Genomic DNA, 57,671 nt, shown 5'->3' on the forward strand with positions numbered 1-57,671 from the left:
ACAGGCTAGCTTAAGCCGCCTTAATGATTACAAAGGTAAAATATTATTTGCTTTACAACACAGAATCTTTGTGGCTACAGACAAAAGTATCTAGGCCTCCGCGGCCATGAGCGGGGCAAGCCATGTGCGTGAAGGGCCTATACGAGCGATATGCAATTTATTCATAACCTCCACTGCGCTGGACAAAAAACAAATCCGAAATCTAACATCCGATATCCGAAATAATTATATTCGCCCTCATGAAAGGTCTTGGCAAACTCATCTGGCGCTTTGTAAAAATATTCGTTATCGCGTTTGTGGCTATCAGCCTGTTTTGGGTGATCTGCCTGCGCTTTATCAACCCGCCTATCACCTGGCTCATGCTTACCCGTGGCTTTGAACGTAAAGCCGACGGCAAGGAATGGAAAATAGACAAAGAATGGCGCGACTTTGATGAAATTGCCGACGGTATGCCCCGCGCCGCCGTTGCCGCCGAAGACCAAACCTTTATGGAAAACCATGGCTTTGATTTTAACGCCATTCAAAAAGCTATCCAAAAAAACTCAAAAAGCAACAAGCTTATAGGCGGCAGCACCATATCACAACAAACAGCAAAAAACGTTTTCCTGTGGCCGGGTCGCTCATGGGTGCGTAAGGGTTTTGAGGCTTATTTTACGTTGCTGATAGAGATCTTTTGGAGCAAGAAACGCATTATGGAGGTTTACCTTAATGTAATCGAAATGGGTGATGGCATTTATGGCGTACAAGCGGCCTCGCAGGCCTATTTTCATAAAGATGCTGATAAACTTACGCGCAGGCAATGCGCGGCTATTGCCTCTATATTTCCTAGTCCGTTAAAATGGTCGGTCACTAACCCCAGTCGTTATGTAGCGCACAGGCAGTATTTGATATTGAAGAATATGAGAAGATTAGGGCCGTTGGATTTTTAACGATCTATCTTTCTCAAAAACATAAATACCTTAACCTAAACAATTAAACCATGCTTATCCCCCACGACTTCGACGCGCAAAAGGAATTACAATATGAGCTATTGCCGAACGAAAAGCTACTTTGGTCGGGCAAACCCAAAACCGGCATCCTATTCAGGCCGAGCGATGCCTTGATGATTCCCTTTAGTTTGTTATGGTTCGGCTTCGCTATATTTTGGGAGACAACCGCGACAGCAAGTGGTGCGCCTTTTTTCTTTACCCTATGGGGAATACCTTTTATTTGCGTTGGCTTTTATATCAGCATCGGTCGCTTTTTTTTCGATAAAAAGAACCGCGATAAAACAACCTATGGCATAACCAATAACCGGGTAATTATAAAATCGGGCGTATTTAAATCTACGGTCGAATCGTTCAACATCCGCAACCTGGCTAACTTAAGCATCAGCCAAAAAAGTGATGGCAGCGGCACAATAAAGCTCGATTCGGAAAGCGCGCTTGCGGGTTTCTATATTCAGGGCTGGCCCGGAAACCGTGCTCAAAAACCGGCACCCGCGCTTGAGTTTATTCCGGATGTAAGGAATGTTTATAATTTGATATTGCAGCAACAGCACCAACCGGCAAACTAGCCTATTGCTTTAAGCGTTGGCAAACCTGTAAAATGGTTTCGCTGACAGGCTTAAATTCAATGCCGATAGCTTTTTTTATCTTGCTATTATCGAAGTTGCGCACTTCGCTGGCGGCTTTGGCAGATACTTTATCAATGAATGGTTTACCACGGGTGATCAAAGAAACAACGCGGGCCAGGCGCCAGGCGGCTTCCATCATCCAGGGTTTGGCCAGTATGGATGGCGGCGCTATGCCGAAGCCTTGAGCAATTTCGGCAGTAAGGCTTTTATAGTCACGATTCTCGGCGCTGATAATGAAGCGTTCGGCGGTAATATTTGTAGCCATCAAGGCTATCATGCACTTGGCCACATCCTGTACATCAACAAAACCGGCTGTACCTTGCGTGTACACTTTCAGGCCTTTGCGTACGGTTTCAAATAACTCACCGCTACCCAAAACACCAGCATCCGGCCCAATGATCAATGATGGGTTAACGATCACGGCGTCCAGTCCTTCGGCAATACCGCGCCATACTTCCATCTCGCTTTCAAGCTTTGATATGGCGTAGCCGTCGTTCTCTTTATCAATGTCTAGATGTTGATTCTCGGTGATCATTTCGCCCGGTTTGGCGGTGCCGATAGCGGCTATGGAGCTGGTATGCACAAGGCGGATGCCCAGATCATTACACAGATCAACCAGGTTAGCAGTGCCGTTAATATTGACCACTATCATGGGTTCCTTATCAGCTTGTTTAAGCGATACCCAGGCCGCGCAATGATAAACCTGCGTAACGCCTTGTAAGGCTTCCTCCAGGGCAAACACATCCAGCATATCAGCTTCCACCCACGCTATCTGCGTATAAGGCTGTAACAAGGCTGGGATAACCGATGTGGCCCGCTTAGTACAACGCACCTGTGCGCCGGCATCGGCCAATTGCTTAGCTACTTCAGCCCCTAAAAAACCTGTTGCGCCTGTTACCAGTATCATATAGATGTGCAGATGTGCGAATATGCAGATGTGCGGATGTGCAAATATGCAGATTGAGGGCGGGATGTGCAAGGTTGAAAAACATGCAGAGAACTATGGTGTAGCGCCCCCACTGACAAAACCGTGCCACCAAAAAATCCATACACCTGATAACGAGCGCTGTAGCATGCTACACCAGGTGTAGCAGTGTAGCGTGCTACGCATACGGCGCTACACTGCGCCCTATTTTACATCCGCACAATTAAAAAACATTTGCACATCCGCACATTTGCATATCTGCACATCTCAATGCATATTTGCACGTCTGCCTATTCGCAGATCAAAAACTATGTCCCTATCCGATTTCTTTACCCCGATAGACCTCAATAAGATCATGCCCAAAGCAGGTTACTATACCAGCCACATGGGTAGTAAGATCGCGCATTATTCGGGCGAGGAATTCCCGGATATGGACCAGGAGTTTAACATAGCCATCATCGGCGTGTTAGACGATCGAAACGCCGTTAACAATTCAGGCTGCGCCTTGGCTCCCGATTACGTGCGCGAAAAGCTGTACCAGTTGCATGAAGGCGCGTACGAAACCAAAATTGTCGACCTGGGTAACATCCGCCAGGGCGAAACGGTAACCGACACCTATTACGCCGTAAAAACCGCAGTAGCCGAACTGATCAAAAAGGATATTATCCCCCTCATCATCGGCGGCGGGCAGGACCTTACCTATGCCCAATACCTCGGCTATGAAACCCTTGAGCAAAAGGTTGACCTGGTAGTAGTTGATTCGCACTTTGACCTGGATGATGATGAGAATCTGGACAGCATAGAAACCACCTCAACCTCGTACCTCAATAAAATTTTCCTGCACGAGCCTAATTACCTGTTCAATTACAGTAATCTGGGTTACCAAACCTTTTTCGCCAGCCAGGATAGCTTGCGGGTAATGGAGAAGCTGTATTTTGATGTACACCGCCTCGGCGCCCTCAGCGGCAATATTCAAGTAGCCGAGCCTATCATCCGCAATGCCAATATGGTAAGTTTTGACGTCAGCGCCATCCGCTCAAGCGATGCCATTGCCAACGCCAACGCCACCCCGAACGGCTTTTACGGTGAAGAAGCTTGCCAGATATGCCGCTATGCAGGCTTCAATGATAAACTGACGTCGATTGGTTTTTACGAGTTTAACCCGGCCTATGACAATAATGGGCAAACCGCGTCCTTGCTGTCGCAGATGATATGGTATTTTATAGACGGGGTGTATAACCGTAAGAAGGATTTCCCGCTGCAGCCAAAATCGCAGTATTTGATCTATAAAACCAGCCTCACACATGAAGACCATGAACTGGTATTTGTAAAAAGCAAAAAAAGCGACCGCTGGTGGATGCAGGTGCCCTACCCAAGCGGCGGCTCAAAAAACGAACGCTTCCACCTGGTGCCCTGCCAGTATGATGATTATAAAACCGCAACCTCCGGCGAAATGCCCGATCTTTGGTGGCGCACATATCAAAAATTGAACTAATAAGGCAATGCAATCCCTTATTATGCGTTTAGGGATTGTACTTTACAAATTACATGAAAAAATTATTCTTGCTGATAACGGCCATTATACCATCGCTGGTTTTTGCCCAGTCAACTCAACGTTTTACGATAAACAGCCAGGTTGGCAAACTAAACGCGCCGGCCCGGGCTTACCTTATCTATAGTTTTGGCGCCACGCAGATGCTTGATTCGGCAGCTATTGTGGATGGCAAGTTTACTATAAGCGGAACTATAGTTGACCCTGTGCCGGCGTTCCTGGTCATTGCCCATAACGGTGAGCACATATCGACCATCGACCCAAAAAAGTCTGATGTGATCAGCTTTTTTATAGATAAGGATACCACCACCATAAAAGGTGTTAAAGATTCGATTTATGCGGCAGAAGTCATCAATTCGCCAATTAACGCGGACAATAAAGTACTGACTGTACAGCTTGATCTTATTGGTAAGGAGGCCGCCGCTGTAACGGCAGAATTTGACCGCGCTACTGCACAACAAAAGACTTCGGAAGAATTTAAGCGTACCATACAGGATAAGTACAAACCGCTTCGGTTAAAGCAGGAAGCCCTGTTATCTAACTACGTTAAAACCCACCCTGATAATTATTTTAGCCTGTACGTTTTGCGTATGCTGGCCCAACGAGGCAACCCCACCGAAGTTGGCGAGCTGTTAAATTCGCTTTCGCCGGCTGTAAAGGAAAAAGAGTTAGCTAAAGAGATAAAAAGCGCAGTTGATGTTGCGCTGGCCACGGCTATTGGTTCGATAGCGCCGGATTTTACGCAGAACGACGTTAATGGCAAACCTATCAAGCTATCATCCTTCCGTGGTAAATATGTGTTGTTGGATTTTTGGGCATCATGGTGTGGCCCTTGTCGCGCCGAAAGCCCTAACCTGGTGCGCGCTTATAATAAATTCAAAACTAAAAATTTCACTATACTAAGTGTTTCGCTGGATAAACCTACTGATAAAGAAAAGTGGGCTGCGGCTATTTATGCCGATAAGCTATTCTGGACGCACGTGTCCGACTTGAAATTTTGGGACAACCAGGCGGCGCGCCTTTACAAAATTGCTTCTATTCCGGCCAGTTTCCTGCTTGATCCTGATGGCAAGATCATTGCGCGGGATTTGCGTGGTGCTGAATTGGATGCGAAGCTGGCGGAGGTGCTAAACCCCACCCAACCCTCCCCAAAGGGGGGGGGCTAATTAAGCCTTCAATAATATCGTTTGTTACTCCTCCCCTTCGGGGAGGCCGGGAGTGGTTACTGCAAATACTTTCCAACTATCGGCATCCTTCTGCCCATACCAAACGCTTTAGGCGATACGCGTAGTATCGGCGGCGTTTGATAGCGTTTATGCTCAGCCGAGTTAATGAGTTTAATGGCGCGGGTTACTGTTTGTTCGGCGTAGCCCATGGCAATGATCTCGGCCGGTGAACTGCGGCGCTCTACGTATTCATAAATTATTTTGTCAAGCACATCATATTCCGGTAGTGAGTCTGAATCTTTTTGATTAGGTCGCAATTCAGCTGATGGTGGTTTAACGATGGTATTTTCGGGGATGATCTCGCCATTTCGATTGATGTATCGCGCCAGCTGAAACACCTGCGTTTTATATACATCGCCAATAACAGATATACCGCCGCACATATCGCCATACAAGGTACCGTAGCCTACAGCGGCTTCGCTTTTGTTGGAGGTGTTGAGCAATATGTAACCAAATTTATTACACATAGCCATCAGCACCACGGCACGGCTACGCGATTGGATATTCTCTTCGGCAATGTTAAATGGCAGATCTTTAAACTGTGGCGACAGGGCCGCCTCAAAAGAATCGGTGATAGATTTTATCGCGACAGTTTCTGATAAGCAACCTAAGTTTACTACCAGATCCTCGGCATCTTTTATAGAATGGTCGCTCGAAAATTTTGACGGCAGCAAAACGGCCATCACATTTTCCGGCCCCAAAGCTTCTGCGGCAAGTGCGCATACTACTGCTGAATCAATTCCGCCAGATAAACCTAATGTAGCCTTTGTAAAGCCTGATTTGTGGAAATAGTCGCGTATGCCTAATATCAATCCCTGGTGTATTTGGGCGATATCTGAATCGCGTTCGGCTTTTGCGGTTGATGGATGATCGAATGTAATAGCGCCGTTATCGCCCAAAGTATAATAGGCCATCGCTTCGCTAAAGTATGGCATTTCATCAACCAAGTTACCTGCCTTGTCAAACACCAGCGAACCGCCATCAAATATCAACTCGGTTTGCGCGCCTACGTGGTTAACGTATAGCAAGGGCAGGTTATAACGGCTGGCATTATCTTTCAATATCGCTATTCGCTCTTCATCATGATTATAAGCAAATGGCGATGCCGCTATGTTGATCATCACGTCCGGATTCTGTTTGATCAGCGTATCCATCGGGCGGGTAATGTACAGCGGGTTCTCTATCGTATTCCACAGATCCTCGCAAATGGTGAGGGCTATGCGTTTGCCTTTATAATCTATACAGTTAAACTCTGTTGATGGCTCAAAATAGCGGTACTCGTCAAAAATATCGTAATTAGGCAACAAAGCCTTATTTACTATGGCTTTCACTTTTCCGTTTTCGATAAAGTAGGCGGAGTTGTTCAGATCCTTACCTTCGGGTTTAAGGTTGGGTATAGGCAGGCCTATTATGCAGGCAATATCCTTACATTCCACAGCTACCTGTTGAGCCGCTTCTTCGCATTGCTTAATAAAAGCGTTAAACTCCAGGAAATCCCGCGCGGGGTAGCCGCTTATACATAGTTCGGCAAATACCACCAGGTCGGCGCCATTTGTTTTGGCTTCGCGGATATGATGTATGATCTTAGCCGTGTTCGACTCAAAATTACCGATATGATAGTTAAGTTGGGCTAGTGCTATTTTCATATGTTTTGTAGAATAGAAGTACCGGCATTTGCACCTTAGTGCAATAATAAGCTAATTTTGTTGAAAGTATAAAAATGATAACAAGCTACCATAACATCAAACCTGTTTTTTTATTTTTTTTAGCGGCGATATTGTTTGCATCCTGTAATAACAACGACAAAATAGATGTAAGCAATATAGACATTGATGTAAAGATCGAACGCTTTGACCGCGATCTTGACGCTATGCGGACAAAACCCATGGCCCAACAGGCCGCCTATATGCAAAAGCACTACGGGGCATTTTATGCTGATTACATTCAACAAATGCTGGAAGCCGGTAGCGTAGCCGATACGGCCTACTTCGGCCTGATGCGCCAGATATTTGCCGCGCAGGCTTATAAAGATCTGAAGCACGATGTAGATTCTGTATATCCCGGCGATATGGAGAAACAGAACGAGGAACTGACCGATGCCTTTCGCCGCATTAAATATTATTATCCGCAGAAAAAAACGCCCAAAGTGTACGCCTACTTTTCGGGCTTTAAAGCGCAAACCGTTATTGGCGAAGGTTACGTGGGTATAGGGTTAGATCTGTTTTTGGGTGCTAACTCCAGATTTTACCCGGCTTTGGTTGAAAACTTCCCGCGTTACATATCGCGCCGCTTTAATGCGCCTAATATTGCGCCACGCATTGTGGAAGGCATAGCGCGTGAAGAGATGTTTCCGGAGAACGATAATCAAACTACCCTATTGGATAAAATGATATATAACGGCAAGATATTGTACTTTATGGATAAGGTGCTGCCGGATACACCCGACAGCCTGAAGATAGGCTATACGCCTAAACAACTAAAGTTTGTTACCGATAACCAAGCCAACATTTGGGCCTGGTTCCTGGAGCAAAACCTGCTGTATGAAACCGACTATCAGAAAACACAAACCTATTTAAACGAAGCACCTTTTACCCCGGGCATTGGCACGCAGGAGGATTCGGCACCCAAACTAGGTAGCTGGACGGGCTGGCAGATAGTACGAACCTATATGGAGAAAAATCCAAACGTAACGCTGCAACAATTGATGGCCAACAGCAACGGACAAAAAATACTAAACGACAGCAAATATCGCCCTAAATAAAAAAGAGCGTTAGGGATTACCTAACGCTCTTTTTATATGCTTTTGGTTTTGAAACTATTTCTTATCATTCATAATAGCGAACACTGCTTTTAAGCTGATGATGGTACCAATTACCAAAATAACGTTAGCTACAGCTGATGCGTATTTAAAATCGGCAAAACGCAGGTATACGCCAACTAAACCAATAATGATGGCAATAGTTAAAAGTACGTAATGACGTGTATCGTTTGCATTCTCCATTGTGTTCATAATGCTCTATTTTTTGTTTGCCACAAAAATATAAATGTTTACTGAAAAACTAATATTGTTTTGAAGTTTTTGTTGACAAGATTTCGCAAAAAAACAAATTCGAAATTGAACATTCGAATTTCGAAATTTTCTACACCTCTCCTTCGCGCTTGCGAAGCAACCATTCGGCACTTAACAGCAAAGCTATAATAGCAAACAACCATTTCACGTCAATCATATCGCTGTAGTGCTTATCCTCGTAAACCAGCGTTTTCACGTTCTCGTTTTTGCGAATAAGATCAGCTATCTGGTTTATCTGCGATGTCTTCAACATTTTACCGCCACTTTGCTGCGCAATGTTGTTCAGCAACTGGTGATTGGCCATACTTTGGCGTATCTCCAGGTTTAGCGGTTTAACGGTTAGCTGGCCCGTGGCCGTGAACGGGCGCGTGCCTAGTTTGGTGGTGGCCGTATAGTTGTATTCGCCTACAGGTAAAGTGCCTGCATCCAGTTGGTAGCTTTGTCCGCTACGCGTGAATAAAAAACTATAGTTTTTACCGTCGGTGCTTTTCAGATCCAGTTTAACATCGGGCACATTGGTTAGGTTGAGCGCATCGTTGTATAGTTCGGCGTTGATGAGCACATGCTCACCTTCGTCAAATATATTTTTTGATGGATAGGCTCTGAAACGCTGCCTGTCGGCATTTGCGGTTAAGTATTGCACGCCCTGGCTAAACAGTTCTTCTACCGCATGGTGATTGCCATAGGTTTCAAACTCCGACAGGTGCCAGCGCCATAAACCTTCGCCTGTAAGTACACCTATCCGCCTGCCATTGTCATCGCCGAAGGCCAGTAAGGGATACGAGGTAGCCACCGCGCCGATGCGTTGTTTAAACAACACCGCGTTAGCTGCCGCGATTCCGTAATTGCCGAACGGTGCCATCAGCGGCGGCATTTTGTTTACTTTCTGTATAGTAGAATCAGACAGTGTAAACGATGCAAAATCATTAACCGGCTGCGCAAAAACCTCCTGCATCTGGTATTGATTAGTACTCACCGTTACCATTTTTTGGCGGGCGTTAAAACTGCGGATATCGGCCTGCGCACCCAGCACATACCACAGCGGTGTTTTGTATTGGGTTAACAGATCGCGCAGCAAAGCAAACGCATCCGATGTCGGCTGATACAGGATCACCAAACTATAATCGGCCCATTTAACCGCCGAAGCATCGGCCAGTTGTAAGGATTTAAACTCGTAGTTTTTGTTGCTTTCTATAGCCTGGCGGATTACCGTAATGTCCGGGTGCGTGGCATCATAAACCAGTAATACCTTTTGGCGGGCATCCAGCACTTCTATATAAACCGTTTCGTTATTGTTTTGAGCGGATAGTTCGTTTTTTACCGGCGCTATGCTGATATTAAGTTTATGGATGCCTTTTTTATCAGCATTCAATTTTACCGGGATAACTTTTTTAAAGGCGTTGCCGCTTACCGGGATGTTTTGGCTGTGTACCTGCCTGCCGTTATCGGTAATGCTGAGGCGCATGGTTTCGCCATTACTTTGCCAGGCTTCGGCCAGCACCTCTATCTCATAATCATTACCCAGGAAAGCCGTTTTATTGTAGTTAACGTTGCTGATGAGCAGATCGCGGCGAGCAATGGTATCGCCCAGGGCAATGGTGTAAAAGCTAGCTTTAAGCTTACGGGCTTCGTATTGCGGGTCGGCACCTTGGTTGTACAGGCCATCGCTTGCCAATATTACAGCGCCGATGTTTTGGTTTACGTAACTGTCGTTCAGTTTGCGTAAGGCAGCTGCGATATCGGTTTGTTTGCCGTTGAAGGTTTTGGAAAGGCCGTCATGCAGGTCGCGGTCAAAGTTAACCTCGTGTACTTCGTAATCATCGCCCAGTTGGTTTTTCAACTTAGCCAAATCGTCCACCATCGCGACAGCATTAAAACCCGCCGGCTTAAAGGTATTTACCGATTGGGAATTATCCTGCGCCACCAACACCAAAGGCTTTTGAGGCTTATAACTTAACGATTGTACTAAAGGCGAAACCAGTAACAAGGCAATAAGGAAAACGGCTATGGCCCTACCTGCCGCCAAACCATACCGGTATTTTTTATCCAACCCTATAGGCTGCCTGTACATTAACCACGCATACAGCACGCCCAGCAGCAGGCAAACAGGTGCCCACCAGCCCGAAACAGTTCCCCAGGTTATTGAAAATAGCAGCATTTGTAGGTTGTACATGTGGTTGTACGTTATACGTGGTACGTTTTACGTTATTGCAAAATGCGAAATAATTGTGAATGTTGGGTGGGGATTTGTGTATCAATTCGGATATTAAACTACCAACCTCCATCGGGCTTTTGTGGCCCGTATTTGATATCTCGTTTAAGAAAGAATGCTTTAAGCATATCAAACTTTTGTTCACAGGTCTCCATCGGACGCATTTTGCTCGAACTAAAATAATACCTGTTGCATCCAAAGCATAATTCAATATACTGCGTTACCCGTCCTTGACTATTGATAAACAGAATGGCATTTCTGGGTTGATAACAACTATGGCCGGCATCTGCAACTGTAACAGTAACTTCTTTCACGGGAGTACGACCAACGTTATATAAAATACGGGTTAATGAATCGATACCCTTAGGAGTTAATAGTCGGCTTTCTATTATTTTACTTTCATCTATCGCAAAATTATTTACACTTAGGGGCGTGTATATTCTACTAGTATCAGCAAACGAAACCAGTCTTATCTGAACAGCATTATTAAACGGAAAAAAACTCAGGCGTTGCTTAGCACTATACTTTTTGCTATCGAAACATTGGTATTCTTTATCTGCGAGTTTATTTACCAACGCCCACTCTTTTGCAGTTTGAGGTAACTTTTGCTGACGAGGTAATGGCTTCGTTTGAGCGAAGGTTATTAAGGGGGCAAATAATAAGAGTAAGGTTAGTTTATACATCGATTCAGGTTTAAACAAAAAGAGCATATTTGTATAACAAATATGCTCTTTTAATATCAATTTATCAGGCCTTTGCGCTCATGCTTCGACGGAGCTCAGCATGACATCCGGCGCCCGAAAAATCCGAAATTGAAAATTCGAAATCCGAAATCTAAATTACAACATCCCACCATCAACCGGGATAACCTGGCCGGTGATGTAGGTTGCCATGTCTGAAGCTAAGAAAACGCAGGCGTTGGCCACGTCGTCAACTTCGCCGGCGCGTTTAAGCGGGATGCCTGCTTCCCAGCCTTCAACCACTTTAGGGTCAAGCACGTCGGTCATTTCGGTGCGGATAAAACCCGGGGCAATAACGTTGGTACGTATGTTACGTGAGCCAAGCTCCTTAGCCATTGACTTGCTGAAACCAATGATACCGGCTTTTGATGCCGCGTAGTTGGCCTGACCAGCGTTACCATCAACACCCACAACCGAACTCATGTTAATAAACACACCATCGCGGTTTTTCATCATAATTTTTGATGCCGCTTTGGTTACGTTAAATATAGATTTTAGGTTAACGGTTAATACGTCGTCCCATTGCTCTTCGGTCATGCGCATCAGCAAACCATCTTTGGTAATACCGGCGTTGTTAACTACAATATGTAAAGTGCCAAAGTCGGCAATAATGTCGCTTATCAGTTTTTCGGCTTCGTCAAATTTCGAAGCGTCGCTGCGGTAGCCTTTTACAGTGGTACCAAAGCTTTGCAGTTCCTGCTCTAAAGCTTGTCCTTTTTCAACAGACGATAAATAAGTGAAAGCCACATTAGCGCCATGCTCTGCAAACTTCTCGGCAATTTTGCGCCCAATACCTTTTGATGCTCCGGTTATTAACGCTGTTTTTCCTTGTAATAATTTCATAAAACTTTTCAGAATCAGTTACGGGTGCCGAAGATAAGAAATTTGGGTGAAAAGTTGATGAAAGGGCTCACCGTTTTAGTTTCCTTTGCGAGAGGCAGGGTGCGCAAGCCTTATGCTCAATTTCTATTTTCCCTCCGGCCTTTGCCACGGTACGCTACCACCGCGTTGTACCTGCTTCATCAATAACTGGTTCATGGTGCGGCGCATGGCCAGGTTACTATCCGCCAGGTTATGCTTTTCAAGGGGATCTTTAACCATATTATAAAGCTCGAAGGGTTGTGTTGGCGTGTTCTGCATAAATTTAAAATCACCATTAATCACCGCGTCGGATGTTTTGCCGCCGTAACCGCCGCCTTCCCTGCGGGTGAAGAACAGCGGGCGGGCGGCCAGCTTAGCGTTGTTATTTTGCAGTACCGAAAGAAAACTTACACCATCCAACTTCTGCGCAGGCGTTACACCAGTCACTTCCGCCAGCGTCGGGAAAATATCCATATGCATCAATCGTTCACTGTTAACCGAACCTGCCTTAACTTGATTTGGCCAAACCACCAAAGCCGGCACGCGGATGCCGCCATCATACATGGTGCCTTTGCCATCGCGCACGTTACCGTTGTTGGCACCCAGGTCTATCTGTCCGCCGTTATCGCTTACAAAAACGATGATGGTGTTATCATATACACCTTTTGCCTTCAGGTTTTGTATTACTTTACCTATACCGGCGTCCATGTGCTCAATAAGGGCAACCAATTTTGCGCGCTTGTCGCTGATGCCGGGCTGGCGGGCTTTTACTTTGGCCAGGTAATCATCAGGCGGTTGTATAGGCGCATGGGGGGCGTTATATGCTAAGTATAAAAAGAACGGGGTTTCCTTTTTTTGTTGGTTGATATAATCTACAGCCCACTGGGTGAATATATCCGTGGCGTGACCTTCAGGCGTAATAACCTTATCATTTTCTCGCATAAAGTTGATCCCGTTGCGGGTGTGTTTCCAGTAATCCTCCATCATATCGTCTAACCAACCGCGGAAATAATCGAAACCTTTTTGATTAGGCAGGTTAGGCGATTCGAGGCCAAGGTTCCATTTACCTACAATGGCGGTTTTGTAATTGGCTTTTTTTAATAAAGCCGGCAACAGTTGTATACCCGGTGTCATAAACCCGAAGTTATCCTCCAGCTTATTGCGGATCAAGCCCGGCACACCCACCATTTGCGGGTAACGCCCCGTCATAAGCGAAGCCCGGCTTGGCGAGCACACCGGCGAGTTGGAATAAAAGTTGTCAAAACGCATACCCGCGCTGCATAGCATATCAATATTTGGCGTGCGCACATCGGGCGTATGGTAATAGGATACATCGTGATACCCCAGGTCATCGGCCAGGATAACCAATATGTTTGGGCGCGATGCTTTTTGCTGTGCTAACAACAAAAGCGGGCATGCCAACAGTATGGCTAATAAAAATCTTCTTTTCACTTTATAAATGGTTTACACCAAAGTAACGAAAAATCATTTTATGCCACTTTTGTAAATGACATGTTACGCTTAGCTGCCGCGATATTAATTCCCACCCATAAATACCTTTTTTATGGCTTCCAGGTATCCATAACCGTATACGTTATCGGGTTGCAGGTAACTGGTTTCGGTCCATTCGTTCCAACTGTTTATGGTTATCAATGGCACTTGCTTAGGGTGCGCGTCGGCAAAATCTTTTGCGGTTTGCAGGGCTTTGGCAAAGTTGGCCGGGGTATTGTTTTTCATTACCGCGCTGCGGCTGGTACGCGGACTGTTATCCCAACCTATACTAACATGGGGATAGTAAACAAACTCAAAATCTTTATCAATGCGTGCCCACTCATTTTTCACGCGCTCCATTATACGGTTATAATCATCATCTACATTTGTAAAGTGTACAAACTGGTAATGCGTAGCGCTGGTGAAGCCCAGCTTTTTTACAAATGCATTTTCGGGCGCGGTGGTTTTGCTGCCATCAAACCCACTATAATTTAAATTTTGCGACCACATGGTTAACTGTAACTCCAGGCCCGGGAAACCCGCCCGTTTGGTTTCTTCTTTAAACCACTTTAGCGCCGCGGCAGCCTGCTCAACTCCACCCAGGCCGGTTATCAGTTGCGGTACATCGTATATCATAAACACCGGCTTGCCGTCTATTTTATAATAGTTGGGCTGTTTGAAGTATTTTTCGATGTTGCGCCTGCATATCTTTTCAAACTCATCACGACTTACCTGCCCCCGCCATATCACGTTATTTTCGTTGTACTTGTTCAGCCGGGTATCCCAGGTGTTTACTACATCGTGGTTGGCCCACATCAGGTAAAACTTCATTTTACTATTATTATTGGCCTTCAGAAATCCGTTATTAAGCGTAGTTTCCATAAACGGGCGACCATCATACCAGTACCAATCAAAAATAAAAACGTTAACCCCGTGTTTAGTGGCCTGGTCTATCTCCATTTCCATTACGGCCGGGTCGGCTTCGTTGATGGTGCCCCATAGCGGTTTGCGGTTCCAATAATGGCCGGGATTACGTTGTTGCATATTAGTGACCGTTTCCCACTCGCCAATGCCCGATGGCCAGAACGGACGCAGCCGCGGATCATCATTAACATAAGCCGGGTACAAAAAAGCGGCTATATCATATTGCTTTTTAGTTTGTGTATGGCTTTGAGCAACGGCCTTAACGCTTGTAAAAAAGACAACAATAGGCAATAGCGAAAACAGCCATGATTCTTTAATTTTCATAATTGGTAATGTGGCTTTGGGCACCCACTTAACAAACTTATAATTTGAATGAAAAAGAACTGTCATGCACTGTCCGTGCCCTAAGGTATATTTAAACTACTACCAAAAGTAGAATCAGCTGTCTATATGATAAACTGTTATGGCTTGACCATACCAGCGAAAACGATAGCGTAAATATTACCTGCTACACAACAGCATTGCGTTTTTAATTTTATATTTTGCAACAACCATTTTATAAAGCATTACATTATGAATAATGATCAGTTGTCGCGCCGCCGCTTTATCAGCACGGGTGCCATTGCCGCTGCGGGGCTTATCACTTTGTCGAAAACATCGTTTGCAGGTTCGTTTTTTAGCGGGGCCGATAAACCAGATTCGGTAGTTAACGGGGTGTTGATAGGTGTTACCACCTACTCGTTCCGCAATATGAAGGTTACTGCCGAAGATATGCTGCAGTACTGCATCCAATGTAATATAAGCGGTGTTGAACTGCGCGGCGATGCCGCCGAAGCTTCGCTTGGTGCCCCTAAAAAAGCCACAGGTCAATCAAACGCCGACTATGCCAAAATTATGGCCGACTGGCGCACCGGTTTATCAATGGATAAGTTTAAAGCCATGCGCAAAATGTTTAACAAAGCCGGTGTTAAAATTTATGCCTACAAACCGGTGGTATTCGGTAAAAACAATACCGATGGCGAAATTGAATACGCCCTGAAAGCCGCAAAAGCCCTGGGTGCCAAACATTGCAACTGCGAAATGCCTGAGCATGATGATGCCCAAACTCAACGTATTGGCGATCTGGCCGCCAAACATAAAATGTATGTAGGCTATCACGCCCACACACAGGCTACACCGCAATTGTGGGATACCGCCCTGGCACAATCAAAATACAACGCGGTTAATTTGGATATTGGCCACTTTATTGCCGGTAACAACCCCGATGTGGTTGGTTTTATTGAGAAATACCACGACCGTATTACCAGCATGCATATTAAGGATCGTAAAGTAAATAACGGGCCCAACACCCCATTTGGCGAAGGCGATACACCCATTAAAGATGTATTACTGCTGATGAAAAAGAATCGTTACAAGTTTGCAGCTACCATTGAGCTGGAATATAAAGTACCTGCCGGAAGCGATGATGTGAAAGAGGTAAGCAAATGCCGCGAGTATATAGCTAATATATTGAACGCGTAACTAGCGCTTTATTTTGATGTGATATAGCACGGGGCTCCTACGGAGCCTTTTGTTTTACATATCCATATCTATAAACACGTAGCTCCTAACGGAGCTGATTTTGGTGGTAGGTAAAAATCGGCTCCGCTAGGAGCCTCCTGTTTATAGCAAGATGAATAGTTGATAACAGGCTCCGTAGGTGCCTCCTAATCACAACCTGTCCTTAATTACCAAAGTGCCTACAACCACATCATGCAGGCATTGTTGTTGTTTATTGAAGAAGGCGTATAGATACCCTACAAATAGTGTTAGTATGGATAGCGTCTTGGCCAGGTTCCGGCCAAACGCGTGGCCCGTGCTGAGGCGATTACCCTGCATATCGCATACGCGTATTTTCTGTAATTGCTTGCCGTAGGTACCTTGTTTGGCCGAGCTTTCCATCACTACGTTGTATATAAACTTTACTGCCGGGATGATACCTAACAAGCTCAAAGCTGCTGTGAGTAGGGCCATCTTACTTTCTAAAAACAAGGTTACAATGAACACCATTACTGTGCATACCAGTGCCACCAAAAACCAATCTATCGCGGCAGCCAGCAGGCGTTGGTCAAAACTGCCATAGTATTGAAAGAACACCTCTTTCTCAAAACCGAACAGCTGACGCAGCTCGGCGATCTCATGAGCCTCTTTGTAGTCGATCATGGTATCGGTTCGCACAAAGTCGCCGGGCTTGATGCGGCGGGCCTTCAGCTCATCCATAGTGAACGGGCCTGCGGGTTTGCCGTTTATTACGAGGATATAGGTGTTTGTAGTTTCTTGCATCAGGCCTAAATTAACACTAATATTTGGTTTGGGTGCGCCACTTTTAAAGTGGCGCAGGTGGCGCACCTAAATTTCATAAAAACCTAATAATCAATATTTTAATCAAAAAAGCGGCGCAAAGCGGCGCACCCCGTTAATTTACAAACCGCTACAAATCAACACTTTAAATATTGGCAGAAAAAACACATCAATAAAGTGGCGCACCCTGATCGGTTGACAAGTCCTGAAAAAAGTTTACACTATTTGCTAATATACATAAGCCAGCGGCCCATCCTTAGCCACCAGTACAGACCATCCCGGCTTTGAACCTACTGCTACGGCTGCGATAAATTTATCGCGGATGTAAATGCCAACTTCTATTGACCCGTCGTCTTTGGATTCTGTCCATTCGGTGCGGATGTCGCCTTCCTGTTGGATGGGTTTAATATTGGCTTCTTTAGAAAGGTATTCTTTAGGGTTTAGAAATGGCATATCTTCTTCGCGCCAAAAGGATGTTTGTGGTGCTTCCTGTTGGTTGTACAGCCATACATCGCCAACTGTATCTTCGCTCTCCATTAAATAAGCATAAGCTACGCGGCCATCGTCATGTATTTTGAGGGAGTAGTGTTTATCAAACTCGCAGGGGATTTGGGTGGTGAAGGTGGACATGATCAAATTACTGTGAGTGTATGTTGTCATGCTGAGGCTCTAGAAGCATGCGGGCAAAGGCCTTTACGCTCATACTTCGACGCAGCTCAGTATGACATTCTTATCAGTTGTTATACTTTTACTCCCATCATCTCCCTATACTCCGCCTGCAACTCCAGCAAACAGTTGGCACACATGCAGCCTTCGTAATTCTCGCTGATGTATTGCACCTCGTTTAGGGTTAGTTGTACCACGCTGCACTGACATTTGGTGTACGAGTTTGCCTTACACTCAATTCGGGTGCCGCAGCGGTCGCAGGGTATAAGTTCGTGCTTTGTCATCTATATTAAGATAACAAATAAAGCGGAATTTAGAAGCTATAATTCAAAAATAAATTACCGGCTACCGAACCAAATCCCGGCGTAACATACGTACCCGTCATGGTATTTGCCTGCACACCGGTAACGCTTAAGCTATATCTGCCCTGTATACCTATACTTATGGCATCGCTAACAGCAAAATTAAAACCCAGCTTAGGGCCAAAATAAGGTAGTTGCGTACTGCTGGATGAGCTTGAATTAAAGCCCATGCTTTCTACCACCGCCGTGTTCGACGAGTAAATATAGCCACCATTAAGGCCCGCGTAAATACTTGCTCCCGGGGTTAACAAAAACTCGTACGCGGCGCCGGCATACAAGCCTACCCCGTTAAAGTTACCTATAGTAATGGTGCCCAGACCAGGTTGGGCAGGGTCAACTTCGCTAACGGCTTGTTTAGGCTTTAATTGCCTGTAGTCTACAGTAGCCGAGAAGATAAAATGATTCCATCTGCGAGAGACGGTAAGGCCAAGTGTAGGTGCGCCTTTATAATCTGTTTTTAAATCGCCTTGCGGTGCTTCAAAACCGCCGTTAAGGGATAGTGACCATCCTTCGGTAGGCAGGTAACCGCCCGCGGAGCTTCCTGATGAACTTCCGTTTAACAAATCGCCATCGGCGTTAATGCCTGCTCGGCGTTGTGCCTGCGCTTGTAGGGAAAATAAAAATAAGGTAGAAACTATCGCTAAAGGACAGCAAAGGCGTTTAAGGTTAATTAGCATGTGACAGGTTGTATTTACGCGTCTAAAATAGCATAAATTATTTAACCTAAACTAAAAAACTTTCTGTAATATATTGGCGACAAGTGTTTTTGATCAACCAATATTACCTGAAACAAAAAAGCCCGAAAGCTGGATTAACCAACTTCCGGACTTTGATATATGTAGGAGACGCAAAACATTGCGCCTCTACGGTTTTATGCAGAACAAGTAACGCAGCCTTCTTCCATTGAGCAGGTTGGGCCTGCTGGTATTTCGTCGGCAACTTGTTGTACCACTTCCGGTATAACAGGGTCCATATTTTTGCCGCCCTGGTTCTCCACGGTAAATTTAACCGCTTGCGATGCCGCTTGTGTACGCAGGTAATACATGCCTGTTTTAAGGCCTTTTTTCCATGCGTAGAAGTGCATTGAAGTTAATTTAGACGCGTTTGGCGAGTTGATGAACAAGTTCAATGATTGTGATTGGCAAATGTATGCACCACGGTCGGCAGCCATATCGATGATATCACGCATTTTGATCTCCCATACAGTTTTGTACAAGTCTTTCAAATCTTGTGGTATCTCGGCAATATCCTGGATAGATCCGTTAGCACTGATGATCTTATCTTTCATCGTATTATCCCATAAGCCTAAATTCACTAAATCGCGCAGCAAGTGTTTGTTAACGATGATGAACTCACCACTCAATACGCGACGAGTGTAGATGTTTGAAGTGTATGGTTCAAAGCACTCGTTGTTACCCAAAATTTGCGATGTAGATGCAGTAGGCATTGGCGCTACTAACAGTGAGTTACGCACACCGTGGTTCATTACATCTAAGCGCAGGTTTTCCCAATCCCAACGGCCGCTATCCGGTTTTACGTTCCACAGATCAAACTGGAACTGACCTTTTGATAATGGCGAACCTTTAAAGGTTTCGTAAGCGCCATCGGCAATAGCCAAGTCTTTTGAAGCAGTCATTGAAGCGAAGTAGATCGTTTCAAATATTTCTTTGTTCAGTTGTTTAGCTTCAGGGCTTTCAAACGGCATACGCAGTAATATGAAAGCATCGGCCAAACCTTGTACACCTAAACCAATAGGGCGGTGGCGCAGGTTTGAGTACTCGGCCTCTTTAACCGGGTAGTAGTTATTATCAATGATCTTGTTCAGGTTTAAAGTAGCCTGGTAAGTCACTTCATATAGTTTCTCGTGGTCAAATTTACCTTCGCGCACATAACGTGGCAAGGCTAATGATGCCAGGTTACAAACCGCGATCTCATCTGCAGAGGTATACTCCAAGATCTCGGTACACAAGTTTGAGCTTTTTATCGTACCTAAGTTTTGCTGGTTTGATTTGCCGTTGGCAGCATCTTTATATAACAAGTAAGGTGTACCGGTTTCTACCTGAGCGTCCAATACAGCAAACCATAATTCCTGCGCTTTGATCACTTTACGTGCACGACCTTCTTTCTCGTATCTTTTGTATAGTTTTTCAAACTCTTTACCGTGGCAGTCAGCTAAACCAGGTGCTTCGTGCGGGCAGAACAAGCTCCAGTCCTCGTTAGCTTCAACACGTTGCATAAACAAATCGCTTACCCAAAGAGCGTAGAATAAATCACGTGCGCGCATCTCTTCTTTACCGTGGTTTTTACGCAGGTCTAAAAATTCAAAGATATCTGCATGCCAAGGCTCTAAATAAATAGCGAAAGCACCTTTACGTTTACCACCACCCTGATCTACATAACGTGCAGTATCATTAAATACACGCAGCATAGGGATGATACCGTTGCTGGTACCGTTAGTACCGCTGATGTATGAACCTGTAGCACGTACGTTGTGGATGCTCAAACCAATACCACCCGCGCTTTGCGAAATTTTAGCGGTTTGTTTCAAGGTATCGTAAATACCGTCGATGCTGTCATCTTTCATGGTAAGCAAGAAACATGACGACATTTGTGGTTTTGGTGTACCTGCGTTAAACAGGGTTGGGGTAGCGTGGGTGAACCAACGCTCGCTCATCAGGTTATAAGTTTTGATGGCGCTGGCAATATCCTCTTTGTGGATACCTACCGATACACGCATGAACAAGTGCTGCGGGCGCTCGGCAATTTTGCCATCTAATTTTAATAAGTATGATTTTTCTAAAGTTTTGAAACCGAAGTAATCAAAACCGAAATCGCGGTCGTAAATGATGCTGCTGTCAAGCTCTTCAGCATTTTTTTCAATGATCTGGTAAACATCGTCGGCAAGCAATGCGGCATTTTTACCTGTTTTTGGGTCAACATAGTTGTACAGGTTACGCATGGTTTCTGAAAACGATTTGATGGTATTTTTGTGCAGGTTAGACACGGCTATACGCGAAGCCAGCAAAGCGTAATCAGGGTGTTTGGTAGTTAACGAGGCAGCTGTTTCTGCAGCCAGGTTATCCAGCTCGGACGTGGTTACGCCATCAAATAAACCCTCAATTACCTTTTTTGCCACATCCACAGGGTCAACCAGTGAAGGGTTTAAACCATAGCACAGCTTCTCGATGCGTGCGGTTATTTTGTCAAATTTAACTGACTCTTGCTTACCGTCTCTTTTTACTACAAACATTGTTTTACGCGATTATTGACAGGCGCTTGAAACCTGCCGGGGTTAATATTTATTTTCTTTGTTAGATGTTTCTCTCTTTAAAAATCCTCGTCCAGCGAGAATGATTTGGTTTCGGCGGTGTTCATTACGCCACTTTTTTGGTAATCGCCTACGCGTTTCTCAAAGAAGTTGGTTTTACCCTGTAATGATATCATCTCCATAAAATCAAACGGATTAGTGGCGTTGTATAATTTAGGGTAGCCTAATTCGCCTAACCATCTGTCGGCCACAAACTCAATATACTGACTCATTAACTTGGCATTCATACCAATTAAACTAACCGGTAGCGCGTCGCTGATAAATTCTTTTTCAATTTCAACAGCGTCTTTGATGATACCTTGTACTGCTTCTGTCGATAGCTTGTTCTCCAGCATTTTGTACAGTAAGCAAGCAAACTCGCAATGCATACCTTCGTCGCGAGAAATTAACTCGTTACTAAAGGTTAAGCCCGGCATTAAGCCACGTTTCTTTAACCAGAAGATAGAGCAAAAACTACCTGAGAAGAAGATACCTTCTACAGCGGCAAAAGCCACCAGGCGCTCGGCAAAGCTGCCACCCTCTATCCAACGCAGTGCCCACTCGGCTTTTTTACCTACACATGGTACAGTATCAATAGCGTGGAAAAGACGATCTTTTTCGGCCGGATCTTTAACGTAAGTGTCAATTAATAAAGCATAGGTTTCTGAGTGGATGTTCTCCATCATGATCTGGAAACCGTAGAAACAACGCGCCTCAGGCAACTGCACCTCGCTCATAAAGTTTACGGCCAGGTTTTCGTTTACAATACCATCGCTGGCGGCAAAGAAAGCCAGAATATGCGAAATGAAGTGTTTTTCGCCTGAGTTAAGATTTTCCCAGTGCTTTAAGTCGTCGCTAAGGTCGATCTCTTCGGCGGTCCAGAAGCTGGCTTCACACTTTTTATACATCTCCCAAATGGCGGGATATTTAATAGGTAGAATAACAAAACGATCCTTGTTCTCTCTTAATAATAATTCTGTTTCTTCTGCCATTAGCTTTATTAATTTATTGTTTTTAACCTTTATTTTCCTCTTTCGCCCTACCCGGTAATTATAGCCGACAATGCCGCCGAGCAGTTGTTGCCAAAGGGCGACGAGCAACCATCACCTTTAAACTACTCTAAAAATCTCACCTCACTAATCTCCGTCAAACTATCTTAACAGTATATATTGATCATCTTTTTTGGGGATGATCCCCGATGTTTACCGACAAGGATCGCCGATAACACAGGCAGCTCGAAAGAACTTATAATTCAAAGATAGGGTAGTGAGGATTTGATTGTTAGTGATAGTTTTGCACATCACCTATAAGTTATTCACAAAGTTTTTGTGGAGATTAGAACTCACTGATTTGCAGTATATTAATTTTAGATTACCGCACTATTAAAAAATTGGTAAAACTTTTGGTTATGCTTTTGGCACAAACTTCATCGAAAGTGAATTTACGCAGTGACGAACGTTCTTTGGCGTCAGATATTCACCCTCGAATACGTGGCCTAAGTGGGCTCCACAGTTAGCACACACAATTTCTACACGACGGCCATCCGCATCGGGTACACGTTTTACTGCTCCGGGTATCTCATCGTCAAAACTCGGCCATCCGCAGTGCGATTCAAACTTGGTATCTGATGTATATAAAGGGGTATCGCAGCGTTTGCATACATATAAACCTTCGGCCTTATTGTTCAACAATTCGCCGGTAAAAGGGCGCTCGGTGCCTTTGTGTAATATGATATATTCTTCGTCGGGGGTTAGCTTGTTGTATTGCATGTTTTTTAAGGATTTAATGAGTGAGTTATTGAATCATTGAATGTTTGATTTTCTAATTCAATTAACTTTAACGAAATAAAAATTGGATTGACTTATCCCTTTTTTATTATCTATACAATATACGACAAATGGGTGGGAGTGTTTGTTTGGGATTGGGATGTTTACATGTAACTGACGCAAAAAAGGGTGTCACACTGAGCTCCGTCGAAGTGTGAGCGCAGAGGCCTTTACCCTCATGCTTCGACGGAGCTCAGCATGACACCGCGCGCTCGATTCGTGCTAAACAAAAAATCCCGGCCAACCTGACCGGGATTCTCATATCTCAAATCTAATATCTCAGATCTCTATTTCAATTTAGCCAACTCTTCGGCCATAGCAGCACCAATTTCCGCAGGAGATTCCACCACACGGATACCGCACTCGGCCATGATCTTCATTTTGGCAGCAGCTGTATCATCGGCACCGCCAACAATAGCACCCGCGTGACCCATTCTACGGCCCGGAGGCGCTGTCTGGCCGGCAATAAAGCCAACAACAGGTTTTGTACCGTTTTCTTTTATCCAACGGGCAGCTTCGGCTTCCATACCACCGCCTATCTCGCCTATCATGATGATACCGTGAGTTTCCGGATCGTTCATTAATAATTCAACCGCTTCTTTGGTTGGGGTACCAATAATTGGGTCGCCACCAATACCAATAGCGGTAGTGATACCTAAACCGGCTTTAACCACCTGGTCAACCGCCTCGTAAGTTAGCGTACCTGATTTTGAAACCACACCTACGTTACCTTTTTTGAAGATAAAACCAGGCATAATACCAATTTTGCTTTCATCAGCAGTAATAATACCCGGGCAGTTAGGGCCTATCAGGCGGCTTTCTTTGTCAGCCAGGTATTCTTTAACCTGTATCATGTCTTTAGTAGGTATACCTTCGGTGATACAAACTATAACTTTAATACCGGCTTCGGCAGCTTCCATAATGGCATCGGCCGCGAATGCTGGCGGAACGAAGATGATAGATACATCGGCACCTGTTTCTTTAACCGCATCGGCAACGGTATTAAACACCGGGCGATCCAGGTGAGTTTGGCCACCTTTACCAGGCGTAACACCACCAACAAGCTGCGTACCATACTCAATCATTTGCGAGGCATGGTAGCTACCCTCGTTACCTGTAAAACCCTGAACTATTACTTTTGAATTTTTATTAACTAGTACACTCATTGGTATATGTTTTCAATTACAATCGCAAAGCTAAAGTTATTGCGTATAATGTCAAATTTAATTTGAGCGGTAAATGAGGTAAAACGTTAATTATTTGTAATATTTATGATGGAGGCGCATTCACCCGCCATCGTCCCGCCAGGCCTTTTACCCTCATTTATACTTACGCTAAATTTTCGTAATAACAGGATCATTAAAAGACACTACGTGCACCACATGATTGAGGCATACAAAAGCGAAATGCTTCAACGCCGCGGTGTCTTCAAAAGCACCTACATAAGCATTTGCAAATGTAACGGTATTGATGTAGTCTAAATATTCCGACTTGGCGTATACACGAAATCGCTCACCCATAAATTCCTCCTCACCCAGCCTGTTAGCAAAACTCTCATTTATAATATGATAAGCCACATAAGGTCCAAAATGAATATGGTATGTTTCCTTAGACGGGGTGACGGCTTTAGCGGCCCCTATATTTTTACCGGCTATTATCAGGTCTTCGCCTTGCTCTGAGACAACACTCCCTGTAATAGAAACGATCAACTGTGTATCCCTGGGCTCCTCTATGTTAACAATATAAAGACTACCTGCTTTATTTATCTCATCAAAATAACTTAACATACTACCCTCCTGCCACTATCGCCCTATACTTACTTTCGTCAAACTCCTTCTCACTCTTCGCAATAACAACCGCTGCCATACCATTACCTATCACATTGGTAATAGCCCGCGCTTCCGACATGAACCTATCCACCCCCAACAATATGGCAACCCCTTCAACCGGGATAATTTTTACCGCCGCCAGGGTTGATGTAAGTACAATAAAGCCGCTGCCGGTTACCCCTGCCGCGCCTTTTGATGTTACCATCAGTATACCTATAATACCTACCTCCTGCTGCCAGCTTAGCGGCACGTTAAACACCTGCGCCAAAAATATAACCGACATGCTTAGGTATATCGTTGTACCATCTAAATTAAACGAATAGCCTGTTGGTATAACCAAACCCACTACTGAGCGCGAGCAACCAAAGCGCTCCATTTTCTCCATAATTAAAGGCAATGCAGGTTCAGATGACGAGGTACCCAGAACGATCAGTATTTCCTCTTTTATATGTTTTAAATATTGCCACAGGCTAAACTTATACAGACGGGCTATTAGATTCAATATCACAAAAATAAACAGCGCCATTGTAGCATAAACCGATACCATGAGCAACGCCAATGGTTGCAAGGTTTTAATACCGTAAGTGCTAATGGTGTATGCCATACCACCGAAAGCGCCTATGGGTGCAACGCGCATTACCATATGCATAATATTAAACAGCACTTTAGATAGTTTTTCAAACAGTTCAATTACCGTGCGCCCGCTATCGCCCATGCGGCTTAAGCCGTAGCCAAATAGTATGGCAAAGAAAAGCACCTGCAAAATATCGCCTTTGGCAAAAGCTTCAAAAAAGTTCGACGGCACGATGTGCGACAAAAAATCGCCCCAATGCATGTCATTAGCAGCCTTTTCATACACCACCAGCTTACTGGTATCATACTTTACACTGCTGGTAAAACCGGCGCCCGGCTTTACAAAATTAGCAATGGTAACGCCTATAATTAAGGCAAAGGTGGTAACAATTTCAAAGTACAGCAGCGCCTTGCCACCTACCCGGCCCACTTTCTTCATATCGCTCATGCCGGCAATACCCAGCACAATAGTGAAGAATATAATAGGCGCAATAAGCATCGTTATCAGACTTATAAAAGTTTTGCTAAGCAGCTGTGCCGTTGGCGCAAAAGGTTTATAGTAAAGGCCCACAACAATACCCAGTGCAATGGCCACAAGCACCTGGAAGGTTAGGTTGGTGTATAATCGTTTCATTGTGTAGCAATTATACGATTATTATGAGGATATAAAAATGGGGATGGTAGGCATTAATCTCAAACCATGCTAATGACTTAATAACCAATGACCTAATGACTAATAATGGCGTTCCCCCTTCGCTGCGCTGCGGGTCAGGCTGTACGTTCATACGCCTGCAGGCTTTAGGCGCGGGGCCGGTATCCACTCCCATCCTTAACGCGGCAGGCAACCCCCTAATAATTATTGCCACGGTGGTTGATATAACGTAAATCCATTATCTTCGCTTTATGTCACCTGCAGAAGCACAACAACAAATAAACGCCCTTACGGCCGAGCTTAACCAGCACACTTACAACTATTATGTGCTGGCCATGCCCACCATATCCGATTTTGATTTCGATAAAAAACTGGAACAGCTAAGCGCTTTAGAAAACCAGTTTCCGGAGTTTTTAGACGCCGATTCGCCTACGCAGCGTGTGGGTGGTTTTATAACCAAGGAGTTTCAGACCGTGCGCCACCGCTGGCCTATGCTATCGTTAGGCAATACCTATAACGAGCAGGAATTACTGGATTTTGATCAGCGTATACGCAAGGCCATAGGCGATAATTTTGAATATGTATGCGAATTGAAGTTCGACGGACTTTCGATGAGCTTAACTTATGAGAACGGCAAGCTATTACGCGCCGTAACCCGTGGCGACGGTGTACAGGGCGATGAGGTGACAACCAATGTGCGCACTATACAAAGCATCCCCAAACAACTTAAAAAGGGCGACTACCCGGCCGAATTTGAAATACGCGGCGAGGTTTTTATGCACCTGAAAGCCTTTGAACGCCTTAACCAGGAACGCGTTGACAACGGCGAACCTGCCTACGCCAACCCACGTAACTTTGCGTCGGGCACCATAAAATTGCAGGATAGCGCCGAGGTAGCCAAACGCCCGCTGGACTGCTTTTTGTACGGCCTTTATACCGAAAAGCAATTATTTAAAACGCATTGGGAAAGTTTGCAGGCGGTAAAAGAATGGGGCTTCCATACCGACGAACATAGTCGCAAATATGATAACATACAGGACGTATTGGGCTTTATTGCCGAGTGGGACGAAAAACGCTTTAAGCTTAGTTATGATATTGACGGCATAGTAATAAAAGTAAACAATTACAGCCAGCAGCAGGAACTGGGCTTTACCGCTAAATCGCCGCGCTGGGCCATCTCCTATAAATTTAAAGCCGAACGTGTTGAAACTGAATTGCAAGCGGTAACCTACCAGGTGGGCCGCACAGGCGCGGTTACGCCGGTTGCTAACTTAAAGCCGGTGTTACTGGCAGGCACCACCGTAAAACGGGCCACCCTGCACAACGCCAACGAAATGCTGCGCCTTGATCTGCACGAAGGCGATTGGGTTTATGTGGAAAAAGGCGGCGAGATCATCCCTAAAATTATCGAAGTAAACCTGGCTAAACGCGTACCGGGCGCTGCTACTATTGATTATATAACCGAATGCCCAGCCTGCGGCACCGCGTTAAAACGCCAGGAGGGCGAAGCTGCTTTTTATTGCCCGAATGACGAAGGTTGTCCGCCGCAGATTACCGGTAAAATGCAGCATTTTATTGGCCGTAAAGCGATGAACATTGATGGCTTAGGCGATGAGACCATTGAAACTTTGTACGAAAAAGGTTTCATCCGCCATATCAGCGATATTTACAAGCTGCATGAGCATGCCGATGAGTTGAAGCAGATGGACAGGTTCGGCGAAAAGTCGATAATGAACATGTTGGAGGGTATTGAAAAATCAAAGCAGCAACCGTTTGAAAAAGTACTGTTTGGCCTGGGCATCCGCTACATTGGCGAAACCGTGGCAAAAAAGCTGACCAGGCACTTTAAGACTGTTGATAATCTGATGACCGCGCCACTAGAAGAACTGGTAGTGGCCGAAGAGATAGGCGAACGAATAGCCCACAGCATAATCGAGTACTTCGCCAACCCGCAACATCGCGAAGAAATTGAAAAACTAAAGACATCAGGCCTGCAATTTGTGGCCGAAGAAAAAGAGGTTGTACTGGCGAGCGAAGCTTTAGCCGGCAAAACCTTTATCATATCGGGCACCTTTGAGCGCTCGCGCGATGAGCTGAAAGATATTATTGAGCAAAACGGCGGTAAAATACTCAGCAGTATATCGGCCAAGCTTAACTACCTGGTGGCTGGTGACAATATGGGGCCTTCCAAATTGGAGAAAGCAACTAGGCTTAATATTCCGATAATTAGTGATGAGGAGTTGTTGGCGATGTTGGGGTAACAAGTGTCGGTGTTCGTTCTAAAAATGAACGAACACCTTTAACAAAATTTAACAAGCAACCTTTTACCTATAATTCGCATCTTTATCAAAACACATTACAGATGCGGTTAACCCTATCACTGTTACTTCTAATATGCTGCTACACGGCATCGGCGCAAAACTTTAACTTAACCGGCAAGGTTACCGATGAAAGCGGCAACGCCGTACCATTTGCCAGCGTATATGTGCAAAATACCACCAAGGGCGCATCTGCAAACAGCGAAGGCGAATATCTGCTGTCTTTAACTGGCGGACAATATACAGTGCTGTACAAGGCCATGGGCTACCGGCAGGAAAGCCGCAAAGTTGACCTGCGCGAGAATAAAATGCTCAATGTAGTATTATCTGCCGAAGTTTTTCAACTACAATCCATCGCAATAAATGGCAACGGTGAAGACCCAGCCTACGCCATCATTCGCAAAGCGATAAAAAAACGTAAAACCTACCTTAACGAGGTTAAAGCCTACACAGCCGATATCTACATAAAAGGCCTGCAAAAACTGCTTGACGCTCCTAAAAAATTCTTAGGGCGGGATATTGAGCAAATGGGTAAACGAATTGGGCTCGACTCCAACCGCCGCGGGATAGTTTACCTGTCGGAATCTGAATCAAAATATAGCTTCCAGGCTCCTGACGATGTTCATGAGGAGATGATATCGTCCAAAGTATCGGGCAGTAACCGGGCGTTCAGCTACAATCGCGCCAGCGACATGCGGGTAAATTTTTATGAGAATTATGAGAACTGGAAGGGTATAAGTCTGCGCCCCCTGGTGTCGCCAATTGCTGATAATGGTTTATTTTACTACCGGTACAAATTGGTTGGCGAAACCACCGAGAACGGCAAAACCATCAACAAGATCCAGGTCATCCCCCGCCGCGAGCATGACCCATGTTTTGAAGGTTATATATACATACAGGACGATACCTGGCGACTGGTGGGTCTGGACCTGATGATCACCAAAAAAGCCAACATCGCTTTTGCCGATACCATCAAAATTAACCAGGCCTTCGTTCCCGTAAACAATAAAGCCTGGATGACGTCTACAATCCGGTTTGATTTTACCGGCGGCTTATTCGGTTTCAGGTTAGGTGGCTACTTCGTTTCGGTTTATAAAAACTATGATCTGAACCCGGCGTTCAACAAAAAAGACTTTAACGAAGTGCTGCGCATTACCCGCGAAGTGAACAAAAAAGACAGCGCCTACTGGAACGAACAACGCCCCATCCCACTAACCTTAGAGGAAAAAACCGACTACAAGAAAAAAGCCATCCTGGCCCAAAAACGTGAATCAAAACCCTACTTGGATTCGCTCGACCGGGAGGCTAACCGCATCAAACCACGCAATTTCATCATCGGCGGGGTTAACCTGCGTAACCGTTACAAGCGCGAATACTATCATTTCGACCCGATATTAGGCTCATTGCTATACAATACAGTGGAAGGCTTGGCTATTAACTACGGCGCAAGCTATACCAAACGCGTGGACACCATTAACAATCGCAACTTTAGCCTGGGCGCCCACATACGCTATGGTTTTGCCGACAGGCTGCTTGATGGTAACATAATGGCCACCGTACCCGTGGGCAAAACACTTACGTTGGGCTTAACCGGCGGATCAGATGTGGTTGACATGAATAACCGGCTGCCTATATCGGCATTTTACAACTCGCTTTATACCCTGCTTGACCATAGCAACTACCAAAAATTATATCATAAGGAATTTGCCTCGGCTACGCTATCTGGCCGCATTGCGGGCGGGTTGCGGGCCAGCGGTGGTTTGGAGTGGGCCAACAGGCGCTGGCTGGCTAATAGCGCGGGATATAGCTTTTTTAATCCTAACAACAAGGGCTTTACCTCCAATAATCCATTCACGCCTAATACGGATGTGCCGCTGTTTCCTGAAAACAAATCGTTTAAACTGGGCTTGCGGGTGAGTTACGATTTCAGCAATAAATACGAAACCTACCCCAGCGGGCGGCGTTACCTACCTTCAGAATACCCTACTGTGGGCATTAACTATACCAAGGGCATTAACAAGATCCTGGGTTCAGGAGTTGACTATGACCAGCTTTCGGTGGATGTGAGCAAAACCGACATCAGCATGGGCGTTTATGGTAAAAGCTCGTTCTACCTGTCGGCAGGTAAATTTTTGAATGCCAACAGCCTTTACTATATCGACTATAAACATTTCAGCGGCAGCCAGATCATTCCTTACCGCAACAATATCAATAATTACCTGCTGCTTGATTACTACCGTTTCAGTACCCCGAACGAATACCTGGAAGGTCATTTTGAACACAATTTCTCAGGCTTCATAACCAATAAACTGCCGCTCATCCGCAAGCTGAAACTGCAGGAAATCATCAACGTAAATTACCTGGGCACACCGGGGCTTAATAACTATTACGAACTGGGCGTTGGGGTACAATACTTCAATTTCCGCGTAATGTACGCACGCTCATACAACAGCGGCAGTAACCTGCTAGAGGGTTTGCGTATAGGCTTCAGCCTGCGATGAAATGCGGCGCAGGTGTAGCGCCGTATGCGTAGCATGCTACACTGCTACACCCAGGTGTAGCGCGCTACACAGCTTGCTATCAGGTGTTTGTATTTTTTGGTGGCGGTGTTTTGTCAGTAGACTGTTTTTGACTATCGAACACCAAATATCGACCACCAAATAATGAGGCATATTCACATCGCTTTGACATTCGAAATTGAACATTCGAAATTCGATATTCAACACCTCCCCCTTCCCTATTCGCCCCTAAATTATTATCTTAGCAGCCTTTAATTAGCACAATGAACAAATTTTACGGGACGGGAGTAGCTATTGTAACTCCTTTTCAAGCGGATGGACAGGTAGATTATAACGGATTAAAAGCCGTTATCAATCACATTATTGATGGCGGTGCAGAGTACATCGTATCATTAGGTACAACCGGCGAGAGCGCCACTTTAAGTGCTGATGAAAAGAAGAAGGTTTGGGCCTTTACTGCCGATGTGGTAAAAGGCCGAGTGGGTTTGGTGGCCGGTATTGCCGGTAATAATACCGCCGAAGTGGTGAACGAACTAAAAGCGTTTGATACTACCGGTTATGATGCCATCCTATCGGCCAGCCCGGCTTACAACAAGCCTACGCAGGAAGGTATTTACCAGCATTATAAACTAATTGCCGAAAACAGCCCCCTACCGGTTATTTTATATAACGTACCGGGCCGTACCGGCAGCAACATGACCGCCGAAACGACAGTACGCCTGGCGCGCGACTTTAAACAATTCATCGGTATTAAAGAAGCATCGGGCAATATGGAGCAGGTTAACGTCATCATGCGCGATAAACCGGCCGATTTCCTGATGATATCAGGCGACGACCCTATTACCCTGCCTATGATAGCCCTGGGTGCCATTGGCGCCATATCGGTTATTGCTAACGCATTACCACGCAAAACTTCAGACATGGTGCGTTTGTGCCTGGATAACCAGTTCGCGGCAGCACAACCTGCACATTTCAGCCTGCTGGAGTTTACCCGCCTGTGCTTTGCCGAAGGCAGCCCGGCCGGCGTTAAAGTTGCTTTAAAAGAGCTGGGTATTTGTGGCGATGCCGTGCGTTTGCCTTTGGTGCAGGTTGGTAAGGAAACTGCGGATAAAATGATTGCTGAGACGCGGAAGTTGAATTAGACTTTTTGAGTTAATGATAAACGAAGAGGCCGCTTTTATAAGTGGCCTTTTTATTTTTGTCTTTTGTCTCAGCAGGGTCTCTCGCAGGGGACCCTGCGCCGGGGATACCGTACAACATAACGCAGGGTCCTCTTTGAGAGCCCCTGCTGAGACGGGACCTAAACCAAAGGTGATTGGCTTTAACACATTTTGAGGGCTGTCACCCTGTGCCCGCCCTTGTTGGTGTTATCACCAACAAGTGCCGTAATCTTCGGGCCCGATTGGTCTTACACACGTTTTATTGGTGATAACACCAACAAAGGCTAGAGACCACGATAGTCTAAAGACTATCGGCATAATAGTTCGAAGTCACAGACTTCGAACAGCGTACAAACGAAATATATTTCCACAAAAAAACCCTGCTGCGTGCAGCCGGGTTTTAAATGTTTTGCGTGAAGCAGGGTGCTATGCTTGTTAGGCTTTGTTTTTAGTATCCTGTACTTCTAAACGGATGGCTTGGGCCAGGTTTTTAAGGTCTTGCATACCTTTACGAACGCGGGTACCGGCTGCACTGTTACCTTTGTTGTAAAACTTGTCGGCATCAGCTTCCAGCGATGCGATAAGCTCTTTTACTTCATTAAATTTTTTCATTGAGTTAAAATTAAATATTGTCCTGAGGTTTTTTGTTTTGTAAAAGCTAATCTAAAATGTTTTTATCGTAAAAAAAAACTTTTACACTGCTTAAAACGTATTTTTTTCAACATTTTATGCGGTAAATACACATTAAAACTACCTATTACATAGGTTTTTACGAAACCTGCATCATAAAAGTTCTGATTTTTTTCACGCCTGTTTAATATGCTTTTTTAAGGCCTGTTTTACAGCTCATTAATCTTTGGTTAATGAGCGGTTGCCGCTTTAACTTTATTTATGCGGCTTTTATTCAACAAAACTACAAACAAAGGCTGCTTATCTTTTCCGTTTATATCTTCGGCGGCATAGCCTGCGCCCAGTAGCAGGTCGGGTTTATGGTCGCCGTTTATGTCGGCGGCGTCCATGGTCATGCCGCGGGTAAAGCGGGTGTTTAGCGGCATGGTGTAGGCGCTGAATTTAAAATTGCCTTTGTTTTCCAGGTAGATAAAAGCCTCCCAAGGCGTTTTGATGCCTGGATACTCGCTTACGGTAGCTATATCCAGATCGCCATCGGCATCAAAATCAACAGCAATGGCCTTGTTGCAGCCGTGTATAGGGTAAAAGTATTTTTGGCTGAAGCTATTTTTGCCATCATTTAAATACACATACACCCCATGGTATGGCTTTAGTATTTGGGTAAAATCGGCATTATCGCCGCAGGCATAAACAATATCTTTATAACCATCGCCATTAAAATCAGCCATTTCAAAAGCTATGGATCCATAGGTTGGCGGGAAGCTCAAAACCTTTTTCTCCTCAAAAACACCACGGCCTTTATTGGTGTAGTGAAATATCCCTTCATCGCCCTGCGCAAACAGCGCCCACAGATCTGGGGCTTTACCGCTATGCTTATCGTCAATAATAACTTTCATGCAGCCCGGCTTGTTGCGTATGCTGTGCTCCTTTTTTACGTCGCCACCGTCAAACCAGCTCAGGCCGCCCGTCATTTTACCGAACTGCGTAAGCAGGTAATCGGGCTTGCCGTCGCCGTTAATATCGGCCCAATCTGCTGATAGCGGGCGATTGAGTCCAACAAACAGTGATTGGCCTTTGGGTTTTATCGTGCCTTTGGCATCAATATCAACGGCGGTGACACTCCCGGTTTTCAGATCATTAGGTTGTAAATTATCGCCAATGGCCGTAGCCAGGTAAGCATGGTTTTGGTAGGATACATTTACAATAGCACTGTTTAGTGTAACAGCATTTAGCTTGTGCAGTTTATTACTGATAACCATCAGTTCGTTGGTGAGGCCGTTGCCTATAACCAGCCGGTGAGGCACTACATCGGTATCAATTTTAACGCAGGATGTAAATGCCTGTGTGGTTTCGAAAGCGGCAGGTGCGGGCATGATATCGAAAAATGGCAGCTGGTGCATGGGTTCTTCGCGCTTAAGGGCAGGCATGTGGACCGGTGCGTTGGCAATGTAGTAAGCATTGATAAGGCGCCACTGCTGCGGTGTTAAAGTGGGTTTGCCGGGCACATAGGCTTTATCCAGTTGCGGGGTATGGTAACGCGGCGGCGTTGGGATGCCGAAGTACTGGCCCATAACAGGCAGCACATGGAAGGTCCACATACTTTTATTTAACAGATCGGGCGTGGGCAACCGGTGGCACGAAGCACAGTAGTGCGCAGCCACTTCCCGGCCCGCTATCACATCGGCCTGTTTAAACTGGGGCACCTGGATGTTTTTGGGCTCGTCATTATCTTCTTCGCTTTGTTGGTTGGCGGGACTACTGCATTGCACCAGCACCTCAACCAGCAATGCAAGGCATGCGGCAGCCATCAGTTTTTTATACGGCTTCATCAAATTGCTTTTAGGCTTAAATTGGATTTTGAGTAATGAAGACGTATAAATATAAAAAAAGGTTGCCACTGATTAGTGTGGCAACCTTTTTAATTATAATAGCGCTGAGTTGTTAAACTTCGGCTGTTTTTTGTTCGCGGTAGTGGCCGGCTTTTAGCTTTTCGCCCATTTCGCTGTAGGCGTCTAATGTGCGCTGTACATCTTCCATGCTGTGCGCGGCGGTAGGTATTAAACGTAGTATGATCAAACCTTTAGGGATAACCGGGTAAACCACAATTGAGCAGAATATGCCCCAACGCTCGCGCAGATCGCGGGTTAGCGCGGTAGCCTCGTACAGGTCGCCTTTCAGAAACACCGGTGTTACCATGGTATTGGTTATGCCCAGGTCAAAACCACGCTCGCGCAGGCCGGTTTGCAAGGCATTGGCAATTTGCCATAGTTTATCTTTTAACTCTGGTTTTGATTTTAATAGCTCAAAACGTTTTTTCAGGCCGATAACCATTGGCATTGGCAACGCTTTAGCAAATATTTGTGAACGCATGTTATAGCGCAGGTAATCAACAATAGCTTTATCGGCAGCTACAAAACCGCCTATACCTGCCATTGATTTGGCGAAGGTACCGAAGTACACATCAACGCCTGCAACACAGTCCTGTTCCTCGTGCGTACCGGCGCCGGTTTTGCCCATGGTACCAAAACCATGCGCATCGTCAACCAATATGCGGAAGTTAAACTTCTCTTTAAGCGCGATGATCTCGGCTAATTTACCTTGCGCGCCTGACATGCCGAACACACCCTCGGTAATTAACAAAATACCACCGCCGGTTTGCTCAGTTAATTTAGTAGCACGCTCCAGTTGTTTGGTGCAGCTTTCAATATCGTTATGTTGATACACATAGCGTTTGCCCATGTGCATGCGCAAACCGTCGATGATACAGGCGTGCGATTCGGCATCGTAAACGATCACGTCGTTACGGTCAACCAGTGTATCTATGATTGATACCATGCCCTGGTAGCCGTAGTTTAGCAGGAAAGCATCTTCTTTACCTACAAACTCGGCCAGGCCGGCCTCCAGTTCTTCGTGGTGTTTGGTATTGCCCGACATCATACGCGCGCCCATGGGGTAAGCCATGCCGTAATCAGCAGCTGCTTTAGCGTCGGCTTCGCGCACTTCGGGGTGGTTTGCCAGTCCTAAATAGTTATTCAAGCTCCACACCAAATGCTCTTTACCGTTAAATTGCATGTGCGGGCCTATCTCTCCCTCCAGCTTTGGGTATGAAAAGTAGCCATGCGACCATTTTTGATGCTGCCCTATAGGCCCCCCAACGCTTGCGTTTATCTTATCAAATAAATCCAAAATGTAGTATTTGTTAAATTTTAATTTGTGCAAATATAAGTATTAGTTTTTAGTTGGTGGAAGTTCATGGTTCATAGACCATAGTGAACGTGTTATCTGGCTAATAACAAACAAAAAGGGAGCCACCTTACCAGCGCTCCCTTTTTAATTACTTATTAGCTATGATCCATGAACCATCAACCATGAACTCAAAACACCCATGAACCACAATCAATCCACATTATCATGCAGGAACGAGTTGTTATTGCGGATCTCGGTTTTACCTTCGCCGTCAGGCAATAAGGTAAAGCGCGATACCTGGCTTTCGTCGCTGGCAGGGGTTTCCTGCAGGGCTATTTCCTTGCGTTTGTAAGCCGGAACGTTTTCAAGCTCCTGTATGTTGCCCTGGCGCAATTTCATGCTCAGGTCCTTCAGGCGCATAATACGCTCGCGCGATTTACGCAGCTGCTCTTCAATTGATTCGTCGGTTTTATGCTCATCTGCATTAATCTCAGGAGTTTCGATAACGGCTTCCACCACTTCTTCTTCCTCGATCATTTCAAAAGCAGGCGCAGGTGCTATAGCTTCCGGCTCAGACAGTTTGAAGGTAAATTCAGGCATATCGCCTTCGGTTTCTTCAGCTTGTTGCGCGGGCTCTTCAAAGCTATGGCGTATCACTGCAGGTTCTTCTGTACGTGGGGCGCCGGCGGCAAACAGGTCGAACAAACCGGCTTGTTTTTGCTCTTCTTTGGTAGGCGCCACAGGTTGGGCACCTTTCATATAAGGCACATTAACAGCAGGCTCTTCGGCTACCGGGGTAATAAACTCGTTAACCACAGGGCGAACCAGCGGTGCATCAGGCACCAGCATGTTTACAATTTTTTTGCTGCTGAATTCTTTTTCGCGCTCGTCCTTAGTTTGGAAACCGGTAGCGATGATGGTTACCGATATTTTATCACCCAAATTCTCGTCACGGCAGTTACCCCAGATCAGGTCGGCGGCAAGGCCGGCTTCTTCCTGTATGTAATCGGTGATGATGCTCACCTCGTCCATGGTAACCTCTTTTTCACCCGAACTTATGTTTAACAGGATGTAACGTGCACCCTCAATTTCATTATCTTTTAACAGTGGCGATGCCAAAGCGCCTTCAACCGCGCGCAGGGCACGGTTTTCGCCTTCGGCTGCGCTGCTACCCATAATGGCTACACCGCTATCTTTCATAACGGTACGCACGTCTTTAAAGTCGACGTTGATATAGCCGGGCAGCGTGATGATCTCGGCAATACCTTTGGCAGCTGTGGTCAATATATCATCGGCCTGCGCGAACGCTGAGCCTAATGTTAAGTTACCGAATATCTGACGCAGACGGTCGTTAGAGATTACCAAGAATGAATCGACGTATTTTTTCAACTCTTCCATACCTTCTTCGGCCTGCATTTTTCTGCGCTTGCCTTCAAAAGAGAATGGTGTGGTGATGATGCCTACGGTAAGGATATCCAACTCGCGGGCTGCTTTGGCAATTATAGGGCTTGCGCCTGTACCGGTACCGCCACCCATACCTGCTGTAATGAACAACATTTTGGTATTGGTACCCAGCATGGTTTTAATATCGTCGATATTTTCAATAGCCGAATTTTTACCTACTTCGGGGATAGAGCCTGCGCCCATTCCTTCGGTTAAACTTGCACCTAACTGCACCTTGTTGGGTATAGGGCTTAACTCTAATGCCTGCGCATCGGTATTACAAATGATGAAATCAACGCCCGTAATTCCCTGCATATACATGTGGTTAACCGCATTACCACCGCCACCGCCAACACCAATTACCTTGATGATCGACGATTTTTCTTTTAACATCTCAAATTGCATGTTCCTATATTTCAGATATATGTAACCTAACGACTAATTAAGTCTCACCATTGTAATATTAGCACTTTTTCAACAAACGTTTTCCACAAATGTAGATAATGTGGAAAAGTCGTGGAGTGTTGAAAACTTGTATAAACCCCACCTAAATCCTTAACCCCTCCCAGCCTCCCCAAAGGGAAGGAGCTTTCTTTTCCGCGCTTCAAAGTCTCCCCCTTTGGGGTAGATTTAGAGGGGGTTGCAGGCGTATTCTATTTCAAGAAATCCTCGTCCTTGATATCGTCTTTTATAAACTTTTTACCGCTTTCCAGGATCTTACCAAACAGGCCGAATTTTTTGTCTTCGGTGTATTTTGGAGCTTGCGGGGCTTTAGTTTTGCTTTCCTCTGGTGCTAAAGTCGCACCATCATACTCCATTTTCTGGATACCTTTTATCAGCAAGCCTATACCTGTAGCGAAGGTTGGGCTTTGCATTTCTTCGTACACGTTTTTAGGTAAAACTTCGTTTTTGGCCAGGTGCTCGTTAGGGTAACCTATGCGGCAATCTAAACCAGTAACAAACTCTACCATTTGCGACAGGTGTTTCAGCTGCGCGCCACCACCTGTTATTACTATACCGGCAATCAGCTTCTTCTCGTAGCCTGATGATTTGATCTCGTAGTACACATGCTCTACGATCTCTTCCATACGGGCCTGGATAACGAAAGCCAGGTTTTTAACCGAGATCTCTTTTGGTTCGCGGCCACGTAAGCCCGGTACACAAACGATCTCGTTCTCTTTATTCTCTTCAGCTAAGGCTGAGCCAAAACGCACCTTCAACTGCTCGGCTATGTTACGCATTACAGAGCAACCCTCGCGGATATCCTCGGTCACGCTGTTACCACCGAATGGAATAACCGCGGTATGACGGATAATACCTTCGTGGAAGATAGCTACATCGGTAGTACCGCCACCAATATCAACCAATACCACACCGGCTTCTTTTTCCTCATCGCTCAGTACAGACTCTGATGATGCCAGCGGCTCCAATATCAGCTCCTGGCTTTCCAGGTGGGCCTTATTCACACATTTTACAATATTTTTTATAGCAGTAACCTGGCCCGATATGATGTGGAAGTTGGCTTCCAAACGCACACCCGCCATACCAATAGGATCTTTCACACCCGGCTCGCTATCCACAGTAAACTCCTGCGGTAACACGTGGATGATCTCCTCGCCCGGAGGCATTACCAGGTTGTACATGTCTTCAATCAGTTTATCGATATCCTTACGGCCAATTTCCGACTGCAGATCGCGACGGGTAATTAAGCCGCGGTGCTGCAAGCTTTTAATGTGCTGACCGGCAATACCCACGTTTACCACACGTATCTCTACGTTTGATTGCGCGCTGGCAACCTCAACGGCCTGCACAATGCCCTGTACCGTTTTATCGATGTTGGATACTACACCACGGGTTACGCCCGCTGATTCGGCCTTGCCTATGCCCAGCACTTCGATCTTGCCGTTTTTGCTGCGGCGGCCAACAATTACGCATATTTTAGTGGTACCGATATCTAAACCCACTACAATTGGCGAACTTTTTTCTTGTGTCGAAATCTTATCCATATTACTGTTTTATTGAAGATGTGTCTGTACTTAATTTTAATGAGTCGGCTTTCGCCGCCTTGGCCGCTTCTGCCTTGGCTGCTTCGGCAGCTTTCAGCGAATCGGCCTTGGTGCCTTTAACACCTATTACCTGGTTGGCGTATTTTATATTAATTAACTTATAAGCATCCCAGCCAACCTTGGGCAATGCCTGTTTGTAAAATGCTTTCAGGTTTGCAAACTTCACTTCAAGCGAATCTGCGTTGCCCAGCAGTATGCGTTGGTTGCCCACGCGTGGTATTAACTCAATTTCGTGTTTATCGGTTACAAAAACCTGGGCCACCTGCGCGTCCCATAGGGAATCCTTACGAATGAAGTCGACAGTTTTAAACAGATCTTTAGCCAGCAAAGTGTGCAGCGTATCAACCTTGCCGCCGAATGGCTCGTCAATAAACCCATTAGCAACCAATACCTGCGCGGTAAAGTTTGCCGATAAAGGCAATTTCATACCATGCTGATCAACATAAAAATCCTGATCAAACTGGTTCATAATACGCATCATTGGCTGGCGCTGGTTTATCTCCAGCATCAGCACCCCATCCATATCGGCATAAACCTTGGCAAACTCAATAAAAGGGTTGGCCAGGAGCTTCTCCTCTATCTCGTGCATGTTAATGCCATCCATACGGCGGCCAACCAATGTATGACTGCTTAGCTGCAATATTTTTTCTATCTCGTCCTTATCAATAAAATACTGGTTGCCGGGGATGTAGATCTTCACATCCTTGCACACCATTTCACTTTTCTTGATCTCGATGAAACTCATGAGCGCAATGATGCCACCCAGGCTTATTACCCAGGCAAAACCAATTAAAATTTTACGCCACAAGCTCCACTTAAACATTTTCCAGTGTTCGTTTTAAGGGTTGTACCAATGTATCTATATCGCCCGCGCCTACGGTTAATAGTAGCTCGGGTTTATCAGTCGCTACTTTACTTAACGCTTCTTGCTTGGTTAACAGGTTTTTGTTTTGCAAGTGCATGCGCTCCATGATCATTTCAGACGTTACGCCCTCTATCGGCAGCTCGCGCGCCGGGTAAATATCCAGCATGATCAGTTCATCAACCATATCAAGCGCTTCTGCAAAACCGTCCACAAAATCGCGGGTGCGGGTGTACAGGTGCGGCTGAAACATGGCCGTTAGTTTTTTATTAGGGTACAGTTTTTTTACTGACGCGATGGCCGCTTTCAACTCTTCCGGGTGATGGGCGTAATCATCAATAAAAATGTGTTCAGCACTTTTTACGACATACTCGAACCTGCGCTTTACGCCTTTGAAAGATGCCAGCGCATTACGGATAGCATCCGGGCCAACACCTAAACGCAGGGTAGCCTCTATCGCCGCGGTAGCGTTTGCGATGTTATGTAAGCCCGCAATACCCTGTTTAATATCTTTAATGCTAACGCTGCCGTCTTCAAAATCAAACCAGAAGTCACCGTTCTCCACACGGATATTGGTAGCCTTTACATCAGCCGGGCCGGTAATACTGTACGTGGTACCGCCATTTAATGGCAGGCCCGCATAGTGTATCAAGGCACCGCCCGGTTTTATCTGCGAAGCAAATAGCTGGAACGATTCGGTTAATTGTGAATGATCGCCATAGATATCCAAATGATCCGCGTCCATCGAAGTAACAATAGCCGTATCAGGGTACAAGGTTAGGAAAGAACGATCATATTCATCAGCCTCAACCACAACAATATCATTATTGCCAATTAAAAAATTGGTTTGATAGTTTGACGCGATACCACCCAGGAAAGCCGAGCAATCTTTACCCGAATCTTTCAGGATATGCGCAACAAGGCATGAGGTAGTGGTTTTACCATGTGTACCTGCAACTGCTACGGTGTATTTACCCTTGCTTATTAAACCCAGCACCTGCGAGCGTTTGTACAACTCAAAGCCTTTGCGCTTAAAGAACGCCACGATCTCCGAATCTTTAGGTATAGCCGGGGTATAGATGATCAGCGTACCCGTATCCAGATCGCGGAAACTTTTCGGGATAACTTCACAGGTATCCTCAAAGCAAACCTGTATACCTTCGTTACGCAGCTGGTCGGTAAGGTCGGTAGGTGTTTTATCATAGCCGCAAACAATACAGCCTAAATGATGGAAATAGCGGGCCAGGCCGCTCATGCCTATGCCGCCAATGCCTATCAGATAAACTCGTTGTACGTTGCGTAACTCCATTTTTTACTTTTTCTTTTTACTAATCAACCAATCACTAACCTCAAAAAAGCCCTCCCTCTCTTCTTAGAGAAGGAGAGCTAAGATTTAATTGTTGTTAATTGTTATTTGGATAACTTCTTTCGCTATAACTTCATCGGCATCGGGCAGGGCCAGTTTGCCAATGTTGTCGCTTAATATTTTACGTTCGTCTTTATCGTTTAACAGCGCTATGGATCTGTCTATCAGTTTTACTTCGGCATCCCTGTCGGCCACAAATACGGCGGCACGTTCCTGCACCAAAGCCAGCGCGTTTTTGGTTTGATGATCCTCAGCCACGTTTGGCGAAGGCACCAGGACAACCGGCTTCTTGATCACACACAGTTCGGCAATGGTACCGGCACCGGCGCGCGATATAATGATATCGGCAGCGGCATAGGCCAGGTCCATACGGTTTACAAACTCCATTACGCGCACATCTGGGTGTTCCGCTTCGCTTACCTGCTCGCTGATGGTTTTGTGGTAAAACTTACCGGTTTGCCATATTACCTGTATGCCGGCTTCTTTCAGCTTTGTTAAACCTGCCAGCACACTGTTATTTAAAGTACGAGCCCCCAAACTGCCACCGGTAACCAATATGGTTTTTTTGGTGGTTGATAGCTTGAACAGTTCCAGTGCCTGTATGCGTTTGTTGGCAATATCAACCGACTCGCGCCTGATAGGGTTACCGGTTTTAATGATCCTATCGGCAGGGAAAAACTGCGCCATACCATCAAAAGCCACACATATTTTTTTGGCGTTTTTACCCAACCATTTATTGGTGATACCCGCGTACGAGTTTTGCTCCTGTATTAAATACGGAATACCTTTCAGTCCCGCTGCATACAATAAGGGCCCTGATGCATAGCCACCTACACCTACCACGGCATGCGGTTTAAAATCCTTTAATATATTTAGCGATTTGTTTACGCTATTGAACAGCTTAACCGGGAACAGCAAGTTCTTCAATATCGAGCCACGCTGTATACCCTGTATTTTTAAACCGATAATTTTATAACCCGCCGCCGGCACTTTTTCCATCTCCATACGGCCCTCGGCACCTACGAACAGTATTTCGGTAGCCGGGTCGAGTTTTTTCAAAGCATTGGCAATAGCAATAGCCGGGAAGATATGTCCTCCTGTTCCGCCACCACTTATGATTATTCTTTTTGCCATTTGCTTTTATGTCTAATATTACGCTACTACCGGTACTTGCTTTATTTCGCCTACCACAACCTTCTTCGGTTCATCAATATCACGGCTTACCGATAAGATAATGCCGAAGGCAATACTGGTGAACAACATGGATGTACCGCCCATGCTTACAAAGGGTAAAGGCACCCCGGTTACCGGCCCCAGCCCTACGGCCACCGCCATGTTGGCAAAGGCTTGTATGGTTATGCTGAAGCTTAGCCCCGCCGCCAATAATGCGCCGAAGGCTTTTGGCGCTCGCGTGACTATCTTAATACATCTGTAGAGCAGGAACAGGTAAACACCTATTAATGCAAAGCCGCCCATCATGCCGTACTCTTCTACGATGATGGCGTAGATCTCATCCGAATATGCCTCGGGCAGGTAGTTCACTTCGTTGCTCTTGCCCGGTCCGCGGCCAAATACACCGCCGGAAGCGATGGCTATTTTAGCATGGTCGGACTGGAAGGATTTATCCGGGTGTGCTTCCTCCGGGTGCAGGTAGGTATGTATACGTGCTTTGTAAACACCCCTACGCGGACCAAAGAACACTACGCATGCCATTAGCGCGCCGCCGGCTACCATTACTACTGCTATTTGTTTGATGCTGATACGGCCCATAATGAGCAACAGGATACTTACGCCAAACAACATAATTGCGGTTGACATGTTTGCCCAGGCTATTAAAACAAATACCACACATACAGCGCCCATAATTGGCACAAATGATTCCTTAACATCTTTTATATTTTCCTGCTTACGCGATAAGGTGCGCGCCAGGTAAGTGATCAGCGCCAGCTTAGCCAGATCGGATGTTTGGAAGCCTAAACCCGTACCCGGGATAGCTATCCAACGTTTGGCTTCGTTTACGTTGCTACCAAAGGCTAAAGTGTATATCAGCAACGGGATGGTGATCACCATCAGCAATTTTGATATACCTGCATAGTACCGGTAATCCAGCTTATGCGAAATGTACATCAGCACAATACCACCCACTATCATGGCAAGGTGTTTCATCAAAATAGATTCGGCACCCACGCCACGCTTATAAGCCAACGAGCCTATAGCGCTGTACACTGAAAGCATAGATACCAAGGATAGCAGGATCACTACTAACCATATCCATCGGTCGCCTTTTAAGTTTTGTACTATTTGATTCATTTGCCTAACCCCCTCTAAATCTCCCCCGAGGGGGGAGACTTTTGATTTTCTAATTTTTTATCTTCTCCTCCATATAAAGCCCTCCCCCTCGGGGAGGGTTGGGAGGGGTCTATAACTCTTTAACAGCGGCTTTAAACTGATCGCCCCTATCCTCATAATTTTTAAACAAATCAAAACTTGCGCAAGCCGGCGATAGTAATACCGTATCGCCTTTAGTCGCCAGGTGGTATGCCACCTGTGTTGCTTCTGCCGCCGATGCTGTGTTAACGATGATCTCTACCGCGTCTTCAAAAGCATCGTGGATGCGTTGGTTGTCTTTACCCAGGCAAACGATGGCTTTGACTTTTTGCTTAACCAGGTCAAGCAGCATGCTGTAATCGTTGCCTTTGTCTACACCGCCCAGTATCAGCACTACATCTGTTGTCATGCTTTCTAAAGCATACCAGGTTGAATTAACGTTGGTAGCCTTAGAGTCATTGATAAAACTGATACCCGAAATTTTGCCTACCGACTCCAACCTGTGCTCAATGTTTTTGAACGTAGCCATGCTCTCGCGCACGGTGTTGTTACGGAGTTCGAGCACTTTTGACACAATGCCCGAAGCCATTGAGTTGTAGATGTTGTGCTTGCCTTGCAGCGCTAGTTCGTTAATTGACATTTCAAAATGTTCTTTATCAGTGTTGATGACAATATTGTCGGTATGGAGGTAGGCCCCCGGGTTTTGGTGTGCTTGTATAGAGAATGGCAATTGCTTCGCAGCAATGGTTTTGCCTTCCATTATTTTGATGGTTTCCTCATCATCGGCACAGTAAATGAAAACATCATTAGCTGTTTGATTTTGAGTAATGCGCAGTTTTGAAGCCGCGTAGTTTTCCATCCGGTAATCGTAACGATCAAGGTGATCGGGCGTGATGTTCAGCAACACCGCTATATCAACCTTAAACTTAAACATGTCGTCGAGCATAAAGCTGCTTAGCTCCAGCACGTAGTATTTAAACTTTTCGGTAGCTACCTGGTAGGCAAAGCTTTTACCAATGTTACCAGCCAGGCCAACGTTAAGCCCCGCGTTTTTCAAAATGAAATAGGTTAGGCTGGTGGTAGTAGTTTTACCGTTTGAACCGGTGATGCCGATGATCTTAGCATCGGTATACCTGCCCGCAAACTCTATCTCCGAAATAACCGGCACGCCCTGCTCTTTCAGCTTTTTGATGATCGGCGCTTTATCAGGTATCCCCGGGCTTTTGATCACCTCTGCCGCGTTTAGTATGGTAGCTTCGGTATGTTGCCCCTCTTCGTAAGGGATATTCCAGCTTTGCAGTTGCTCTTTATAATGCGGAGCGATAGCACCAAAATCCGACACAAAAACATCATAACCCTGCTGCTGGGCAAGGTATGCCGCACCCACGCCGCTTTCGCCGGCACCAAGGATCGCTATGTTTTTGTTATCGTTCATTTCTCTTAACTAATCTCTAATCACTAGTCACTGATCACTAGCGAAGCTTCAACGTTATTATAGTTATGATCGCCAGCATGATACCAATGATCCAGAAACGGGTAACGATCTTTGCTTCGTGGAAACCGCGTTTTTGGTAATGGTGGTGCAGCGGCGACATCAGGAAGATCCTGCGGCCCTCGCCATACTTGCGTTTGGTATATTTAAACCAGCTTACCTGCATGGTTACTGATAATATCTCTATCAAAAACACACCACACAGTATCGGTATCATTAACTCCTTACGGATCAAAATGGCAAACACCGCTATAATACCGCCAATGGTTAAGCTGCCCGTGTCGCCCATAAATACCTGGGCGGGATAAGCGTTGTACCATAAAAAACCTACGCAGGCACCTACAAAGGCACCGGCAAAAATCACCAGTTCGCCCGAGTTGGGGATGTACATAATGTTGAGGTAATCGGATATCACGATGTTACCCGACACATAGGCCAGTATGGCCAGCGTAAACCCTATAATGGCGGATGTCCCCGTGGCCAACCCGTCAATACCATCGGTAATATTGGCACCGTTTGATACTGCCGTGATAATGAAGATGACGAAGATCATGAACACTATCGGCGTGTAACGGCCGTAATCCGAACCTAAAAACTTAACAACCTTGCCGTAATCAAATTCATTGTTTTTGTAAAACGGCATGGTGGTTTTGGTCGATTTTACATTTTGCGTAAGCACCGCTTTATTACCTTTCATGTGGTACTCAACCGGAGCATCAACTTTTATTGGCGGAACGGCTTCCTGCTGTATAACGATGCTTTTGTTGTTTAGCATGGTTAAGCCAACTATCAGCGCCAAACCAACCTGGCCAACTATTTTAAACCTGCCGGCAAGGCCCTCTTTATTCTTTTTAAATACTTTGATGTAATCGTCTAAAAAGCCGATGCAACCCAGCCATACAGTGGTTATCAGCATTAAAATAACGTACACGTTTTCCAGCTTGGCAAACAGCAGCGTAGGTATTAAAATACCCATGATGATAATGATACCACCCATGGTTGGTGTACCTGCCTTTTGCATTTGCCCTTCCAGGCCCAGGTTGCGGATAGTTTCGCCCACCTGTTTCATGCGCAGGTAATCGATCAGCCTACGACCATAAACCGTAGTAATGATCAACGAAGTAATTACCGACAGCGCCATCCTGAACGTGATGTACTGAAACACCCCTGTCCCCGGGATATTGTAGTGCTTATACAGATAGGTAAATAAGTAGTATAGCATTAACTCATCAATTTAAATTGGTTCAGTAACTCTTCCTTATCGTCGAAGTGGTTTTTCACTCCTTTTATTTCCTGGTATTTTTCGTGGCCCTTGCCGGCAAGCACAATAATGTCTCCGGGTTGTGCCAGCATGCAGGCCGTCTTTATCGCTTCGCGACGGTCGGTTATGCTTACCGTGTTGCGCTGGTATTGTGCGCTTACACCCACTTCCATATCTTTAATAATGGCGGCAGGGTCTTCGCTGCGCGGATTGTCGGCGGTTAATATTACTTTGTCGCTCCACTCGGTGGCTACTTTGGCCATTACCGGGCGCTTGGTTTTATCACGGTCGCCGCCGCAGCCAATTACGGTTATCACTTTTTCGTTGCCTTTGCGGATATCTTTAACCGTGCTTAATACATTCTGCACCGCATCTGGTGTATGCGCATAATCAACAATGCCAATTATTTTGTTGGGCGATATCACATAGTCAAACCTACCTTCGGCACCTGATAGTTTGCTCAGGCTGGTTAGCACTTTGGCTTTATCCTGCTCCAATAGCATCGCGCTGGCATATACGGCCAATAGATTATAAGCATTAAAACTGCCTACCATTTTAAACCAAACCTCTTCGCCGTCGATCAGCAGCAACAGGCCACCGAATTGGTTTTCAAGGATTTTAGCTTTATAGCCGGCCATGTTTTTAAGGCCGTAGGTCTTTTTATGCGCTTTGGTATTTTGCAGCATTACATTGCCATTGCGGTCGTCAACGTTGGTTAACGCGAAGGCACTTTTTGGCAAACCATCAAAGAAAGCTTTCTTGGCTTTCAGGTAATTATCAAAGGTTTTATGATAATCCAAATGATCATGCGTAAGGTTGGAGAATATGCCACCGGCAAAACTTAGGCCCTTTATACGATGCTGTGCTACGGCGTGCGAGCTTACTTCCATAAAGCAGTAATCGCAGCCCAGTTCAACCATTTCGTTCAACAGGCGGTTCAATTCAACCTGATCTGGTGTGGTATGGGTTGATGGGATAACTTTGCCGTTGATCTGGTTTTCAACAGTCGAAAGCAATCCGCATTTATAGCCCAGATCAATAAATAACTGGTACAGCAGCGTAGCGATGGTGGTTTTACCATTGGTACCGGTTACGCCAACCAGTTTTAATTTATTAGATGGATTATCGTAAAAATTAGCAGCTACAATGCCTAATGCGGCGGCTGAGTCGGCAACCATTATAAAGTCGACCGGTACGGCAGTGTGCCCCGGCAGTTCTTCGCAAATGATAGCTACTGCGCCGTCTTTTATAGCCTGTTCAATATAGTTGTGCCCGTCAACCTGTGTGCCTCTAACAGCCACAAACAAGCAACCCGGCACTACCTTGCGCGAATCAAACACAACGGCAGTAACCTCCACCTCCGCAGCTCCCTGCAGTTCGGTGAATGGCAATCCGGTTAATATCTCGCTCAGGTATCTCATTTCAGTTCTATCAATACTTTTGATCCTTTTGGTGCTGCTGTGCCCGCAATTACAGATTGCGTGCTTACTACACCACTACCACGCACGGTAGCTTTATAGCCGGCATTACCCAATACAAATAAGGCATCGCTTAAACCCATACCGGTTACGGCAGGCACAATGCCGGTCTTAAACTTCACTTCCTCGAAGGGTATACCGCTGCTGGTATCAATACCGGTATTGGCCGAAGCATAAAGCGGTTTTAACCCCAGTTGGCTGTATACATTTTTCAAAGCTTTTAAATTGCCTTGTTTAACTTTCGGCATGTTGGTGTTACCCACCAGGCGCTCGGGCGCTTTATGGTCAATACCTAAATCACTGGCGTAAACCCTATCTGCTATTTTACGGAACACAGGCCCTGCCACCCAGGCGGCCAAATGCAAGCCCACACGCGGGTTACTGATCACCACTATCATAGAATACTTAGGCTTATCTGCCGGGAAATACCCGCAAAACGATGCCTGGTGCGAGCTTTTATCACCATAACCCAATGCACCATTCGCTATTTGCGCGGTACCTGTTTTACCTGCTACGCTGTATAATTTATTTTTGATAATTAGTTTGCCTGTACCTTCCAATACCACACCTTCCAGCAAGCCTTTAACCTTACCCAGAGCTTCATCACTGCAAACTTGCGGGTTAAGTACTTTTGGCTGAAAACGCTCTACCGTATTACCCATGCGGCGAATCTCGCGCACAAATAGCGGGGCTACCATTTTACCATTATTAGCTACCGAATTATAAAACGTAAGCATTTGCAACGGTGATAATTTAGACTCATAGCCATAAGCTATCTGCGCCAAACTCTGTAATTTATTCCAGTGTTTTGATTTTGGATTTTTAACGATCGGCTGGCCCTCTCCAGGTATCTGCAAGCCATTTTTTTCGTGCAGCTTCCAGCTATATAATTTATCTGTAAAGGCTTCGGGATTGTCGCCATATGCCGCGGTAACCAGTTTAACAGCACCAATGTTTGATGATTTCTCAAAAGCACGACGCGCGCTGATCACCCCACCTTCATCCTCTGCATCTCTAACTTTTAAAGCCACCCGGCCATTGCGCGGGTTAATGATCTGGTATGGGCCGCCATGCATTACGTCAACCAGTTTGCCGGTATCAATTTTTTTATCGTCCAGCAACGCCATGTACGATGCCAGCTTAAAGGTTGAACCCGGCTCGGCCTCATAACCTATAGCGTAGTTAAATTTCTCTTTATAGTCACCCTCTTTGGTGCGGGTAAAGTTGGCTATGGCGCGCACCTCGCCAGTGGCAACTTCCATTAATACTACGGTACCAAAATCAGCCTGTATGCTATCCAGTTGTTTTTTTAATACTTTTTGGGCAACGTCCTGGAAGTTTACATTAATGGTTGATATAATATCGGCACCATCACGTGCGGTAACTTCATCCTCTTCATCATTAACAGGCACGTAAACACCACCTGCAATACGCTGCATTAAACGTTTGCCGTTATCGCCGTTGATATAGCTGGCATAGGCACCTTCTAAACCTACAGCCTTGTCAGCGTTCTCGTTTTTGTAACCAATGGTACGGGCCGCCAGCGACTGGAACGGCAGAATACGTTTGTTTTGTTGAATTACGATCAAACCACCTTTATATTTACCCAGCCTGAACAATGGGAACTGTTTGATCTTTTTCAACTCCTGGAAAGTAACGCGGCGGCGGATCAACTGGTAGCGCAAACTATCGCGACGCGCGCTACGCAGCAAACGAGAGAAGTCGCGCTGTGTTTTGTCAGGATATAGTTTAGACAGACAAAGCGCCAACGAGTCTACCTTACCATAAAATACCTTATCATCAATAATACCGCCGGCTATCATATCCATGTGCAGTTCATACTCGGGTACTGATGTGGCCAGTAAAGCACCATCAACCGAGTAGATATTACCGCGCGATGCTTCGACATTTTGGTATTTGGTAGATAATTTGGCCGACATGGCGCGCCATTTATCACCCTGCACAAACTGCACATTATATACCTGCACCATTACGGCCAATGCAAAAAGCAATATCAACCCGAAAGCTATATACACCCTTACTAATATGTTGGCCCTGATACTCATTGTGCTGCCTCCTGTACTGTAATTTTCTGTGCCGGCTCTAACGACTCCTTCACACCCAGCGTATCTGCCCGTTTGGCCACTTCGCTTAAAGTGCTTTTGTAAGCCAGATCTGCCTTGGTTACTTTATATTCCCAGCTAAGCTCTTTTACCTGCTTGCCCAGTTTATCTATCTCACGTATGTTGTTTTCGGCCAGATGCCTGTTGGCGATGTATATCATTCCTAAAAAAGCCAGGAACAATACAAAAGGCAGCGCGCGCGTAGCATCGTCGGCACCTATAAAGCCTTCACTTAAAAATTTGGTAACAAAGTTTTCAGGAATTTCCTTTACGGGTTTCTCCTCAACGATCAACTCGCTTTGCAATTCTTCTTCCTGAATTTCTGAACGTAAACGATTGGTCATAAACTACTTTTTTACTGCTATCCTTAACTTGGCGCTACGCGCCCTGTTATTCAACTTTATCTCTTCATCACTGGTGGTTATTACACCGCGACTAACACCTTCAAAAGGCTTCTGATCGTTGCCAAAAAAATCCTTCTCCACCTCGCCGCTAAACTTACCTTTGGCGATGAAGTTTTTCACCAGCCTGTCTTCCAGCGAGTGATATGACATCACCACCAACCTGCCACCCGGCTTCAGCACCTCGGCAGTTTGCTCTAAAAACTCCTTCAGCGCTTCCAGCTCCTGGTTAACCTCGATGCGTAAGGCTTGAAAAACCTGCGCCAGGTATTTATTTTCTTTCCCTTTGGGGATGCGGTTAGCGATAACATTTTTCAGATCAGCCACCGTAACTATCGGCGCGTTTAACCTGCCGGTAACTATGGTATTGGCTAATGATTTGGCGTTTTGTATTTCGCCGTAAATACCAAAAATGCGATGCAGATCTGCCTCGCTATAGGTATTTACTACTTCTTTCGCACTCAGTTCAGATGCCTGGTTCATCCGCATATCCAGCTCGGCATCAAAGCGGATGGAAAAGCCCCGCTCGGCCTGGTCAAACTGGTGCGATGAAACCCCCAGGTCGGCCAGTATACCATCAACCGGTATCGCCCGGTGCAGGCGGCAAAAGTTTTTCAGGTATCTGAAGTTTTGATCTATCAGTTCAAAACGCTCGTCATCTATTTTATTTCTCTGCGCGTCGGCATCCTGGTCAAAGGCCAGCAAACGGCCACCTTCGCCCAAGTGCTTCATAATCTCGCGCGAGTGACCGCCACCTCCAAAAGTTACATCCACATAAGTGCCGTCCTTTTTAATTTCAAGCGCTTCAATGCACTCCTGCAACATCACCGGCACGTGGTAATCAGCCATCACCCCTCCTTCCGGCACCGCCGCCCATTACCTCTTCGGCAAGGTTTGCAAAGTTTTCAGGCTCGTCGTCCATTTGCGCATCGTAAGCGTCTTTGGCCCAAACCTCTATTTTATTAAACTGACATGATAACACCACATCGGCATCAATACCCGCATATTCTAATAACGACTTTGGCAACAACACCCTTCCGGCTGTATCCAACGACAATTCTGACGCGCCGCGGGTAAAATACCTGATAAATTCGCGCGTTTTCTTTTCGTATTGGTTAAGCTTGCTTAGATCGTCAACTATTTTGTCCCATTCTTTCCGGGTGTAGATCACCAAATGCTTCTCGAAGCCGCGATTGATCACAAGGCCCTCATTAACAGCTTCTGGAAGCTGTTTTTTGAGGCCAACAGGGATCATCATGCGTCCTTTGGCATCCAGTTTACAATCAAACTCACCTAAAAAATTAGACATGTTACACTTTGGCAATTATTGTAACGTAAAAGTAAATCACTTTTACCACTTTATGACACTTTTTCCCACTAAAAAGTTTTCAACATTTTTAAATTGTCTTTTTCTACCACTTCGGGGGCCATTTGGGGAATGTTGAAAATTGTGAATTGGGCTATGTAATTAGATTACAGTGGATTAATGGAGATGTGAGATTGTGGTGGGGGAAAGTGGTAGAACTGCACAAATATTAACGCACTATGCGGCGATTTTGACCCGAAAAAATCTTTATATTGGCCTAAACCTTCGCCTCATGAATATTTTTAAAAATCTCGCTTTACTATTATTCGTTTTACTACTTACCATTAATACAAATGCGCAAAGCGCAGCTAACGAAAACGACAATATCATGCTGGAAATTTCGGGAGGATCGGCCTGGGTTTTTGATCAATTTGATATTTCGATAAAAAAACACGGCACTACCGTTAATGTAAAATATGTTTTTAAGGCTCAGGAAAATATCAGGCTTTTAAAAAACGACACTGTTTTCAACGCATTATCTGCCAGGGCCAAAAGTTTGGATGTTAAAAGCGCAGAATGGAAGAAGCTAAATACCCAAATGTCAAAAATCATACAACAGCGTCTCATTTCTCTCCAGGATTCGCTATCGTTACCTGTTTCGCCTTTTCTTAAAATCGAGCCACTTTTAAGACAAATTGCGAGCGCTAAGGAAAAGGAGCTTACAGGAATTGTGCCTGACGGTTGGATAGATGCTGATTTTATGACCTGTAAGATAACTTATCAGGGACAAAGCAGAACCATCCGCAAATATGCGCCGCTTTCTTTATCAAGTCCCTTGCTGTATACCTTTATGAAAGAGTTGTTCAAAGTTGGTACGCAAGCCAAGTTGAAAGCTGCATTGAAAATAGATGAAGAATTTGCGGGATTGTTTTAAATTTTTAGTTATATCACCCCATACAAACTACCACCCTCTTCCGCCATTTTATCAACCAAAGCCTCCACTTCTGGCACACGCTCCAGCACCGGTGCATGATGAGGTTTGATACGCGCATCGATGATCATGGGACCATAGCAGCCCCAGTGTTTGTGCTCGGTAAATTCGTTAATACCATGAATATCATGCGATGGGTTGCTGCGGGTAAAGGTTACCCACACAAAATTATCGATGTTGGCGGCGGTGAACGCAGCGTCGTCGCAAAGTACCATGAGCGGCAAGCCGTCCAGGTCGGTTTCGGCGTAATGCTCCTGTAATATCTCAAACATCATCGGCATATCGCTGGCGCGGATGTTTGACGGCACTTCGATAGCCATTACACCGGGCAGTACCATTTTGTAGGTTTTGAAAGGTAATGGCAAGGTGAAGCCGGCAGGCATATCGGCCCACAGGTCGCGCTTGATGTCGCCGGCAACGGCGATGGCAACTTTACTGCCGGAGTTTAGTCCGCTGCCACTATAGTCAAGGGTATCAATAGTGGTGCGGGTATGGAAATGCAGATCGCGGGTTAAATCAATACGTTGCAGGATATGCGTTAAAAACGGCGCGATGTTGTTTACATTTAGGTTTGGATCATCTTCCTGCGCAGCAATAAACAAGTACTTGGCAAGGCTTAGCTGATTTTTACCTAGTATATGATTGGCAATGGTGAGTATCTCCTGCGGTTTACGCTCTTTGATATAAGGTGTGTAACGCTCGCTGCCTATGGCGAACAGTAACGGATGCACACCAGCGGCATCCACAGCGTTAACAGCACGCAGGCCCGGTATCTCCATAGGCAATGCCGAACCGGTTATCTCGTGGATCAAAGCGCCAAAGCTGGTATCCTCCTGCGGCGGGCGGCCCACTACGGTGAAGGACCAGATGGCATCCTTACGATGATACACATTATGCACTTTCATCAACGGGAACGGGTGGGTTAAGCTATAATACCCCAGGTGATCGCCAAACGGGCCTTCGGGTTTGTTGGCGTGGGGTTCCACAGTACCGGTTATTACAAAATCGGCATCGGCTGAAATACAGAACCCCTCATCATCATAAAAATAACGGAAGCGGCGGTTACCCAGCGCCCCGGCAAAGGTCATCTCTGACAGCCCTTCGGGCAACGGCATTACCGCAGCCACCGGGTGCGATGGCGGACCACCAACAAATATGCTCACCTTTAAAGCTTTGCCTAAGGCGTTGGCTTTGGTTTGGTGCACACCTATGCCACGGTGCAGTTGGTAGTGCAGCCCTATATCCTCATTTAATATATAATCGTTACCATCCAGCTGTATGCGATACATGCCCAGGTTGGCATTCATAATGCCGGGCTTGTCGGCATCTTCGGTATACACCTGCGGCATGGTAACAAACGGACCACCATCTTTGGGCCAGTTAATTACCTGCGGCAGGTCGCTGATCTTACATTTCTCAAAATGCTTGCGCCCTACCTTCATCGGCAAAGCAGAGAGAGCCGTTAGCGCAACGTTGGCATATTTAAAGGGATGTTTGATGGCTTGTAAAGGATCGGATTTAATATCAACCAAGGTCTTCACCTTCTCCAGCGAGTCCCTGAAAATAAACTTCGAGCGCTCCAACGTACCGAACAGGTTTGACACGGCCGGAAACCTGCTGCCCTTTACCTTCTCAAACAAAATTGCCGGTCCGCCTGCTTCAAAAACGCGCAGGTGTATGGCCGCCATTTGCAGGTTGGGGTCAACTTCTTCTTTTATACGTATTAAATGACCGTGTTTTTCAAGGTCGGCTATGCAGGCTTGTAGATTTGGGTAACCCATGATATAAACCCCTCCAACCTCCCCGACGGGGAGGCTTTTGTTTTGGGGAGAGGCCACAAATGTACAAAAGTGTTACCTTTAATAATATGAAACCACTAATAGTATTGATAGTTGTTTTTGCATTGTGTTGCCTGGTATGCTTCATTGTTACCGACAACGCACAGGTATATTTAAGCGGACGCATTGCTATGGCCGCTATGTTGGTTTTTACATCGGTAGCTCATTTTGCATTTAGCAAGGGTATGGCTTTGATGATACCGCCTATAATACCTTTTAAACTATTTTGGGTTTACGTTACCGGGGGTATTGAAATTGCCGCCGCGGCGGGATTGATCATCCCGACAACGCAATACATGGCCGCCATTATGCTCATCGTATTCTTTATATTGCTTCTGCCCGCCAACATCTATGCGTCGCAAAAAAACATCAACCTTGAAAGAGCCGACTATACAGGCAATGGTTTAAGCTACCTTTGGTTCAGGATACCGCTACAACTACTTTTTATTGCGTGGATATGGTACTTTGCCATTTTGCACTAGTCAATACTACTTATCCCATTAAATCTATAGTTAAACATTAAAGTAGGTGCTTAAAAAAAGTTATGTTTATTTTTAGCCGCACACGTTTTTTAGGGTGATAACATGTCGGTAATTGAGCTTACTTTAATTATACTTTTGGGTTCGTTTTTTGCGGGTTTACTGGGTTCGTTAACCGGTTTGGGTGGTGGTTTTATTATCATTCCGTTGCTTACACTGGTGCTTCATGTTGATATTCATTACGCTATTGGCGCTTCATTGGTTTCGGTAATTGCAACGTCATCGGGTTCGGCGGCGGCGTTTGTGAAAGAGGGTATCACTAACCTTCGGCTGGGCATGTTTTTAGAAGTGGCCACTACCGCCGGAGCCATGGCGGGTGCTATGCTGGCTATGCACGTGCCTACACACTATATTGCTATATTATTCGGGTTGATATTGTTGTTTTCGGCCGTGATGTCTATCCAGAAAAAAACACAGCAACTCGCTACCAAAAAAGACGAACTGGCCGAAAAGCTGAAACTCAACAGCAGTTACCCTACTCCGGCGGGTGTGGTGCAATATAATGTTACGCGTGTAGGTTCGGGCTTTTTTATGATGTTGTTTGCAGGGATAATATCGGGTTTGCTGGGCATTGGCTCGGGTGCTTTAAAAGTGGTAGCCATGGATGGCATTATGCGCATACCTTTTAAAGTATCAACCACTACCAGCAATTTTATGATAGGCGTTACCGCCGCTGCCAGCGCGGTTATTTATTTGCAACGCGGTTATATCGAGCCGGGGCTGTCAATGCCGGTTGTGTTGGGCGTAACCGTGGGCGCTTTTGCCGGATCGAAGATTTTGGTTAACACGGCATCATCTAAATGGGTACGTATCATTTTTGCGGTAATAGTTAGTTTATTGGCCGTGCAAATGATATATAACGGAATTACGGAAAGGATATAGTGATTAAAGATTAGTTGAACAGATATCAGGTAAATGAATAAATTAAAAGACATCGACATACAAAACATCATCGGCTGGATATTACGTGTTGGCGTATATCTTTCTATTGCCGTGGTGTTGTTTGGGGGGATAATTTACCTATACAGGCATGGACACACGGTTGCCGATTATACTGTATTTAAAGGTGTACCCGATTTTGTTTTGCCGGCAAATATTATTCAAGGCATAATAGATCACAGGGGCCGCGCGGTTATACAGGCCGGCATTGTATTGTTAATAGCCACGCCTATAATCAGGGTAATGTTTTCGGCTTTGGGTTTTGTGTTGGAGGAGGATTACCTGTACACCGGCATTACTTTGCTGGTGTTATTTATTATACTAATGAGCACACTTGGCGGGCACGTAGGTTAGTTAGCCTGCACGCCGCCTGCTAAGCCACCGGCACGTTTCTGCTCATCCTCGTTACCGGCATTGTGACGGTTGGAGCCTTTAAGTGATATATTGCCGAAACGATACGTAAAGCCAAATTTTACGATACGCCCCTCGTCCCGGTTAACTATAGAAAGGTTGAGGTTTTGATAATTGGTATAGGCCCTGTCCCGTTCCGTACGGAAAATATCGTTTATAGATAACTTAAAAGTCCCCATATTATTAAACACCTTTTTGCTTACACCTGCATCTATACGGTAATTGGCCCTAAACTGGCTAAACCCATAAAACGTAGGCGACTCATATTTACCCAACAACTCGGCCGACCAGGTTGGCGTAATGGTAAAATTTTGCGAAGTGAATAGTAATACATCCTGCGTAGCCTTATTTAAATTACCGTTTTCTTTGTAGGCTTTAATGCGTTGGTACGATGCATCTACCGAAAAAGTAGCGTTCCACCATGATGCAAACTTAGCCGGGGTAAAGAAACGTACGCCATAGATATAAATATCGCCGAAGTTTTTGCGGGTAGTAATGTTCACTTTTGTTGAATCATTTTGCTCCAGCGCGTTAAAGTCGTAAATATTGGTGGTAACCGTGGCGTACAAGCTGGTTACAATAGTTTTGTTATAGGTGTGCGATAGCTCTATTTTATTAAAATACTCGGGCAGCAGGTTTGGGTTGCCCGATCGATAGTCATACAGATCAACGTAATATAAAAACGGGTTTATGTCTTCATAAATAGGCCTTTGTATACTGCGGTTATAGCTTAAGGCAAAATCGTTTTTTTCGTTATGACTATACTTTAGCTGCACCTGGGGGAACAAATCCAGGTAATCCTTTTCTATCTTCAGCATACTCTTCGAGTCGCCATGCGAATGG

The 57,671-nt window shown here is 45.5% G+C and carries 49 protein-coding genes (1 of these 49 running past the window's edge); 13 read left to right on the top strand and 36 right to left on the bottom strand.

What is annotated here, in order from left to right:
* Window positions 1–239 precede the first annotated feature (239 nt).
* Both mtgA and AC59JT_RS18145 read left to right on the top strand, forming a co-directional pair.
* Window positions 240–929, top strand: coding sequence for a monofunctional biosynthetic peptidoglycan transglycosylase (mtgA, locus tag AC59JT_RS18140; protein ID WP_497401691.1), 690 nt, complete (start codon window positions 240–242; stop codon window positions 927–929).
* Window positions 930–979: 50 nt separating this feature from the next.
* Window positions 980–1,555: a PH domain-containing protein gene (locus AC59JT_RS18145; RefSeq protein WP_497401693.1), complete on the top strand. Its 576-nt coding sequence runs from the start codon at window positions 980–982 to the stop codon at window positions 1,553–1,555.
* Between the two features lies 1 nt (window position 1,556).
* Here the strand turns inward: AC59JT_RS18145 and AC59JT_RS18150 are convergent, their stop codons facing one another.
* The gene (locus AC59JT_RS18150; RefSeq protein WP_497401695.1) at window positions 1,557–2,522 is read right to left on the bottom strand and encodes an NAD-dependent epimerase/dehydratase family protein; all 966 of its coding nucleotides are present in this window, start codon (window positions 2,520–2,522) and stop codon (window positions 1,557–1,559) included.
* 328 nt (window positions 2,523–2,850) lie between these two features.
* Here AC59JT_RS18150 and AC59JT_RS18155 point away from each other — a divergent pair, with 328 nt between their 5' ends.
* Both AC59JT_RS18155 and AC59JT_RS18160 read left to right on the top strand, forming a co-directional pair.
* A complete protein-coding gene (locus tag AC59JT_RS18155) occupies window positions 2,851–4,035 on the top strand; it encodes a formimidoylglutamase (protein ID WP_497401697.1) in 1,185 nt (394 codons plus the stop codon).
* A 53-nt stretch (window positions 4,036–4,088) separates the two neighbouring features.
* Window positions 4,089–5,258, top strand: coding sequence for a redoxin domain-containing protein (locus AC59JT_RS18160; RefSeq protein WP_497401700.1), 1,170 nt, complete (start codon window positions 4,089–4,091; stop codon window positions 5,256–5,258).
* A gap of 56 nt (window positions 5,259–5,314) precedes the next feature.
* On the opposite strand, the gene AC59JT_RS18165 is transcribed toward AC59JT_RS18160, so the two are convergent.
* A complete protein-coding gene (locus AC59JT_RS18165; RefSeq protein WP_497401703.1) occupies window positions 5,315–6,964 on the bottom strand; it encodes an NAD+ synthase in 1,650 nt (549 codons plus the stop codon).
* A 74-nt stretch (window positions 6,965–7,038) separates the two neighbouring features.
* Here AC59JT_RS18165 and gldB point away from each other — a divergent pair, with 74 nt between their 5' ends.
* A complete protein-coding gene (gene gldB, locus AC59JT_RS18170; protein WP_497401707.1) occupies window positions 7,039–8,079 on the top strand; it encodes a gliding motility lipoprotein GldB in 1,041 nt (346 codons plus the stop codon).
* Window positions 8,080–8,133: 54 nt separating this feature from the next.
* On the opposite strand, the gene AC59JT_RS18175 is transcribed toward gldB, so the two are convergent.
* From AC59JT_RS18175 to AC59JT_RS18200, 6 genes are all read right to left on the bottom strand, one after another.
* Window positions 8,134–8,319, bottom strand: coding sequence for a hypothetical protein (locus tag AC59JT_RS18175; RefSeq protein ID WP_497401710.1), 186 nt, complete (start codon window positions 8,317–8,319; stop codon window positions 8,134–8,136).
* Window positions 8,320–8,458: 139 nt separating this feature from the next.
* Window positions 8,459–10,561 carry a hypothetical protein gene (locus AC59JT_RS18180; RefSeq protein ID WP_497401712.1) on the bottom strand — a complete coding sequence of 701 codons (2,103 nt, stop codon included), beginning with the start codon at window positions 10,559–10,561 and terminating at the stop codon, window positions 8,459–8,461.
* Window positions 10,562–10,659: 98 nt separating this feature from the next.
* Window positions 10,660–11,283 (bottom strand): hypothetical protein, encoded by a 624-nt coding sequence (locus AC59JT_RS18185; RefSeq protein WP_497401714.1) that lies wholly within the window; start codon window positions 11,281–11,283, stop codon window positions 10,660–10,662.
* 156 nt (window positions 11,284–11,439) lie between these two features.
* Window positions 11,440–12,183, bottom strand: coding sequence for a 3-oxoacyl-[acyl-carrier-protein] reductase (gene fabG, locus AC59JT_RS18190; RefSeq protein WP_497401716.1), 744 nt, complete (start codon window positions 12,181–12,183; stop codon window positions 11,440–11,442).
* A gap of 123 nt (window positions 12,184–12,306) precedes the next feature.
* A complete protein-coding gene (locus AC59JT_RS18195) occupies window positions 12,307–13,653 on the bottom strand; it encodes a sulfatase-like hydrolase/transferase (protein WP_497401718.1) in 1,347 nt (448 codons plus the stop codon).
* An 84-nt stretch (window positions 13,654–13,737) separates the two neighbouring features.
* The gene (locus AC59JT_RS18200; RefSeq protein WP_497401720.1) at window positions 13,738–14,940 is read right to left on the bottom strand and encodes a glycosyltransferase WbsX family protein; all 1,203 of its coding nucleotides are present in this window, start codon (window positions 14,938–14,940) and stop codon (window positions 13,738–13,740) included.
* A gap of 249 nt (window positions 14,941–15,189) precedes the next feature.
* Here AC59JT_RS18200 and AC59JT_RS18205 point away from each other — a divergent pair, with 249 nt between their 5' ends.
* A complete protein-coding gene (locus tag AC59JT_RS18205) occupies window positions 15,190–16,137 on the top strand; it encodes a sugar phosphate isomerase/epimerase family protein (RefSeq protein WP_497401722.1) in 948 nt (315 codons plus the stop codon).
* A gap of 189 nt (window positions 16,138–16,326) precedes the next feature.
* Here AC59JT_RS18205 and AC59JT_RS18210 read toward each other — a convergent pair whose 3' ends face one another.
* From AC59JT_RS18210 to dctA, 10 genes are all read right to left on the bottom strand, one after another.
* The gene (locus AC59JT_RS18210; protein WP_497401724.1) at window positions 16,327–16,938 is read right to left on the bottom strand and encodes an RDD family protein; all 612 of its coding nucleotides are present in this window, start codon (window positions 16,936–16,938) and stop codon (window positions 16,327–16,329) included.
* A 246-nt stretch (window positions 16,939–17,184) separates the two neighbouring features.
* Complete coding sequence (locus AC59JT_RS18215) at window positions 17,185–17,616, bottom strand: hypothetical protein (RefSeq protein WP_497401726.1); 432 nt, start codon at window positions 17,614–17,616, stop codon at window positions 17,185–17,187.
* Window positions 17,617–17,696: 80 nt separating this feature from the next.
* Window positions 17,697–17,906: a cysteine-rich CWC family protein gene (locus tag AC59JT_RS18220; RefSeq protein WP_497401728.1), complete on the bottom strand. Its 210-nt coding sequence runs from the start codon at window positions 17,904–17,906 to the stop codon at window positions 17,697–17,699.
* A 29-nt stretch (window positions 17,907–17,935) separates the two neighbouring features.
* A complete protein-coding gene (locus AC59JT_RS18225; RefSeq protein WP_497401731.1) occupies window positions 17,936–18,661 on the bottom strand; it encodes a hypothetical protein in 726 nt (241 codons plus the stop codon).
* 194 nt (window positions 18,662–18,855) lie between these two features.
* Entirely contained in the window at window positions 18,856–21,234 is a 2,379-nt protein-coding gene (locus AC59JT_RS18230; RefSeq protein ID WP_497401733.1) for a ribonucleoside-diphosphate reductase subunit alpha, read from the bottom strand.
* Between the two features lie 77 nt (window positions 21,235–21,311).
* On the bottom strand, window positions 21,312–22,283 hold the full coding sequence (locus AC59JT_RS18235) for a ribonucleoside-diphosphate reductase small subunit (protein WP_497401735.1): 972 nt from the start codon (window positions 22,281–22,283) through the stop codon (window positions 21,312–21,314).
* Window positions 22,284–22,697: 414 nt separating this feature from the next.
* The gene (locus AC59JT_RS18240; protein ID WP_497401737.1) at window positions 22,698–23,060 is read right to left on the bottom strand and encodes a methionine-R-sulfoxide reductase; all 363 of its coding nucleotides are present in this window, start codon (window positions 23,058–23,060) and stop codon (window positions 22,698–22,700) included.
* Window positions 23,061–23,404: 344 nt separating this feature from the next.
* Window positions 23,405–24,283, bottom strand: a complete 879-nt coding sequence (sucD, locus tag AC59JT_RS18245) for a succinate--CoA ligase subunit alpha (protein WP_497401740.1) — start codon at window positions 24,281–24,283, stop codon at window positions 23,405–23,407.
* A gap of 168 nt (window positions 24,284–24,451) precedes the next feature.
* Complete coding sequence (locus tag AC59JT_RS18250; protein WP_497401741.1) at window positions 24,452–24,904, bottom strand: hypothetical protein; 453 nt, start codon at window positions 24,902–24,904, stop codon at window positions 24,452–24,454.
* 1 nt (window position 24,905) lies between these two features.
* Window positions 24,906–26,153, bottom strand: coding sequence for a C4-dicarboxylate transporter DctA (gene dctA / locus AC59JT_RS18255; protein ID WP_497401743.1), 1,248 nt, complete (start codon window positions 26,151–26,153; stop codon window positions 24,906–24,908).
* A 269-nt stretch (window positions 26,154–26,422) separates the two neighbouring features.
* Here dctA and ligA point away from each other — a divergent pair, with 269 nt between their 5' ends.
* The 3 genes from ligA (at window position 26,423) to dapA (ending at window position 32,150) form a co-directional block, all read left to right on the top strand.
* Window positions 26,423–28,432, top strand: a complete 2,010-nt coding sequence (ligA, locus tag AC59JT_RS18260) for an NAD-dependent DNA ligase LigA (protein ID WP_497401745.1) — start codon at window positions 26,423–26,425, stop codon at window positions 28,430–28,432.
* Window positions 28,433–28,533: 101 nt separating this feature from the next.
* On the top strand, window positions 28,534–30,990 hold the full coding sequence (locus AC59JT_RS18265; protein ID WP_497401747.1) for a DUF5686 and carboxypeptidase regulatory-like domain-containing protein: 2,457 nt from the start codon (window positions 28,534–28,536) through the stop codon (window positions 30,988–30,990).
* A 281-nt stretch (window positions 30,991–31,271) separates the two neighbouring features.
* On the top strand, window positions 31,272–32,150 hold the full coding sequence (gene dapA / locus AC59JT_RS18270) for a 4-hydroxy-tetrahydrodipicolinate synthase (RefSeq protein WP_497401749.1): 879 nt from the start codon (window positions 31,272–31,274) through the stop codon (window positions 32,148–32,150).
* Between the two features lie 453 nt (window positions 32,151–32,603).
* Here the strand turns inward: dapA and AC59JT_RS18275 are convergent, their stop codons facing one another.
* The 16 genes from AC59JT_RS18275 to mraZ all read right to left on the bottom strand — a co-directional run bounded on the left by AC59JT_RS18275 (window position 32,604) and on the right by mraZ (window position 52,113).
* Window positions 32,604–32,780 (bottom strand): BF3379 family histone-like protein, encoded by a 177-nt coding sequence (locus AC59JT_RS18275; protein WP_497401751.1) that lies wholly within the window; start codon window positions 32,778–32,780, stop codon window positions 32,604–32,606.
* 248 nt (window positions 32,781–33,028) lie between these two features.
* Window positions 33,029–34,627, bottom strand: a complete 1,599-nt coding sequence (locus AC59JT_RS18280; protein ID WP_497401753.1) for an FG-GAP repeat domain-containing protein — start codon at window positions 34,625–34,627, stop codon at window positions 33,029–33,031.
* Window positions 34,628–34,739: 112 nt separating this feature from the next.
* Complete coding sequence (locus AC59JT_RS18285) at window positions 34,740–35,984, bottom strand: aminotransferase class I/II-fold pyridoxal phosphate-dependent enzyme (RefSeq protein WP_497401755.1); 1,245 nt, start codon at window positions 35,982–35,984, stop codon at window positions 34,740–34,742.
* Window positions 35,985–36,194: 210 nt separating this feature from the next.
* Window positions 36,195–37,832 (bottom strand): cell division protein FtsZ, encoded by a 1,638-nt coding sequence (gene ftsZ / locus AC59JT_RS18290; RefSeq protein WP_497401757.1) that lies wholly within the window; start codon window positions 37,830–37,832, stop codon window positions 36,195–36,197.
* 248 nt (window positions 37,833–38,080) lie between these two features.
* Window positions 38,081–39,433, bottom strand: a complete 1,353-nt coding sequence (gene ftsA, locus AC59JT_RS18295; protein WP_497401758.1) for a cell division protein FtsA — start codon at window positions 39,431–39,433, stop codon at window positions 38,081–38,083.
* 1 nt (window position 39,434) lies between these two features.
* Entirely contained in the window at window positions 39,435–40,316 is an 882-nt protein-coding gene (locus tag AC59JT_RS18300) for a cell division protein FtsQ/DivIB (RefSeq protein WP_497401760.1), read from the bottom strand.
* Window positions 40,309–41,664, bottom strand: a complete 1,356-nt coding sequence (murC, locus tag AC59JT_RS18305; RefSeq protein WP_497401762.1) for a UDP-N-acetylmuramate--L-alanine ligase — start codon at window positions 41,662–41,664, stop codon at window positions 40,309–40,311. Before murC ends, AC59JT_RS18300 begins: the two co-directional genes overlap by 8 nt.
* Before the next feature lie 84 nt (window positions 41,665–41,748).
* A complete protein-coding gene (gene murG / locus AC59JT_RS18310) occupies window positions 41,749–42,855 on the bottom strand; it encodes an undecaprenyldiphospho-muramoylpentapeptide beta-N-acetylglucosaminyltransferase (RefSeq protein WP_497401764.1) in 1,107 nt (368 codons plus the stop codon).
* 18 nt (window positions 42,856–42,873) lie between these two features.
* Window positions 42,874–44,031: an FtsW/RodA/SpoVE family cell cycle protein gene (locus AC59JT_RS18315; RefSeq protein WP_497401766.1), complete on the bottom strand. Its 1,158-nt coding sequence runs from the start codon at window positions 44,029–44,031 to the stop codon at window positions 42,874–42,876.
* 109 nt (window positions 44,032–44,140) lie between these two features.
* On the bottom strand, window positions 44,141–45,484 hold the full coding sequence (gene murD / locus AC59JT_RS18320) for a UDP-N-acetylmuramoyl-L-alanine--D-glutamate ligase (RefSeq protein WP_497401768.1): 1,344 nt from the start codon (window positions 45,482–45,484) through the stop codon (window positions 44,141–44,143).
* Window positions 45,485–45,521: 37 nt separating this feature from the next.
* Window positions 45,522–46,763, bottom strand: coding sequence for a phospho-N-acetylmuramoyl-pentapeptide-transferase (gene mraY, locus AC59JT_RS18325; protein WP_497401770.1), 1,242 nt, complete (start codon window positions 46,761–46,763; stop codon window positions 45,522–45,524).
* Complete coding sequence (locus AC59JT_RS18330) at window positions 46,763–48,223, bottom strand: UDP-N-acetylmuramoyl-L-alanyl-D-glutamate--2,6-diaminopimelate ligase (RefSeq protein ID WP_497401772.1); 1,461 nt, start codon at window positions 48,221–48,223, stop codon at window positions 46,763–46,765. Before AC59JT_RS18330 ends, mraY begins: the two co-directional genes overlap by 1 nt.
* Entirely contained in the window at window positions 48,220–50,346 is a 2,127-nt protein-coding gene (locus AC59JT_RS18335) for a penicillin-binding protein (protein ID WP_497401774.1), read from the bottom strand. The genes AC59JT_RS18330 and AC59JT_RS18335 overlap by 4 nt, the downstream gene beginning before the upstream one ends.
* Window positions 50,343–50,747, bottom strand: a complete 405-nt coding sequence (locus AC59JT_RS18340) for an FtsL-like putative cell division protein (RefSeq protein ID WP_497401776.1) — start codon at window positions 50,745–50,747, stop codon at window positions 50,343–50,345. Before AC59JT_RS18340 ends, AC59JT_RS18335 begins: the two co-directional genes overlap by 4 nt.
* 3 nt (window positions 50,748–50,750) lie before the next feature.
* Window positions 50,751–51,653 carry a 16S rRNA (cytosine(1402)-N(4))-methyltransferase RsmH gene (rsmH, locus tag AC59JT_RS18345; protein ID WP_497401778.1) on the bottom strand — a complete coding sequence of 301 codons (903 nt, stop codon included), beginning with the start codon at window positions 51,651–51,653 and terminating at the stop codon, window positions 50,751–50,753.
* Window positions 51,646–52,113 (bottom strand): division/cell wall cluster transcriptional repressor MraZ, encoded by a 468-nt coding sequence (mraZ, locus tag AC59JT_RS18350; protein ID WP_497401779.1) that lies wholly within the window; start codon window positions 52,111–52,113, stop codon window positions 51,646–51,648. The genes rsmH and mraZ overlap by 8 nt, the downstream gene beginning before the upstream one ends.
* Window positions 52,114–52,306: 193 nt before the next feature.
* On the opposite strand from mraZ, the gene AC59JT_RS18355 reads away from it, so the two are divergent.
* Window positions 52,307–53,044, top strand: coding sequence for a hypothetical protein (locus tag AC59JT_RS18355; protein WP_497401781.1), 738 nt, complete (start codon window positions 52,307–52,309; stop codon window positions 53,042–53,044).
* An 8-nt stretch (window positions 53,045–53,052) separates the two neighbouring features.
* Here the strand turns inward: AC59JT_RS18355 and AC59JT_RS18360 are convergent, their stop codons facing one another.
* The gene (locus AC59JT_RS18360; RefSeq protein ID WP_497401783.1) at window positions 53,053–54,882 is read right to left on the bottom strand and encodes a UbiD family decarboxylase; all 1,830 of its coding nucleotides are present in this window, start codon (window positions 54,880–54,882) and stop codon (window positions 53,053–53,055) included.
* An 86-nt stretch (window positions 54,883–54,968) separates the two neighbouring features.
* On the opposite strand from AC59JT_RS18360, the gene AC59JT_RS18365 reads away from it, so the two are divergent.
* The 3 genes from AC59JT_RS18365 to AC59JT_RS18375 all read left to right on the top strand — a co-directional run bounded on the left by AC59JT_RS18365 (window position 54,969) and on the right by AC59JT_RS18375 (window position 56,771).
* Window positions 54,969–55,421 (top strand): DoxX family protein, encoded by a 453-nt coding sequence (locus AC59JT_RS18365; RefSeq protein ID WP_497401785.1) that lies wholly within the window; start codon window positions 54,969–54,971, stop codon window positions 55,419–55,421.
* A gap of 102 nt (window positions 55,422–55,523) precedes the next feature.
* Complete coding sequence (locus tag AC59JT_RS18370) at window positions 55,524–56,360, top strand: sulfite exporter TauE/SafE family protein (protein WP_497401787.1); 837 nt, start codon at window positions 55,524–55,526, stop codon at window positions 56,358–56,360.
* Window positions 56,361–56,393: 33 nt separating this feature from the next.
* Window positions 56,394–56,771, top strand: coding sequence for a DUF1634 domain-containing protein (locus AC59JT_RS18375; protein WP_497401789.1), 378 nt, complete (start codon window positions 56,394–56,396; stop codon window positions 56,769–56,771).
* On the opposite strand, the gene AC59JT_RS18380 is transcribed toward AC59JT_RS18375, so the two are convergent.
* Window positions 56,768–57,671 carry the end of an outer membrane beta-barrel protein gene (locus tag AC59JT_RS18380; RefSeq protein ID WP_497401791.1) on the bottom strand. It continues 1,547 nt past the right edge of the window, so only the last 904 of its 2,451 coding nucleotides appear in the window; its start codon lies beyond the right edge, outside the window — the gene reads right to left on this strand; it ends in the stop codon at window positions 56,768–56,770. The genes AC59JT_RS18375 and AC59JT_RS18380 overlap by 4 nt on opposite strands.

It is taken from the genome of Mucilaginibacter sp. A3364 (assembly GCF_059690715.1).

Excerpts from the sequence above, each read along its gene's own strand:
- dapA (WP_497401749.1), top strand. The coding sequence starts at position 31,272 with ATGAACAAATTTTACGGGACGGGAGTAGCTATTGTAACTCCTTTTCAA.
- gldB (WP_497401707.1), top strand. The coding sequence starts at position 7,039 with ATGATAACAAGCTACCATAACATCAAACCTGTTTTTTTATTTTTTTTA.
- AC59JT_RS18215 (WP_497401726.1), bottom strand. The coding sequence starts at position 17,616 with ATGACAACATACACTCACAGTAATTTGATCATGTCCACCTTCACCACC.
- AC59JT_RS18370 (WP_497401787.1), top strand. The coding sequence starts at position 55,524 with ATGTCGGTAATTGAGCTTACTTTAATTATACTTTTGGGTTCGTTTTTT.
- AC59JT_RS18220 (WP_497401728.1), bottom strand. The coding sequence starts at position 17,906 with ATGACAAAGCACGAACTTATACCCTGCGACCGCTGCGGCACCCGAATT.
- AC59JT_RS18360 (WP_497401783.1), bottom strand. The coding sequence starts at position 54,882 with ATGGGTTACCCAAATCTACAAGCCTGCATAGCCGACCTTGAAAAACAC.
- AC59JT_RS18275 (WP_497401751.1), bottom strand. The coding sequence starts at position 32,780 with ATGAAAAAATTTAATGAAGTAAAAGAGCTTATCGCATCGCTGGAAGCT.
- AC59JT_RS18230 (WP_497401733.1), bottom strand. The coding sequence starts at position 21,234 with ATGTTTGTAGTAAAAAGAGACGGTAAGCAAGAGTCAGTTAAATTTGAC.
- murC (WP_497401762.1), bottom strand. The coding sequence starts at position 41,664 with ATGGAGTTACGCAACGTACAACGAGTTTATCTGATAGGCATTGGCGGC.
- AC59JT_RS18240 (WP_497401737.1), bottom strand. The coding sequence starts at position 23,060 with ATGCAATACAACAAGCTAACCCCCGACGAAGAATATATCATATTACAC.
- AC59JT_RS18155 (WP_497401697.1), top strand. The coding sequence starts at position 2,851 with ATGTCCCTATCCGATTTCTTTACCCCGATAGACCTCAATAAGATCATG.
- murD (WP_497401768.1), bottom strand. The coding sequence starts at position 45,484 with ATGAACGATAACAAAAACATAGCGATCCTTGGTGCCGGCGAAAGCGGC.
- AC59JT_RS18235 (WP_497401735.1), bottom strand. The coding sequence starts at position 22,283 with ATGGCAGAAGAAACAGAATTATTATTAAGAGAGAACAAGGATCGTTTT.
- AC59JT_RS18200 (WP_497401720.1), bottom strand. The coding sequence starts at position 14,940 with ATGAAAATTAAAGAATCATGGCTGTTTTCGCTATTGCCTATTGTTGTC.
- AC59JT_RS18340 (WP_497401776.1), bottom strand. The coding sequence starts at position 50,747 with ATGACCAATCGTTTACGTTCAGAAATTCAGGAAGAAGAATTGCAAAGC.
- rsmH (WP_497401778.1), bottom strand. The coding sequence starts at position 51,653 with ATGGCTGATTACCACGTGCCGGTGATGTTGCAGGAGTGCATTGAAGCG.
- fabG (WP_497401716.1), bottom strand. The coding sequence starts at position 12,183 with ATGAAATTATTACAAGGAAAAACAGCGTTAATAACCGGAGCATCAAAA.
- AC59JT_RS18145 (WP_497401693.1), top strand. The coding sequence starts at position 980 with ATGCTTATCCCCCACGACTTCGACGCGCAAAAGGAATTACAATATGAG.
- AC59JT_RS18250 (WP_497401741.1), bottom strand. The coding sequence starts at position 24,904 with ATGTTAAGTTATTTTGATGAGATAAATAAAGCAGGTAGTCTTTATATT.
- AC59JT_RS18160 (WP_497401700.1), top strand. The coding sequence starts at position 4,089 with ATGAAAAAATTATTCTTGCTGATAACGGCCATTATACCATCGCTGGTT.
- ftsA (WP_497401758.1), bottom strand. The coding sequence starts at position 39,433 with ATGGATAAGATTTCGACACAAGAAAAAAGTTCGCCAATTGTAGTGGGT.
- AC59JT_RS18205 (WP_497401722.1), top strand. The coding sequence starts at position 15,190 with ATGAATAATGATCAGTTGTCGCGCCGCCGCTTTATCAGCACGGGTGCC.
- AC59JT_RS18180 (WP_497401712.1), bottom strand. The coding sequence starts at position 10,561 with ATGTACAACCTACAAATGCTGCTATTTTCAATAACCTGGGGAACTGTT.
- AC59JT_RS18225 (WP_497401731.1), bottom strand. The coding sequence starts at position 18,661 with ATGCTAATTAACCTTAAACGCCTTTGCTGTCCTTTAGCGATAGTTTCT.
- dctA (WP_497401743.1), bottom strand. The coding sequence starts at position 26,153 with ATGAAACGATTATACACCAACCTAACCTTCCAGGTGCTTGTGGCCATT.
- mtgA (WP_497401691.1), top strand. The coding sequence starts at position 240 with ATGAAAGGTCTTGGCAAACTCATCTGGCGCTTTGTAAAAATATTCGTT.
- AC59JT_RS18265 (WP_497401747.1), top strand. The coding sequence starts at position 28,534 with ATGCGGTTAACCCTATCACTGTTACTTCTAATATGCTGCTACACGGCA.
- AC59JT_RS18315 (WP_497401766.1), bottom strand. The coding sequence starts at position 44,031 with ATGAATCAAATAGTACAAAACTTAAAAGGCGACCGATGGATATGGTTA.
- AC59JT_RS18165 (WP_497401703.1), bottom strand. The coding sequence starts at position 6,964 with ATGAAAATAGCACTAGCCCAACTTAACTATCATATCGGTAATTTTGAG.
- murG (WP_497401764.1), bottom strand. The coding sequence starts at position 42,855 with ATGGCAAAAAGAATAATCATAAGTGGTGGCGGAACAGGAGGACATATC.
- AC59JT_RS18185 (WP_497401714.1), bottom strand. The coding sequence starts at position 11,283 with ATGTATAAACTAACCTTACTCTTATTATTTGCCCCCTTAATAACCTTC.
- AC59JT_RS18300 (WP_497401760.1), bottom strand. The coding sequence starts at position 40,316 with ATGTTTAAGTGGAGCTTGTGGCGTAAAATTTTAATTGGTTTTGCCTGG.
- sucD (WP_497401740.1), bottom strand. The coding sequence starts at position 24,283 with ATGAGTGTACTAGTTAATAAAAATTCAAAAGTAATAGTTCAGGGTTTT.
- mraZ (WP_497401779.1), bottom strand. The coding sequence starts at position 52,113 with ATGTCTAATTTTTTAGGTGAGTTTGATTGTAAACTGGATGCCAAAGGA.
- AC59JT_RS18330 (WP_497401772.1), bottom strand. The coding sequence starts at position 48,223 with ATGAGATACCTGAGCGAGATATTAACCGGATTGCCATTCACCGAACTG.
- ftsZ (WP_497401757.1), bottom strand. The coding sequence starts at position 37,832 with ATGCAATTTGAGATGTTAAAAGAAAAATCGTCGATCATCAAGGTAATT.
- AC59JT_RS18150 (WP_497401695.1), bottom strand. The coding sequence starts at position 2,522 with ATGATACTGGTAACAGGCGCAACAGGTTTTTTAGGGGCTGAAGTAGCT.
- AC59JT_RS18175 (WP_497401710.1), bottom strand. The coding sequence starts at position 8,319 with ATGGAGAATGCAAACGATACACGTCATTACGTACTTTTAACTATTGCC.
- AC59JT_RS18280 (WP_497401753.1), bottom strand. The coding sequence starts at position 34,627 with ATGAAGCCGTATAAAAAACTGATGGCTGCCGCATGCCTTGCATTGCTG.
- ligA (WP_497401745.1), top strand. The coding sequence starts at position 26,423 with ATGTCACCTGCAGAAGCACAACAACAAATAAACGCCCTTACGGCCGAG.
- AC59JT_RS18335 (WP_497401774.1), bottom strand. The coding sequence starts at position 50,346 with ATGAGTATCAGGGCCAACATATTAGTAAGGGTGTATATAGCTTTCGGG.
- mraY (WP_497401770.1), bottom strand. The coding sequence starts at position 46,763 with ATGCTATACTACTTATTTACCTATCTGTATAAGCACTACAATATCCCG.
- AC59JT_RS18365 (WP_497401785.1), top strand. The coding sequence starts at position 54,969 with ATGAAACCACTAATAGTATTGATAGTTGTTTTTGCATTGTGTTGCCTG.
- AC59JT_RS18210 (WP_497401724.1), bottom strand. The coding sequence starts at position 16,938 with ATGCAAGAAACTACAAACACCTATATCCTCGTAATAAACGGCAAACCC.
- AC59JT_RS18375 (WP_497401789.1), top strand. The coding sequence starts at position 56,394 with ATGAATAAATTAAAAGACATCGACATACAAAACATCATCGGCTGGATA.